At 70.8% G+C, this 57,671-nt stretch carries 47 protein-coding genes and 1 riboswitch (1 of these 48 only partly in view); of the genes, 18 read left to right on the forward strand and 29 right to left on the reverse strand.

Annotated elements, in window-relative coordinates:
* The first annotated feature begins 353 nt into the window (after positions 1-353).
* Complete coding sequence (locus tag ACIBSW_RS00820) at positions 354-707, forward strand: YrdB family protein (protein WP_354723687.1); 354 nt, start codon at positions 354-356, stop codon at positions 705-707.
* A gap of 366 nt (positions 708-1,073) precedes the next feature.
* Here the strand turns inward: ACIBSW_RS00820 and ACIBSW_RS00825 are convergent, their stop codons facing one another.
* Entirely contained in the window at positions 1,074-3,620 is a 2,547-nt protein-coding gene (locus ACIBSW_RS00825; RefSeq protein ID WP_354723685.1) for a GNAT family N-acetyltransferase, read from the reverse strand.
* Positions 3,621-3,632: 12 nt separating this feature from the next.
* Entirely contained in the window at positions 3,633-4,814 is a 1,182-nt protein-coding gene (locus ACIBSW_RS00830) for an acetoin utilization protein AcuC (protein WP_354723695.1), read from the reverse strand.
* A 166-nt stretch (positions 4,815-4,980) separates the two neighbouring features.
* Between ACIBSW_RS00830 and ACIBSW_RS00835 the strand changes: the two genes are divergently transcribed.
* Positions 4,981-5,682, forward strand: a complete 702-nt coding sequence (locus tag ACIBSW_RS00835; RefSeq protein ID WP_354723693.1) for a metal-dependent transcriptional regulator — start codon at positions 4,981-4,983, stop codon at positions 5,680-5,682.
* A gap of 163 nt (positions 5,683-5,845) precedes the next feature.
* On the opposite strand, the gene ACIBSW_RS00840 is transcribed toward ACIBSW_RS00835, so the two are convergent.
* Positions 5,846-6,400, reverse strand: coding sequence for a hypothetical protein (locus ACIBSW_RS00840; protein WP_354723683.1), 555 nt, complete (start codon positions 6,398-6,400; stop codon positions 5,846-5,848).
* A gap of 63 nt (positions 6,401-6,463) precedes the next feature.
* Complete coding sequence (locus ACIBSW_RS00845) at positions 6,464-6,697, reverse strand: DUF5522 domain-containing protein (protein ID WP_354723682.1); 234 nt, start codon at positions 6,695-6,697, stop codon at positions 6,464-6,466.
* A 17-nt stretch (positions 6,698-6,714) separates the two neighbouring features.
* Between ACIBSW_RS00845 and ACIBSW_RS00850 the strand changes: the two genes are divergently transcribed.
* Positions 6,715-7,206: a hypothetical protein gene (locus ACIBSW_RS00850; RefSeq protein WP_354723680.1), complete on the forward strand. Its 492-nt coding sequence runs from the start codon at positions 6,715-6,717 to the stop codon at positions 7,204-7,206.
* A 295-nt stretch (positions 7,207-7,501) separates the two neighbouring features.
* Positions 7,502-8,416 carry an alpha/beta hydrolase gene (locus ACIBSW_RS00855; RefSeq protein ID WP_354723678.1) on the forward strand — a complete coding sequence of 305 codons (915 nt, stop codon included), beginning with the start codon at positions 7,502-7,504 and terminating at the stop codon, positions 8,414-8,416.
* Positions 8,417-8,426: 10 nt separating this feature from the next.
* Here ACIBSW_RS00855 and ACIBSW_RS00860 read toward each other — a convergent pair whose 3' ends face one another.
* Both ACIBSW_RS00860 and ACIBSW_RS00865 read right to left on the reverse strand, forming a co-directional pair.
* Positions 8,427-9,641: an MFS transporter gene (locus ACIBSW_RS00860; RefSeq protein ID WP_354723676.1), complete on the reverse strand. Its 1,215-nt coding sequence runs from the start codon at positions 9,639-9,641 to the stop codon at positions 8,427-8,429.
* Positions 9,642-9,703: 62 nt separating this feature from the next.
* Entirely contained in the window at positions 9,704-10,459 is a 756-nt protein-coding gene (locus ACIBSW_RS00865) for a helix-turn-helix domain-containing protein (RefSeq protein ID WP_354723674.1), read from the reverse strand.
* 64 nt (positions 10,460-10,523) lie between these two features.
* Here ACIBSW_RS00865 and ACIBSW_RS00870 point away from each other — a divergent pair, with 64 nt between their 5' ends.
* Positions 10,524-11,087, forward strand: coding sequence for a TIGR03086 family metal-binding protein (locus ACIBSW_RS00870; protein WP_354723672.1), 564 nt, complete (start codon positions 10,524-10,526; stop codon positions 11,085-11,087).
* A gap of 510 nt (positions 11,088-11,597) precedes the next feature.
* On the opposite strand, the gene ACIBSW_RS00875 is transcribed toward ACIBSW_RS00870, so the two are convergent.
* Both ACIBSW_RS00875 and ACIBSW_RS00880 read right to left on the reverse strand, forming a co-directional pair.
* On the reverse strand, positions 11,598-12,539 hold the full coding sequence (locus ACIBSW_RS00875; protein ID WP_354723670.1) for a hypothetical protein: 942 nt from the start codon (positions 12,537-12,539) through the stop codon (positions 11,598-11,600).
* Between the two features lie 190 nt (positions 12,540-12,729).
* Positions 12,730-13,035 (reverse strand): hypothetical protein, encoded by a 306-nt coding sequence (locus tag ACIBSW_RS00880; protein WP_354723668.1) that lies wholly within the window; start codon positions 13,033-13,035, stop codon positions 12,730-12,732.
* Between the two features lie 190 nt (positions 13,036-13,225).
* Here ACIBSW_RS00880 and ACIBSW_RS00885 point away from each other — a divergent pair, with 190 nt between their 5' ends.
* Positions 13,226-13,819, forward strand: coding sequence for a DNA-binding response regulator (locus ACIBSW_RS00885; RefSeq protein WP_354723666.1), 594 nt, complete (start codon positions 13,226-13,228; stop codon positions 13,817-13,819).
* On the opposite strand, the gene ACIBSW_RS00890 is transcribed toward ACIBSW_RS00885, so the two are convergent.
* Positions 13,816-17,355: a hypothetical protein gene (locus ACIBSW_RS00890; RefSeq protein WP_354723664.1), complete on the reverse strand. Its 3,540-nt coding sequence runs from the start codon at positions 17,353-17,355 to the stop codon at positions 13,816-13,818. The two genes, ACIBSW_RS00885 and ACIBSW_RS00890, sit on opposite strands and share 4 nt — an antisense overlap.
* 96 nt (positions 17,356-17,451) lie before the next feature.
* On the opposite strand from ACIBSW_RS00890, the gene ACIBSW_RS00895 reads away from it, so the two are divergent.
* On the forward strand, positions 17,452-17,943 hold the full coding sequence (locus ACIBSW_RS00895) for a hypothetical protein (RefSeq protein ID WP_354723662.1): 492 nt from the start codon (positions 17,452-17,454) through the stop codon (positions 17,941-17,943).
* Positions 17,944-18,404: 461 nt separating this feature from the next.
* On the opposite strand, the gene ACIBSW_RS00900 is transcribed toward ACIBSW_RS00895, so the two are convergent.
* The 3 genes from ACIBSW_RS00900 to ACIBSW_RS00910 form a co-directional block, all read right to left on the reverse strand.
* Positions 18,405-21,290 carry a vitamin B12-dependent ribonucleotide reductase gene (locus ACIBSW_RS00900; RefSeq protein ID WP_354723660.1) on the reverse strand — a complete coding sequence of 962 codons (2,886 nt, stop codon included), beginning with the start codon at positions 21,288-21,290 and terminating at the stop codon, positions 18,405-18,407.
* A complete protein-coding gene (gene nrdR / locus ACIBSW_RS00905) occupies positions 21,280-21,849 on the reverse strand; it encodes a transcriptional regulator NrdR (protein ID WP_354723658.1) in 570 nt (189 codons plus the stop codon). The genes ACIBSW_RS00900 and nrdR overlap by 11 nt, the downstream gene beginning before the upstream one ends.
* A gap of 323 nt (positions 21,850-22,172) precedes the next feature.
* Positions 22,173-22,400: a hypothetical protein gene (locus tag ACIBSW_RS00910; protein ID WP_354723656.1), complete on the reverse strand. Its 228-nt coding sequence runs from the start codon at positions 22,398-22,400 to the stop codon at positions 22,173-22,175.
* A 269-nt stretch (positions 22,401-22,669) separates the two neighbouring features.
* On the opposite strand from ACIBSW_RS00910, the gene lexA reads away from it, so the two are divergent.
* On the forward strand, positions 22,670-23,467 hold the full coding sequence (lexA, locus tag ACIBSW_RS00915; RefSeq protein ID WP_404799184.1) for a transcriptional repressor LexA: 798 nt from the start codon (positions 22,670-22,672) through the stop codon (positions 23,465-23,467).
* Positions 23,468-23,485: 18 nt separating this feature from the next.
* On the opposite strand, the gene ACIBSW_RS00920 is transcribed toward lexA, so the two are convergent.
* Positions 23,486-25,105: a hypothetical protein gene (locus ACIBSW_RS00920; protein WP_354723654.1), complete on the reverse strand. Its 1,620-nt coding sequence runs from the start codon at positions 25,103-25,105 to the stop codon at positions 23,486-23,488.
* Between the two features lie 143 nt (positions 25,106-25,248).
* A complete protein-coding gene (gene hflX / locus ACIBSW_RS00925) occupies positions 25,249-26,643 on the reverse strand; it encodes a GTPase HflX (protein ID WP_354723652.1) in 1,395 nt (464 codons plus the stop codon).
* Positions 26,644-26,815: 172 nt separating this feature from the next.
* Here hflX and ACIBSW_RS00930 point away from each other — a divergent pair, with 172 nt between their 5' ends.
* The gene (locus ACIBSW_RS00930) at positions 26,816-28,276 is read left to right on the forward strand and encodes an NAD-dependent malic enzyme (RefSeq protein WP_354723650.1); all 1,461 of its coding nucleotides are present in this window, start codon (positions 26,816-26,818) and stop codon (positions 28,274-28,276) included.
* Here ACIBSW_RS00930 and ACIBSW_RS00935 read toward each other — a convergent pair.
* Genes ACIBSW_RS00935 through miaA form a run of 3 tightly spaced genes read right to left on the reverse strand, consistent with a single transcriptional unit; the run spans position 28,213 to position 30,793 of the window.
* A complete protein-coding gene (locus ACIBSW_RS00935; RefSeq protein WP_354723648.1) occupies positions 28,213-29,025 on the reverse strand; it encodes a glycerophosphodiester phosphodiesterase family protein in 813 nt (270 codons plus the stop codon). The two genes, ACIBSW_RS00930 and ACIBSW_RS00935, sit on opposite strands and share 64 nt — an antisense overlap.
* Positions 29,022-29,876, reverse strand: a complete 855-nt coding sequence (gene dapF / locus ACIBSW_RS00940) for a diaminopimelate epimerase (RefSeq protein WP_404799185.1) — start codon at positions 29,874-29,876, stop codon at positions 29,022-29,024. The genes ACIBSW_RS00935 and dapF overlap by 4 nt, the downstream gene beginning before the upstream one ends.
* Positions 29,876-30,793 carry a tRNA (adenosine(37)-N6)-dimethylallyltransferase MiaA gene (gene miaA / locus ACIBSW_RS00945; RefSeq protein WP_354723644.1) on the reverse strand — a complete coding sequence of 306 codons (918 nt, stop codon included), beginning with the start codon at positions 30,791-30,793 and terminating at the stop codon, positions 29,876-29,878. Before miaA ends, dapF begins: the two co-directional genes overlap by 1 nt.
* A 172-nt stretch (positions 30,794-30,965) precedes the next feature.
* On the opposite strand from miaA, the gene ACIBSW_RS00950 reads away from it, so the two are divergent.
* Positions 30,966-32,174: a DUF349 domain-containing protein gene (locus ACIBSW_RS00950; protein WP_354723642.1), complete on the forward strand. Its 1,209-nt coding sequence runs from the start codon at positions 30,966-30,968 to the stop codon at positions 32,172-32,174.
* A gap of 121 nt (positions 32,175-32,295) precedes the next feature.
* On the opposite strand, the gene ACIBSW_RS00955 is transcribed toward ACIBSW_RS00950, so the two are convergent.
* The 4 genes from ACIBSW_RS00955 to ACIBSW_RS00970 form a co-directional block, all read right to left on the reverse strand.
* A complete protein-coding gene (locus ACIBSW_RS00955; protein ID WP_354723640.1) occupies positions 32,296-33,243 on the reverse strand; it encodes a pyridoxal-phosphate dependent enzyme in 948 nt (315 codons plus the stop codon).
* A gap of 124 nt (positions 33,244-33,367) precedes the next feature.
* Entirely contained in the window at positions 33,368-34,786 is a 1,419-nt protein-coding gene (locus ACIBSW_RS00960) for a GGDEF domain-containing protein (protein ID WP_354723638.1), read from the reverse strand.
* Between the two features lie 59 nt (positions 34,787-34,845).
* Complete coding sequence (gene miaB / locus ACIBSW_RS00965) at positions 34,846-36,342, reverse strand: tRNA (N6-isopentenyl adenosine(37)-C2)-methylthiotransferase MiaB (RefSeq protein ID WP_354723636.1); 1,497 nt, start codon at positions 36,340-36,342, stop codon at positions 34,846-34,848.
* Positions 36,343-36,363: 21 nt separating this feature from the next.
* Positions 36,364-36,858 (reverse strand): hypothetical protein, encoded by a 495-nt coding sequence (locus ACIBSW_RS00970; protein ID WP_354723634.1) that lies wholly within the window; start codon positions 36,856-36,858, stop codon positions 36,364-36,366.
* Positions 36,859-36,987: 129 nt separating this feature from the next.
* Between ACIBSW_RS00970 and ACIBSW_RS00975 the strand changes: the two genes are divergently transcribed.
* The 4 genes from ACIBSW_RS00975 to ACIBSW_RS00990 all read left to right on the forward strand — a co-directional run bounded on the left by ACIBSW_RS00975 (position 36,988) and on the right by ACIBSW_RS00990 (position 40,306).
* A complete protein-coding gene (locus ACIBSW_RS00975) occupies positions 36,988-37,734 on the forward strand; it encodes an amino acid ABC transporter ATP-binding protein (RefSeq protein WP_354723632.1) in 747 nt (248 codons plus the stop codon).
* Positions 37,735-37,842: 108 nt separating this feature from the next.
* Positions 37,843-38,697, forward strand: coding sequence for a glutamate ABC transporter substrate-binding protein (locus ACIBSW_RS00980; RefSeq protein ID WP_354723630.1), 855 nt, complete (start codon positions 37,843-37,845; stop codon positions 38,695-38,697).
* A gap of 71 nt (positions 38,698-38,768) precedes the next feature.
* Positions 38,769-39,443, forward strand: a complete 675-nt coding sequence (locus ACIBSW_RS00985; protein ID WP_354723628.1) for an amino acid ABC transporter permease — start codon at positions 38,769-38,771, stop codon at positions 39,441-39,443.
* Positions 39,440-40,306, forward strand: coding sequence for an amino acid ABC transporter permease (locus ACIBSW_RS00990; protein WP_354723626.1), 867 nt, complete (start codon positions 39,440-39,442; stop codon positions 40,304-40,306). The genes ACIBSW_RS00985 and ACIBSW_RS00990 overlap by 4 nt, the downstream gene beginning before the upstream one ends.
* 43 nt (positions 40,307-40,349) lie before the next feature.
* Here ACIBSW_RS00990 and rny read toward each other — a convergent pair whose 3' ends face one another.
* From rny to ACIBSW_RS01020, 6 genes are all read right to left on the reverse strand, one after another.
* The gene (gene rny / locus ACIBSW_RS00995) at positions 40,350-42,077 is read right to left on the reverse strand and encodes a ribonuclease Y (protein ID WP_354723624.1); all 1,728 of its coding nucleotides are present in this window, start codon (positions 42,075-42,077) and stop codon (positions 40,350-40,352) included.
* A gap of 373 nt (positions 42,078-42,450) precedes the next feature.
* Entirely contained in the window at positions 42,451-43,140 is a 690-nt protein-coding gene (locus ACIBSW_RS01000) for a hypothetical protein (protein ID WP_354723623.1), read from the reverse strand.
* Positions 43,141-45,464: 2,324 nt separating this feature from the next.
* Positions 45,465-46,205, reverse strand: a complete 741-nt coding sequence (locus ACIBSW_RS01005; protein ID WP_354723621.1) for a regulatory protein RecX — start codon at positions 46,203-46,205, stop codon at positions 45,465-45,467.
* 366 nt (positions 46,206-46,571) lie between these two features.
* Positions 46,572-47,618 carry a recombinase RecA gene (recA, locus tag ACIBSW_RS01010; protein WP_354723619.1) on the reverse strand — a complete coding sequence of 349 codons (1,047 nt, stop codon included), beginning with the start codon at positions 47,616-47,618 and terminating at the stop codon, positions 46,572-46,574.
* 199 nt (positions 47,619-47,817) lie between these two features.
* Positions 47,818-48,018 (reverse strand): DUF3046 domain-containing protein, encoded by a 201-nt coding sequence (locus ACIBSW_RS01015; protein ID WP_354723618.1) that lies wholly within the window; start codon positions 48,016-48,018, stop codon positions 47,818-47,820.
* 718 nt (positions 48,019-48,736) lie between these two features.
* Positions 48,737-49,399, reverse strand: coding sequence for a UdgX family uracil-DNA binding protein (locus ACIBSW_RS01020; protein WP_354723616.1), 663 nt, complete (start codon positions 49,397-49,399; stop codon positions 48,737-48,739).
* 113 nt (positions 49,400-49,512) lie between these two features.
* A riboswitch (cobalamin riboswitch) is annotated at positions 49,513-49,723 on the forward strand.
* A 128-nt stretch (positions 49,724-49,851) separates the two neighbouring features.
* Between ACIBSW_RS01020 and ACIBSW_RS01025 the strand changes: the two genes are divergently transcribed.
* Together ACIBSW_RS01025 and ACIBSW_RS01030 are read left to right on the forward strand one after the other, a co-directional pair.
* Entirely contained in the window at positions 49,852-52,263 is a 2,412-nt protein-coding gene (locus ACIBSW_RS01025; RefSeq protein WP_354723614.1) for a ribonucleoside-diphosphate reductase subunit alpha, read from the forward strand.
* The gene (locus ACIBSW_RS01030) at positions 52,264-53,259 is read left to right on the forward strand and encodes a ribonucleotide-diphosphate reductase subunit beta (RefSeq protein WP_354723612.1); all 996 of its coding nucleotides are present in this window, start codon (positions 52,264-52,266) and stop codon (positions 53,257-53,259) included.
* Between the two features lie 68 nt (positions 53,260-53,327).
* Here ACIBSW_RS01030 and ACIBSW_RS01035 read toward each other — a convergent pair whose 3' ends face one another.
* Positions 53,328-54,674 (reverse strand): aminotransferase class I/II-fold pyridoxal phosphate-dependent enzyme, encoded by a 1,347-nt coding sequence (locus ACIBSW_RS01035; protein WP_354723610.1) that lies wholly within the window; start codon positions 54,672-54,674, stop codon positions 53,328-53,330.
* Positions 54,675-54,720: 46 nt separating this feature from the next.
* On the opposite strand from ACIBSW_RS01035, the gene ACIBSW_RS01040 reads away from it, so the two are divergent.
* Both ACIBSW_RS01040 and leuE read left to right on the forward strand, forming a co-directional pair.
* A complete protein-coding gene (locus tag ACIBSW_RS01040; protein WP_354723608.1) occupies positions 54,721-55,959 on the forward strand; it encodes a bifunctional pyridoxamine 5'-phosphate oxidase family protein/GNAT family N-acetyltransferase in 1,239 nt (412 codons plus the stop codon).
* 163 nt (positions 55,960-56,122) lie between these two features.
* The gene (gene leuE / locus ACIBSW_RS01045; RefSeq protein ID WP_354723606.1) at positions 56,123-56,908 is read left to right on the forward strand and encodes a leucine efflux protein LeuE; all 786 of its coding nucleotides are present in this window, start codon (positions 56,123-56,125) and stop codon (positions 56,906-56,908) included.
* A 138-nt stretch (positions 56,909-57,046) separates the two neighbouring features.
* Here the strand turns inward: leuE and ACIBSW_RS01050 are convergent, their stop codons facing one another.
* On the reverse strand, positions 57,047-57,671 hold the 3' portion of the coding sequence (locus ACIBSW_RS01050; protein ID WP_354723604.1) for a sporulation protein. 134 nt of this gene lie beyond the right edge of the window; the window shows 625 of its 759 coding nt (coding positions 135-759); the start codon falls outside the window, past its right edge; its stop codon occupies positions 57,047-57,049.

Here is a 57,671-nt window from a genome sequence, read left to right on the forward strand (position 1 = left end):
GCCCCGTCGCCGCCGTAGGGCCTCGCCACCGCCGCACGACCCCGCCGCCGCACCGCCGACCGCCACCCCAAGGCCCGACCGCCACCGCACGACCCCGCCGCCGCGGGGCGGCCCAGTCGCCATCGCATGGCTCGGGCGCCCGCAGCATGACCTGGTCGCCTCCGCACAGCCCGGCCGTTGTGGCATGGCTCGGTCGTCACATCACGGTCCGGCTTCACTTGCTGGTCCCATGTCGACTGCGCCAAGATTCGGATGATGCCGGGGTACCGCCCGGAGGGACCAAACGGCGCGCCACCGGCCCCGTCCGTGCCGGGCCGGTGCGTTCGCCGGCGTGATCGGCTCCGGGAGGTGAGATGAGAGCCGCCAACCTGCTGCTGCGGTTCGTGCTCGAGGTGTGCGCCCTCGCCGCCCTGGCCTATGGCGGCTGGCATGTGCCGGGTCCGGTCTGGGTGCGGCTGCTGCTGGCGATCGCGCTACCGCTCGCCGCCGCCCTCATCTGGGCACAGTGGGTGGCGCCCAAGGCGCGCAAGCCGATCCCGGACCCGATCCGGCTCGTGCCCGAGTGGGTCGTCTTCGGCGGGGCCACGGTCACCCTCGCGGTGACCGGACACCCGGTACTCGCGGCACTGCTGGCGGTCCTGGCCGCGCTTAATCGCCTAGCCCTGCATCTGCTGGGCACCACCACGGGCGGCCAGCCCGCAGTCTGACCAGACCCCCTGCCCGCAGCGACCCGGTCCATGGCTGAGCGCGGCCATTCGCGGGTTCTGGTGACCTTGAGTGGTCCGGGACCCCGGACCAGACCGAGCCGGGCCGGCGCCAGGGCCGAGCGGATCGGAGGCAGGCCGTGGCTTGGGCCTCACCGTGGTCCGGGACTCGGACCAGCCCCAGACCGAGCCGAGCCGAGCCGGTGCCAGGGTCGAGTGGGTCGGAGGCAGGCCGTGGCTTGGGCCTCACCGTGGTCCGGGACTCGGACCAGCCCCAGACCGAGCCGAGCCGAGCCGAGCCGGTGCCAGGGTCGAGTGGGTCGGAGGCAGGCCGTGGTTTGGGCCTCACCGTGGGCCGGGCCAGGCTGGTCAGGTGGATTGGAGGCGGCGGGGGCCGGTGTCTGGGCGGGTGCCTGCGCCGCCCATCTCGATCGAGGCGTGCAGGATTGTGAGGCCGTCGGGGCGGGACAGGACCGGGTTCAGGGAGAGGGCGCGGACGTGGGGGTGCTCGTCGGCGAGGCGGCCCACGCGGAGCAGGAGGTCGATCAGGGCCTCGCGGTCGACCGGTTCCGAGCCGCGGTAGCCGTGCAGTAGTGGGGCCGCGCGGGGCTCGTCGACCAGGGCCGCGGCGGCGCGGTCGGTGAGGGGGGCGGCGCGCCAGGCGAGGTCGCCGAGGAGTTCGCTGGCGACGCCGCTGAGGCCGAAGCCGATGACCGGGCCGAACGCCGGGTCCTCGACGACCTCGATCGTGCAGGCCACGCCGGGCGGGGCCATCGACTGGACCAGCAGGTTCGGGCCGAAGGCGGCGACGAGTTCCTGGTGTGCGGCGCGCACGTCGTCCTCGGCGGCGAGGGCCAGGCGGACCGCGCCGAGGTCGAGGCGGTGTCGTAGGGCGCCGCCGGCCGCCTTCAGGGCCACGGGGTAGCCGAGTTCGGCGGCGGCGGCCAGCGCCTCCTCGATGGTCGCGGCGGAGCTCGACGGCTGGACGTGGATGCCGTAGGCCGCGAGCAGTTCGGACGGCGGGCCCTCCAGCTCGTGCGCCGACGGGTCCACGCCGGACAGAGGTGGGAGCACGCCCGGTGGGTGGCGCAGCCAGTCCGCGTAGCCGACGACGCGGGCGAGCGCCCGGACGGCCTCCTCCACCGACGGGTACGCCGGGACGCCGGGCGGGAGCCGGCCCAGCAGGAACGTCGCCACGGTCGGCTTCTCCCCCGCGAGCGCCACGCTGCCCAGCGCCGCGGCGAAGTCGGCGTCCTCGTCCGGGAGCTGGCCGGGCAGGGGCGGGGCGAAGACCACGACCAGGGCGTCGACGCGGTCGTCGACGGCGGCGTCGGCCAGCGCGTCGCCGAAGTCGTGCGCGCCCGCCTGGGGGCTGATGTCGCGCGGGTAGCCCTCGGCGACGGTCAGGCCGGTGGCGTGGCAGGCGGCGACGGCCAGGCCGGACAGCGCCGACGAGTTTCCGACGACGGCCACCCGGCGGCCGGCCGGCAGCGGCTGGTGCGCCAGCAGCAGGCCCACGTCGAAGAGCTCGGCGACGGTGTCGACGCGGATGACGCCGGAGCGGGCGAACAGGGCCGTCACCGCCCTGGTGTCGGGGCCGGGCAGGTCGCCGGCGAGCCCGGCCGGGCGGCTCGCCGAGGCGACCGCGACGACGGGCTTGACCCGGCTCATCCGCCGGGCGAGCCGGGCGAACTTGCGCGGGTTGCCGAACGTCTCGAGGTAGAGCAGGACCGCGTCGGTGCCGGGGTCGTCCTGCCAGTACTGCAGGAGGTCGTTGCCCGAGACGTCCGCGCGGTTGCCCGCCGACACGAAGCTGGACAGGCCGAGGCCGCGGCGGTCCGCCTCGGCCAGCAGGGCGACGCCGAGCGCGCCGGACTGGCTGAAGAAGCCCACCCGGCCCGCCGCCGGCAGCCTCGGCGCGAGTGTGGCGTTCAGCCGCACGGCGGGGTCGGTGTTGGCGATGCCCAGGCAGTTCGGGCCGACCACGCGCAGGCCGGCCGCGTGGGCCGCGTCGATCAGCGCGCGCTGGGCGAGCGCGCCCTCGGCGCCCGCCTCGGCGTAGCCGGCGGAGACGACGACGAGACCGCCCGCGCCCGCCGCCGCGGCGTCGGCCACCGCGTCGGCGACGCCCTCCGGCGGGACGGCGATGATCGCCAGGTCGACGGGGGCGCCGGCCGTGGCCGCCGAGCGGTGTGCCGGCAGGCCGGCCACCCGGTCCGCGCTGCGGTGCACCGGGAAGATGGCGCCGGTGTAGCCGCCGTCGCGCAGGTGGCCCAGCATCGCCGCGCCGATGCCCTGGCCGCTGGCGCTCGCGCCGTAGACGGCGACGGCGCGCGGGTGCAGCAGGCGGGAGATGGACTTCGCCTCGGTCCGGTGCTCGCGGCTCTCCTGCACCTCCCGGGACTTCTCCGTCGGGGCGATCGGGAACTCGAGGTGCACGACGCCGTCGGCGTACTTGCGCTGGATCTGGTAGCCGAAGTCGCTGAAGACGCGGAGCATCCCGGCGTTCTGCGGCAGGACCTCGGCGACGAAGCGGGTGATGCCGTGCTCCTGCGCCGCGTCGGCGAGGTGCTCGAGCAGCACCGAACCGATGCCGCGCCCCTGGTGCGCGTCCTCGACGACGAAGGCGACCTCGGCCTCGGGTGAATCGGGGCCGAGGCGCTCATAGCGGCCGACGCCCATGATGCGAGAGCCGCTGACGATGACGAAGGCCTCGCGGTCGCGGTGGTCGACGTTGACGAAGCGGGCGAGATCGCGCTCCGGGATGCGCGGGTAGGGCGAGAAGTAGCGCAGGTAGCGGGTGCGGTCGCTCATCCGCGAGTGGAGCTCCACGATGGCCGGCGCGTCGTCGGGGTATATCGGGCGCAGCTGCACGGCGCTGCCGTCGGAGAGCAGCACGTCCGCCTCTCTGGTCACCGCGGTCCCCTCTCAGTCCCGGGCATCATGCGGGTCCAGCCCGTGCAGCGGGAAGACCGCCATCCGGGTCGCCATGATGGCCTTGTCGACCGGGTCCGCCGTGGTGCCCGGCTCCCAGCGCTCGACCGGCGGCTCGATGCCGTCGGTCAGGGTGGCCGGGATGTCGGTGCCGGGGCGGCGCTCGGCGGCGAGCTTGCGCCAGGCCGGCGGCGTCGGCGTGCGGGGATCCAGCGGCGCGCCGGTGGCCACCGCCAGCAGGTGGGTCCAGGCCCGGGGCACGACCTCGACCAGCGCATATCCGCCGCCGCCGGTCGCCACCCAGCGGCCGTCGCAGAGCTCGTCGGCGAGCCCGCGCAGCGCGATGTATGCGGCGCGCTGGCCGTCGACGGAGAGCCGGAGGTCGGCCAGGGGGTCGAGGCGATGGGCGTCGGCGCCGCACTGGCTGACGACGATCTGCGGCGAGAACGCGCGCAGCACCGACGGCACGACCGCCCGGAACGCGCGCAGCCAGCCGGCGTCGCCGGTGCCGGGCGGCAGCGCGACGTTGACCGAGCTGCCCTCGGCCCCGGCGCCGCCGCACTCCTCGGGGAAGCCCGTGCCGGGGAAGAGCGCGAGCGGCGACTCGTGCAGGCTGACGGTCAGCACCCGGGGGTCGTCGTAGAACGCGGCCTGCACGCCGTCGCCGTGGTGGACGTCGATGTCGACATAGGCCACCCGCTGCGCGCCGAGGTCGAGCAGGCGCGCGATCGCGACCGCCGGGTCGTTGTAGACGCAGAAGCCGGAGGCGCGGGCCGCCATCGCGTGATGCAGCCCACCCGACACGTTGACGGCGCGGGTGGCGGCGCCGCTCCAGACCGCCTCGGCGGCGGCCAGCGTGGCGCCGCAGATCCGCGCGCTCGCCTCGTGCATGCCGTCGAAGACGGGATTGTCCGGGGTGTTGAGGCCCCAGCCGCGGAAGAACGGGTCGTCCGGCGCGTGCCGGACCGCCTCCAGGTAGTCGGCCCGGTGCACCCGGGTGAGCGCCTCGTCGCCGGCCGGCTCCGGCACCACCACGCGCACGCCGGGCCGATCGAGAACGCCGAGCTCACGGGCCAGCGCCATGGTCAGCTCGACGCGCACGGGATTCATCGGGTGATCTCCCATGTCGTAGGAGAGCAGGGCCTTGTCCCACACCACCGCCGTCGACTCCGCCATGACGGTCATGCTGCCATGGCGGGCCGACATTTTCGGCCGGGTGCCGGTCTCGCCCCTCGCACCTACCGGACGGCGGTTACCCGGGTCCGGTAAGGTCACTTGACCCACCTCGTCGGCGCGAAGTCAACCCCCGGCTGCGAGGTAATATCGCTGCTGGGAGGGCCGCATTGTGAATGATCTCGTCGACACCACCGAGATGTACCTGCGCACGATCCTCGAGCTCGAGGAGGAGGGCGTTCCGCCCCTGCGCGCGAGGATCGCCGAGCGCCTGCACCAGAGTGGCCCCACCGTCAGCCAGACCGTCGCCCGGATGGAGCGCGACGGCCTGCTCACGGTCGAGAACGACCGGCACCTGCTGCTCACCGAGGAGGGCCGGGTGGCCGCCGTCGCGGTGATGCGCAAGCACCGGCTCGCCGAGCTGCTGCTGGTCAACGTCATCGGCATGCCCTACGAGGAGGCGCACGAGGAGGCCTGCCGGTGGGAGCACGTGATGAGCGACTCGGTCGAGCGCAAGGTCTACGAGCTGCTGAACCGGCCGACCCGGTCGCCGTACGGCAATCCGATTCCCGGGCTCGAGGTGCTCGGACTCCCGAGCGACGAGCCGGCGCACACCAGCTCCACTGTGATCAATGCGGGTGAGCGCAACCTCGCGTTCCCCGGCCTGAGCGGCAGCGTGGTCGTCCGGCGGATCTGCGAGAGCGTGCAGACCAACGCGGGCGTGCTGCGGCAGCTGCACGCGGCGGGCATCGACCCGGGCGCGACCGTCACCGTGGCGCAGGAGCGCGACGGCGTGACGATCGACCGCTCCGGCGACAAGATCCGCCTACCGCGCGAGGTCGCGTCCCGGGTGTTCGTCGACGCACGCTGACGCCGCCGCCGGCACGGGCACGCAGGTCAACCGTTGCCCGCCAACGCGGGCACACAGGTCAGCCGTGCCCACCGGCGCGGGCAGACAAATTAGCCGTTGCCCGCCAGCGCGGGCACACAGGTCAGCCGTTGCGTGCTGGCGCCCGCCGGCGCGGGCGTGCGGGTCAGCCCTTGGTGGTGTCCATGGCCTTGGCGAGGGCGAGCAGCTTCGGCGACATCTTGGCGACCTCGTCGTCGTCGGCGCCCTTGGCGAAGGTGTAGCGCAGCGTCTGAAGCTGGGCGGCCTCGCTGAGCCAGCCGATCTCCACCGTCGGGCCGTGGCCGCCGGACGCCTTGGAGACGAGTCGGTAGCCGGACTTGCCGAGGCCCTTGAGCTTCGTGGCCTTCGCCGGGGTGTTCTCCGCGGTGAACATGCCCGCGTCCGCCTTGATGCTCTCGACGACGGAGAGTGCGAGGTAGGGCCACTCCTCACGCTCCGTCTGCACCACGCAGGTCGAGGTGTCGTCGACCTGGTCGGCGGCGGCGACGCTGAACCGTACGCCGATCTTCTCCTCGATGAACGCGTAGTCCCAGAGGATGCAGGCTCCGCCGGCCGAAGCGGCCGGCTGCTCCACGATCTGGACGGGAGGCAGCCCGCCCGCCTCGCTCCGGTTGTCAGAGCAGCCCGCAACGGCGAGCAGCGCCACGGCGGCGCCGAGGGCGTAGAGACGCGAACCCACGAGTTCCTCCAGATAATTCGGGGCACACCGTACTTCGCGCGGGGGCCGCGGCGAAAGTCCGACTCAGACACCATCGACGTACGGACAGTGACGACAGCCACGACTACAGCAGGTGCCGCGGGCGGCCAGGAATCCGGCCGTGAGCACGAACAGCCCGGTCTCCGGATCGAGGTAGCCGGCCTGGCCCGCGGCGAGCGCGGCGGCATGGGCGGCAAGGATCTCGGCGCGGCGCGGGTGATCCGGGGAGAGACGACTCGGATGCGGCTCGGTGAGAGCGCGCGGCGCCGGCTGATCCACGACCGGAGCCTAGCGACTTGACAGTCAACGTCAAGCGGGGCGACGATGATCTGGTGCCGACGAAGAGCGAACTGGTCGAGCAGATCGTCCGGCTTCTCGACATCCGCCTGCTGGACCCGCTCGAGGTCCTGCTGGAGGGCGACGACGCGGTCGAGGCGCTGCGCCGGCTGGTCCGGATCCGCGCCGGCGGGTGGGCCGACCAGATGGTCGGCGGCGACGACACCGCGGCGGCCGGAGCGGCGATCCGGCTGATCGCCATGCTCTACCCCGACGACCGGGCCTTCGACCCGCCGGTGCAGTGGTGGCGGACCCCGCTCGGCGCGGTGGTCGCCCGCCGGGTCGGCCATCCGGCCGCCGAGTCGGTCTCGTACGCGACCGCCGGCGCGATGCTCGGCATCACCCGGCAGGGCGTGCACGACCTGGTCCGGCGCGGCCGGCTGCCCCGCCACCCGGACGGCGGCGTGCCGTCCTCGGCGATCCGCGACCGCCTCCGCGAACGACCCGAATGAACCGCCAGCCGACCCAGTCGGCCCTACCGCTCAGCGAGACGCGACCGACCCCGTCGGCGCCACCGCTTGAAGGGATGCAACCGATCCCGTCGGCGCCACCGCATGAAGACACGCGACCGACCCCGTCGGCGCAACCACTTGAAAACACGCGACCGACCCCGTCGGCGCAACCACTTGAAAACACGCGACCGACCCCGTCGGCGCAACCACTTGAAAACACGCGACCGACCCCGTCGGCGCAACCGCTCGAAAACACGCGACCGACCCCGTCGGCGCAATCGCTTGGAGAGATGCTGTGATCAACGATCGACTGGTCGATGCCGGCGAGCTGCCCATCGCCGTCCGGGACTTCGGGGGCGAGCAGCCTCCGCTGTTGCTGCTGCACGGCGCCGGCGGGAACCTCGCCACGATGACGACGCTGGCCCGGGCGCTGCGGCCACGGCACCGGGTCATCACCATGGACCTGCGCGGGCACGGGCGCTCCGGCGACGGCGCCTGGACCTGGGACGCCGCGCTCGGAGACATCGCCGCGGTGACCGTACAGATGGAATTGATCCGGCCTGCGGTGGTCGGGCATTCGCTCGGCGGGATGCTCGCCGCGCTCTGGGGGCAGCGGCACCCGGAGTCGCCCGGGGTGGTCAGCCTCGACGGCAGCCCGCCGCCCAGCGTGCCCGGGCAGCTGCCCGGGCTCGAGCCGGCGGTCGCGGCGGCCGAGCTGGCCCGGCTGCACACGGTCTTCGACACGCTGCACGCCGGGATGGGGCGCACGATTCCGGCCGAGGAGCTGCCCGACCTGGTCGAGCGGCAGCAGATGGCGGCCCGGGACATGGGCGCCAACGAGAAGGTGTGGATCGAGGGCTTCCGGCGCAACCTGGCGCACCGGGACGGCGAGACGACCATGCGGCCGTCCGCCGGGACCGCGGGCGAGCTGCGTACGCTGATGAACGATCTTGATCTTGGGCCGGTCTATGCCACGACGCCGACGAACACGCTCGCCGTGCTCGCGACCCGGAACCTGCCGGAGCAGGAGCCGTTCGCGGACCTGTACGCGGCGCACCGGCGCTTCCTGCTCGATCAGGCCGAGGCCGGCGCGAAGACGAATCCGCGGATGCGATACCTGCAGCTCGAGGACGCCTCGCACGCCATGGTGGTCGAGCAGCCGGAGCTCCTGGCGTCGCTGATCGGCGACTTCCTCACCGGAGGCCACTGACCGCGGCGGATCAGGGCGTGGCGACCGGCTCGTCCCGTGCGGCACGGCCGACCGGGAGCGGCCGGGCCGCGCCCGAGGCGGCCAGCCCGAGGCCGATCGCGACCAGCACCACCAGCAGCGCCCGCAGCACCCCGAAGTGCTCCGCCAGTAGGCCGATCAGCGGCGGGCCGGCCAGGAAGGCGGCGTAGCCGATCGAGCCCGCCACCGACACCCGGATCGCGGCGCGGAGCGGGTCGTCCGCCGCCGCGCTCATGCCGATCGGGAAGCCCAGCGAGGCGCCGGCGCCCCACAGCAGCGCGCCGACCAGCACCACCGGCACGCCGATGCCGGAGACCGCCAGCAGCAGGCCGAGCAGCGCCGACACGGCAGTGGCGCGCAGCACCGTCACGCGGCCCCAGCGCTCGATCGCAGAGCCGCCGAAGAGGCGGCCCAGGGTCATCGCCACCACGAAGAAGCCGAAGCCGATGGCGCCGACCGTCTCCGTAGCGTGGTAGCCGTCGACCAGACCGATCGCCAGCCAGTCGTTCGCCGCGCCCTCCGTGAAGCCGAAGCCCAGCATGATCACGCCGATCAGCAGGGTGCGTGGCTCGCGCCAGGCGTCACGGACGCGGCCGGCCGTGCGCTGCTCCGCCGTCGCCGGGGTGTGCGGCAGGAAGCGGCGGACCGTCAGGACCATCACGATCGCGGCCAGTGCCGCCATGAGGAAGAGCTGCGTCGACAACGCGACGCCGGTCGCCGCGGCGGCGGCGCTGACGCCCGCGCCGGCCACGGTGCCGATGCTGAAGCCGGCATGAAAACGGGGCATGAGGGTACGGCCGAGGCGACGCTCGACGTCCGCGCCCTCGACGTTCATCGCCACGTCCCAGGTGCTGTTGCCGACGCCGAGCAGCATCAGGCCCACGCCCGCCAGTGGCACCGAGCCGAGCAGGGTTCCGCCCGCCAGGCCGAGCAGGCCCAGCACCACGGCCATGCTGCCGAGCAGGACCGCGCGGGCCGGGCCGAGGCGCTGCACCAGCGGCCCGGCCAGCGGGATCGCCGCGATGGCCGCGCCGGAGAGGCAGAGCAGCAGCAGGCCGAGCCCGGCCGAGCTCAGTCCCAGGTCCTCGCGGACCGCGGGCACCCTCGCGAACCAGCCGGCGAACCCGAGGCCGTTGATGGCGAAAGTGATCCCGACGGCGACCTTGGCGGCCTCGAGGCGGGGGCGGTCCAGGTCGGCATCGGTCACATTCGAAACTTAACCGTTAAAGTGTCGAACCGTAACCCTGCCGAACAGTGACGCGCGGCTCCCTACCGCTCCGGGTAGCGCTGGGCGTACACGGTCGGCGGCTCGCCGAACATCGCGGTGAAGTCGCGGGTGAAGTGCGCCTGGTCGGCGTAGCCGAGCTCGCCGGCCAGCCGGGCCCAGTCGACGTCCGCGCCCGCGGCGAGCCGCTCGCCGACCTCGTGCAGGCGGTAGCGGCGGATCACCCACTTCGGACCGAGCCCGACGTAGTCGGCGAAGAGCCGCTGCAGCCGGCGCACGCCCAGGCCGGCCCGGTCGGCGAGCTCGTCGACGCGGGTGAGCCGCGGCTCGGCCTGCGCCAGGGCCACCACGGCGGCGGCCCGCTCGGCCAGCGGATCGGCCGCCGGCCGGACGGCACGCAGGAAGGCGTCCACCTCCTCGGCCGCGCCCCGCGGCAGGTCCGGCCCGAACACCTCGGCGGCGGGCAGCGAACGGCCGGTGATGGTCGAGACCGGCGCGCCGAGGAACGGCCGGAAGCAGCCGGGGCGGAAGGTCACGCCGAACACCCGGCCGCGGCCCTCGAGGACGCGGACGACGTGCCCGCGCTCCGGGCCGCGCACGATCGCGGCGCCGTCCAGGAACGTCAGGTACACGCACGGATAGGGCACGATCTTCTGCCGGTACGGCTCCTGGCCGCGCAAATCCCACTCGGCGAACCAGTACCGGGATACGAAGGCGGCGAGGTCGGGCGGCGGGTCGGCGTACCCGTGATGCTGGAAGGCGGCCCACGCGCCGCGCAGCTCGCGCGCGTCCCTGACCATCACCGAAGCCTAGCGTCGCGTTCCTTCAAGACGGCCCGGCGGCGGACGCCTACCCTCGGTGGGCATGCGGGAACACGAACTCATCGCCCTCACGGCGCCGCCGACAGCGGCCGTCGTCCGCGCCATCCGGCCCGAGCAGTTCGGCGCGCGGACGCCGTGCGACGAATTCGACGTCGGCGGCCTGATCGAGCACCTGCTGCACTGGGGGCCGGCGCTCGCCCAGGCCAGCCGCAACTCGGACGGCGAGATGTCGCCGGACGGCGATCCGCGGGTGCGGCTGGAACGCCAGATCGAGCAGCTCGTCGCGGCCTGGTCGGCGCCGTCGGCCTGGGAGGGCACGGCCACGATGGGCGGGCCACACGAGATACCCGCGCGGATGATCGGCGGGATGGTCCTCGTCGAGTACGTGGTGCACGGGTGGGACCTGGCCCGTGCCACCGGCCAGGACGTGAGCTGGGATCCCGGGCTGCTGGACTTCCTGCACGACGAGGTGGCGGCGACAGCCGGGCTCGGGCGCGAGATGAAGGCGTACGGCGAGGAGGTGCCGGTGCCGCCGACGGCCCCGACGCTGGACCGGATGCTCGGCCTGACCGGCCGCGATCCCGCCTGGACCGACCCGGCCGGCTGAACGGCCGTTGCCTCCGGTACCCAGAAGGTCGTGTCGTACCCCCGTGCGACGCTCCCCGGCATGCCCGGACCTCGCTTGCGCGTCCGCTCCGACTTCACCCTGCGCCTGCTGCTGGAGAAGATCGTCGAGTACGGCCTTTCCGACCACGTCCGCAACCTCGTCGAGGACGCGCAGCGGCACATGGGAAACCGCAGTCCCTATCGCGGCGGCCGCACGCTCACCGATCTGCTGCGTCAGGCTCACACCGCAGCCCGCGCCGAAGACGACCTGGACACCGCCGGTCGGTTGGAGGACGCCCTGTACTCCTCGGGCCGTATCCCGGTGCCTGAGGAGACCGAGAGTGGTCCTCAGCTAGACATGCTCGGATCGATGCACGCCGGGCAGGACAACTGGTGTCAGGGGACGGTCCGCCCCTCATGCAGATTCGTCGGTGCCGAGCACGAGGGCCGCGCCGATCGACTCTCGTGCAGGCACGGGGAACTGCGTCGGGACGACATCGACCGAATTGCCTTAAGGCTGTTTGGTGGCGCTAGAAGCGTCCGAGCGCACTGCGGCGAGGGCAGCAACGGAGCTGATCACGGCGACGGCCGCCTCCCGGCTCCAAACAAACTGGTTGGCCTTCGCGTCTCCGTGCGCCGGAGGACTCGCCAGCGAGAACAGGGCATGGCGAAGTAGAGCGAAACGCTGGTCCTGGGTCCGATCGTTCGGGGCGATGTCAGTGATCGCCTTCATGGCGGCATTGTTGGCCTGGAGGTCGCCAAAGACAGTGTCAGCCACCTCGATGGCGCGGCGCGCGTCGACGACGGCCTTCGCCGGTTGCCCGTCAGTGATCAGCTTGACCGCATCGCGCAGCAGCTTGGCGACCTCATGGGCACTCGGGTCCAGCAGTGGTACCGGCATCACGACGGCCAAAGAGGTGTGCGCGGTGAGACCGGCTAGCAGCTCGGCCCACTGCGAGGCGGTGTACGTGAGGGTGTGCGTGCCATGTGCGACTGGCCATCCACCAGCCGTTGAGGCGAGAGCGTTGTTTCGTCGACCCCGGCGAGGTGGGGACGGTTCGTCCGCGGGAAGCCCGCCGGTCAGCGTTGCGGCGAACTCGAGGTCCAGGCGGACACTGCCGTCCGCGGCCGCGCGTCGCTGTTCGATGAGCGCGAGCTGATCGTCGCGCATCTCGAGCACTAGATTCGAGGAGAACGGCTCGGCGTAGACGGCGAACGGCTTCTCCGTCGTCCAACGCCCGAGGTAGTCACGCGATGTGCTGGTCACCAGCCACGCGGTCCCACCGAGCGCGACAGACGTCCCGACCGGCAGCGTGTTGCGGCTGTCGATCCGCATGCCGACGGTGAAGCGGTGGACTCCGGCACCGCCGAGAAGCCACGCACGTTCATCAAAGGCGACCCAGAGACCGAGCTTGCGCCCGGTGTCGAACAGAAGTGGAATCACGATGCTCACAAGCAGTCAGCTTGCGTGTTATCCCAACCGAACGCCAGCGGGAAACGCCGTGGACAGCGCTCGTGACCTATCGGACCTCATGATTAAGGGTAAGCCGTCGACGACCTCGAGCAGCGCATCAGCGCCCCGATTGCCGACGACTATCGGGCCTACCGGCCCACCAGAGCGGCAGCCGGCCGAAGACCAACAGTCACTCGTACGGCAAGTCCGCCGCACGCTGCGGAGCATCCTCGTTCCCATACGTCGGGCTTCTCTCGCGTACCTTCAGCATGACCCAGGCGATCTGCGGGATGGTGATGTCGTGCCGATTGGTCTCGGCCCGAATCGTGGCGCTGATCCGCGACGGATCCCACTGCGGATACTGGGCGGTGATTCGCCGTACCAGATCTTCGGCTTCGACGGTGGGTGGTGCCGTCATACCGGCGGCAAGCTCCGACAGTGACGCCGGCGCGATCGGGTGGGGCTGAGGGAGAAACGGGTCGCCGAAGTAGGCCATGAGCACCTCCGCCTCGTGCCGTCCGATACTCACAACGCTAGGAAACGGCGCTGGCGCCGGTCCACGACCGATCCCCTGGCAGGCTCCTGCCGTCTTCTGGCGGCACCCCGCCGCACCCGTCGCGGCAGGGGCCGGTGCGGCATGATCCTGGTCCAGAGCGAGATCCGCCGGCAGAGAGGACTCCCCTGCGGTGGCCGTCCGCGTCGCGGTCGTCGACCCGTTGCCGATGTTTCGGCACGGCGTCACGGCGATCCTGTCTGCCGACGGCCATGCGGTCGACACGCCTGACGAGCCGGTGGCGTGGGCCTCGCGGCACAGTTCCGCCCTGGTACTGCTGACCCTGGCCCGAGAAGCAGACTGGCGTCTGCTCACTCGCCTGGGTGAGGTGCCTGGACCACCGGCTGTTATCGGCCTGATCGAAGGCGTCCCGGCGGTACTGGGTACCAGGGCGATCCGTAGCGGCGCCCGCTCGGTGCTGCCGCGTGACGCGGCCGCGCCGTTGCTGCGGCGAACCGTCGAGGCCACCATCGACGGGCAGTCGGTGATGCCAGCGGTGTTGATGACCGCTGTGCTGGGCTCGACCGCCGACACAACACCTGTGCCGACGGCCGGCGCGGTGTGGCTTCGCGAGCTCGCCGCAGGCAGAACGGTTGCCCAACTCGCCGCGCAGAGCGGCTATTCGGAGCGGGCGATGTTCCGCCTGCTACGGGCGCTGTACCGGCAGATGGGAGCCGGCAGCCGGGTGGAGGCGATCATGCGGGCCCGGGAATGGGGCTGGCTTTAGCCGTCGCCAAGCCGGGCGATGACTGGTGCCAGCTGCCCGGCCGGCGTGCCTGTCGCATCGAGGGTCCTCAGCAAGAACTGCAGTCGATCCGTCAGCCCACGGGCCCTGGCATGGACTCGCACCTGATCGCTGCCACTGATGGCTTCGATCGCCGCGTCGAGGGTGTCGCGGCGCCCGAGCAGACGGCCGCAGCGCGCGAAGGCCTCGAAGTCTCGTGTGGAGAAATTCTGGGGATCGTCCTTCAAGCGTTCGGTGGCCGTAGTGAGCAGCCGGTCGAACCACGCCGGGGCGGCATCGGGTTCGGTGAGCCGGGTGGCCAGCGCCAGTAAGGCCAGCACGGCCAGCGGTTGCTGTGGCCTGCGGTAGTGGTAGGCCCGCCTGATCTGCCGCGCCGCCTCCCGGAAGTCGCCCCGCTGCAGATGCGCAACGCACAACGTCGTGCGGGCCCGGCGCAGGACGGACGCGTTTTCCAACCGCAGTGCGAGGTCGACCGCCTCGTGGGCGAGACGCACCGCCTCGTCGACGGATCCGCGCTTGAGGTTGGCGCCCAGCAGCAAATCGGCTTCGCTCTCGAGGCAGGCGGCGATCAGCGCGTACTCGTTGCGCTCGGTGGCCATCTGCATGGCCGAGGCCAGCCATGTCCGGGCGGCGTCCAGGTCAGCAAGCTCGGCGAACCAGCGCACCAGCCGCAAGATGATCGTGAGCCGTCGGTCGTCGGCGATCCCGGGCAGGTCCAACGCCGCCCGGGCCTGGGCGACGGCACCCTCGTAGTCGCCGTGCCGGCGGCAGCAGTACGCCAGGCCCTCAAGCGCCCCGGCGTGCCCTGCCTGATCACCCGCCGCGAGCGCCTCCTGGCGGGCGTAGGCGAACTCTGTCCCGGCGCGTCCCGTCCGGTTCGCGGCGAGATTCAGCAGGCCGAGGTTGTTGTGGAGTGCGACTGCGTCGGAGGCCCTGCCGTCTTGGTGGGCTAGTTTCAGAGCGCAACCGTATACCTCGTCGGCTTTCTCGAGCTGGCCGCTGGCGTAGTAGATGCTCGCGATGGCGTTCTCGTTGGACAGCCGGTCCTCGGGATGCTCTAGCTCGTCGCGGACCGCCAGGCGCTGTTGCAGCAGTAGATAGCTGCAGTTCCAGACCCGCAGCACCTTGTCGATCTCATTAATTACGCTGTGTGCCGCGGCGGGCTCGCTCCCACCAATCAGCGCCTCGACTTCCGCGAACGGGATCCTGAGGTCCTCCACGGTCCGCGGTGCGGACACACGAAGGCCGTAAAGCGTGTTCGCCGCCCGAACCCGCAGTCTTCGCCCTTCGGAGACCGGTAGGCGCGAGAGGATGATCCCGGCATCAGCGGGTGGCAGGAAGACGTCGCCACCGCTGGCCCTGCGCAGAACCTGCCCTTTCTGCAGAGACTTCACCGCCCGCGTCACCTGATCAAGTGACCACGTGCCGGCCAGCAGGTCCGCGATCGCGGAGGACGGCACGGCGGTGTCGAACGCCGCGACCGCATGCAGGACGTCGCGCCGCCATTCGTCGACCGTTTCGATCAGAAGTCCGGTGATGTGCGACGCCACCGCATCCTCGACGTCGCGCGGCAATCCATCGACGACGGACTGCAGGTCGACCGCGCTGCCGCAGACGATCGCGCAGACCAGCTCACCCAGGCGTGGGTTGCCCTGCAAACGCTGCCACAGCTTCCGCTTCTGGTCATCCGGTAGCGCGTCGAGTTCGAGCATCCCGTTGTAGTCCCGGGTGCGTAGGAAGGCGAGGAACTGCAGCAGCCCGACTCGGCCCACCACGATCGGTTCGTCGACTTCCGGCCACCCGGAGCCGGACGGCGAGACCGGATCCTGCTGCGTCGCGAGCACGATCGAGACCCGGCGATCCGGCTCATCGCTGAGCATCGCGAACGCCTCGTCGAGGTCCCGGTCGACCAACACCCGGCTGCGCGGATCCAGCAGACTCTCCGCGGAGTCGACCGCCACGACCACTGGTGGGCCGCCGAGGTCATCCAGCACGGCCTCGAGCCGCACCAGCGACGACCTGCCCACAGCCGGCCTGCCCGGTAACGGCTCGCCGCCGATCAGGTCGATCAGGGTGCGCACGTCGAGCCGTCGGTGCCGCGACGCCAGATACTTTCGGATGTGCACGCTGCGCTCGTCAACGTCGCCGTTCTGCAGCGCCCGAAGCGTCACGTCGAGCAACTTCGTCTTGCCCATCCCGGGGCGGCCCCGGACCACGACCATGCCGAACGGGCCGACGGCCAGACGAGTCCGCAGCCTCCGGTGCTGTTCCTCACGCCCGAGCAGATCGGCAGTGGTGACGCCCGGGTCACCGGACTGGCCCGGGCTCTGATCACCGGGAGCCTCTGCCTGCTGCGAGGAAGGGCCCGCATCGGCGGGACGGGCCGGGCTTAGCGCGTTACCGTACTCGGAAAGAAGGCGCGCGGCTGCGGCGGCCGCCAGCTCGAAGCACCATTGTTTCGCCTCCTGCTCGAGTTCCTGCGCCCTGACCAGGGAGCTGGCTTCGAGATGGAGCTTGCGTCCCAGATGGACGAGGGCCGCTCCGATGAGGCCGACCAGGCACTGTGGTTCCCACGAATCGCCCAGGCCGCTGCCTACTGAGAGGCCGGAGCCGACAGCGTCGTAGATCGCAAGGCTGATGTCATGAAATTCGCTGATCCGTCGGGAGTGCGGACCGTAGGGGTTCACCATGGCATCGATGCATTCGCGCCTGCGGTTGCGCACCTCCGCAAAATTGTCCAGCGCCAACGCCACGAGCAGGTGCATCGGATCGTTGGCCAGCGGCACGTCTCCGGCGAAGTGGTCGTAGTCGATCAGCCAGAAATCGGTGGCAGGCTCCGGATTAGCCTGCAGCAGAATGTTACGAGCGCTTAGATCCCCGTGGGCCTTACCGATTTGCACGTCCAAGACCAGTTCGGCGTGTTCCCCACGCAGAAACGACCTCGGGTCGTCGCTCAGAGGTCTCGATGGCGTCCACGCACGCACGTCTTGCGCGCGCCGGTCGACGATGGCCTCGACGACCTGTCTGACGGTCCTGCTTTCCAACTTGATGCCTGCTTGGTTCCAGTCGGCGATCACCGAACGGACGACGGCACCGCACCGCTGATGAAAGTCCCGGTCCTCTCGCAACTTCGCCAACGCCTGGTACCGGGAGAGCTTGTCGCCGGCGACATGCATGAACACGATCAGCCTGCCGCCCGCGAGCGGTAGCGGCGGCTCCTCTGTCGCCGCCAGATGTTCCCGGCAGAACGAGTCTCGGTCGTCCCACCCCTCGGCCAGCCGGTCAGCGCGATCCGCCGACGCGCAGAACTTCAGAACAACTTGATCGTCATGGCCGCGCCTCTTCCGACGCTGAACGCGGGCGACCGGACTTCCGCTGCGCCCAGAGCCGAACCACTCCTTGAAGACCAGGTTGTAGGACTGGCCTCGGAGAGCCCGCGCGAGTTCATCGACACATGCCTGACCGTCCTCGTCGAGGCCTTCTTTCCACCGCTCCGGTTCGACGAGTTCGCCCCACATGCTCACCCCCGGCCTCGCTGACGCACTGTCGTCAACTTATGTGCTGAGCGCGATCAACTGAATAGGCTGAAGGCCCAATCCCATCGAAGGAGCACAATGTCTGATCAGCTGTCCGACACTGCCAAGGCCAGAAGGGACCTCCTCTGGGGGATGTACGCGGATCTGCGCCTGCACTCCCGGCATGCCGAGACGCTGCGCTCCAACGTCGTCAACTTCATGATCGTCGTCGCGTCCTTGCTGATCGCGGCGATCGCGGCCGACGGGCACGTGCGGCCGCCGGACCTCGTGCTGTGCCTCGGGGTGGTGTGTGTCGGCCTGCTCGGTCTCGGGTTTGCCGCGTCCTACACCGAGCTGCACGAGCGCAACCGGCGCCGTGCCATGCGTCTGCGAGACGCCCTCGACGCCGAGTTCCTCACCGGCTCGGAACCCGACATTGAGGATCTGCTCGAGGAGTCGGACCGCTCACACGAGGCCAGTCGGCTCTACCGGTGGAGCCGTGCCCTCACCGGCAGCACCCAGCGGTTCTGGTTCGCCCTTCCGGTCCTGGTGCTCATCACGGGCATTGTATTGACGGCGGTGGCGGCATGAACCTGGACGCATTTGCGGCCAACTACCTTCATTTGCCGAACTTTAGATAGGGACAACCCGCTGGCGGTGCACTCATCGCGCAGCTGGCAACATCGTTCGTGTTCGTCACCGACCCGCCTGGCTTCGGGCTTCGGTGGTCGCGCCGCTCGCCTGTGCGCCTATCTGTCTGAATGGAAGGAACCGGCATCGCTGCGAAGATCTGCCGCCGGCTCGTCGAGGTGCCGCACGTTGGCCGGGAGCAACACTCGCGCAGCACCAGGTTCGTTCGCAGCCGCAGTTGCCTCCAACCAATACGTTGCATTAGACGCATCATTATGCAACTGGGCTGATGGACGTCCATCACCCCCTAATACGACACGCAAAGGGCGGTCCCGGATGACTCCGGGACCGCCCTTTGCCTGCTGTTTCACTGCTCACATGAGTCGCGAGCTATGTTACGTCTCACGCAATGGCGGAAGGTTTCAGCTGCAGCCTGAGGTGGAGCCGCAGCCCTCGCAGACGTAGCAGCTTCCGGCCGGGCGCATCTTCGTGCCGCAGGTGAAGCAGAGCGGCGCGTCGGCCGAGGTGCCCAGGACGGCCTCCAGCAACTCGGTCGAGGAGCCGATCGACGGCGGGGTGCCCTTCTCGATTTCGGCCGTGGGGGTCGAGGCCGCCGGGGCGGAGGCCGCGCCGACCGGGGCGGACACCGGGGCGGAGGCCGCCATGCCGGCCAGGTCGATGCCGGCGGCCTCGGCCGCCGCCTCGGCCTGGATCTGCGCCGCGCGCTCCTTGGCGGTGAAGATGCCCAGCTCGGCGCGGGTGTCGTACGGCAGGAAGTCCAGCGCGAGGCGGCGGAAGATGTAGTCCATCACCGACGCCGCCATGCGGATGTCCGGGTCGTCGGTCATGCCGGCCGGCTCGAAGCGCATGTTGGTGAACTTGCTGACGTAGGTCTCCAGCGGCACGCCGTACTGGAGGCCGATCGAGATCGCCACCGAGAACGCGTCCATGACGCCGGCCAGGGTCGAGCCCTGCTTCGACATCTTCAGGAAGACCTCGCCGAGGCCGTCGTCCGGGTAGGACGACGCGGTCAGGTAGCCCTCGGCGCCGCCGACCGAGAAGGAGACCGTCTCCGACGGGCGCTTCTTCGGCAGGCGCTTGCGGACCGGGCGGTACTCGATGACCTTCTCGACGACCGGCTCGACCGCGGCGACGGGTGCCGCGGCGGCGGCCACCTTCGGCTTGGCCGCCGAGAGCGGCTGGCCGACCTTGCAGTTGTCGCGGTAGATGGCGAGGGCCTTGAGGCCGAGCTTCCAGCCCTGGTAGTGCACGTTCTCGATGTCCTCGACGGTCGCCGACTCCGGCATGTTGATCGTCTTGGAGATCGCGCCCGAGATGAACGGCTGCACGGCCGCCATCATCCGCACGTGGCCCATCGGGGCGATGGACCGCTCGCCCATGGCGCAGTCGAAGACCGGGTAGTGCTCCGGCTTGAGGCCGGGCGCGTCGACGACGATGCCGTGGTCGGCGATGTGCTCGACGATCGCCTCGACCTGCTCCTCGGGGTAGCCGAGGCTGCGCAGGGCGCGCGGGACCGTCTGGTTGACGATCTGCATCGAGCCGCCGCCGACGAGCTTCTTGAACTTGACCAGGGCCAGGTCGGGCTCGACGCCGGTGGTGTCGCAGTCCATCATCAGGCCGATGGTGCCGGTCGGCGCGAGCACGGAGGCCTGCGCGTTGCGCCAGCCGTTCTTCTCGCCGATCTTGTTGCCCTGCTGCCACTGCTTGGTGGCCTCGCGCACCACCGCGGTGGCGACGGCGCCGGACGGGCGGATCTCGTCGTTCGCCGAGGCGTGCTTGCGCATGACCCGCTTGTGCGCGTCGGCGTTGCGGGCGTAGCCGTCGTACGCGCCGACGACGCCGGCCACCTCGGCGGAGCGGCGGTAGGCCACACCGGTCATCAGCGAGGTGATGGCGGCGGCCAGGCCGCGGCCGCCGTCGGAGTCGTACGGCAGGCCGGAGGCCATCAGCAGCGCGCCGAGGTTCGCGTACCCGATGCCGAGCTGGCGGTAGGCGCGCGTGGTCTCGCCGATCCGCTTGGTCGGGAAGTCGGCGAAGCAGATCGAGATGTCCATCGCGGTGATGACGAACTCGACGCTCTTGACGAACTTCTCGACCTCGAAGCCGCCGTCGGCCTTCAGGAACTTCATCAGGTTGAGCGAGGCGAGGTTGCAGGACGAGTCGTCCAGCGACATGTACTCCGAGCACGGGTTGGACGCGGTGATGCGGCCGGTCTCCGGGTTGGTGTGCCAGTCGTTGATCGTGTCGTCGTACTGCAGGCCGGGGTCGGCGCACTCCCACGCGGCCTTGGCGATCTCGGTGAACAGGCGCTTGGCGTCGATGGTCTCGATCGTCTCGCCGTTCATCCGGCCGCGGAGGTCGAACGTGCCGCCCTCCTCGACCGCGCGCATGAACTCGTCGCTGACCCGCACCGAGTTGTTGGCGTTCTGGTACTGCACCGAGACGATGTCGCTGCCGCCGAGGTCCATGTCGAACCCGGCGTCGCGCAGGGCCCGGATCTTGTCCTCCTCTCGGGCCTTGGTGGTGACGAACTCCTCGATGTCGGGGTGGTCGACGTCGAGGATCACCATCTTGGCCGCGCGGCGGGTCGCCCCGCCGGACTTGATCGTGCCGGCGCTGGCGTCCGCGCCGCGCATGAAGCTGACCGGGCCGCTGGCCGTGCCGCCGGAGGAGAGCAGCTCCTTGGAGGAGCGGATCCGGGAGAGGTTGACCCCGGAGCCGGAGCCGCCCTTGAAGATCAGCCCCTCCTCCTTGTACCAGTCCAGGATGGAGTCCATCGAGTCGTCGACGGACAGGATGAAGCACGCGCTGACCTGCTGCGGCGACGCGGTGCCGACGTTGAACCAGACCGGCGAGTTGAAGCTGAACACCTGGTGCAGCAGCATCCAGGTCAGCTCGTGGTCGAAGAGCTCGGCGTCGCCCGGGTTGGCGAAGTAACCGTGGTCCTCGCCCGCCTTGCGGTAGGTCTGCACGACCCGGTCGATGAGCTGCTTGAGCGACCACTCGCGCTCCGGCGTGCCGACCGCACCCCGGAAGTACTTCGTGGTGACGATGTTGGCGGCGTTGACGCTCCACGCGGCGGGGTACTCGACGCCGCGCTGCTCGAAGTTGATCGAGCCGTCCCGCCAGTTCGTCATGACGACGTCGCGGCGCTCCCACTCGACCTCGTCGTACGGGTGGACGCCCTCGGTCGTCCAGACCCGCTCGATCCGCAGCCCCCCGGCCGTGGCGCCCCCGTTGCTCGCGCGATTGCGCTGCCTGCCTGCTGTCATGCCGTCACCGGCCATTTGGTGCTCCCCCTCGATTGCTTCCTGCATCAAGCTTTTCCTGAGCGCTGGTCTTCGGCGGCCGGTTGCCGGGCCGTGCGGCGACCAGGTGCCGCTCGGCCGCCTCGCCGGCGATGGCCGCCTCACGCAGCTCGGTGATCTCACGTTCGAACTCGTCCAGCGAGTCGAAGGACTTGTAGACGCTCGCGAAGCGGAGGTAGGCCACCTGGTCCAGCTCGCGCAGCGGCGTGAGGATCGCGAGGCCCACGTCGTGGCTCGGCACCTCCGCCGCGCCCTTGGCCCGGATGGTCTCCTCGACCCGCTGCGCGAGCAGCGCGATCGAGTCCTCGTCGACCGGTCGGCCCTGACAGGCCTTGCGAACGCCACTCATGATCTTGGTCCGACTGAAGGGCTCGGTGACGCCGTTGCGCTTCACGATCGCCAGCACGGCCTCCTCGACCGTGGTGAACCGCTTACCGCATTCGGGGCACGACCGCCGGCGACGGATCAACTGGCCGTCGTCAGCCTCACGCGAGTCGACCACCCGCGAGTCGGCGTGCCGGCAGTACGGACACCGCACCGAAACTCCCCCTGTCACCGGGTCCGGCCACCCGGGCAGGGAACGGGACGGCAGGGCGCCTCACGGGCACGCCGAACGACAGCCCCGCGGCGGTGGATCCCGCCTCGTGGCTGTGCACGAACCCGTGGTTTGCGGGGCTGCCTGACCCCAACCTGTGGATGACTTACACCCTTGTAACTACTAGATGTTGGGGTTGACGTTATGCCGCCGCAGACGTCGATGCAAGTTCACCGGCGCGTCGGCGCGCCGTATTTTCTACCTCAACACGACCGGTACCGCGCCGGTCACGGGCAGCACCGAAACGTCTTGATCAACAATGTGTTTCAGCGCCCACGCGGAAGGATCAGAGTCTCATCGGCGTGGATGTCGTGCGGCTGGACGACGACGCTAGGCGCCGGGCCGGCGGGCGGATCGTCGGCCCGGGAGGCAGTGGTCCACAACACGGCGCTCGCGAGAGATCCGAGCAGGATGAAGAAGGTCAGCACGACGACGCGTCCCCGCCGGGTCAGCCGCAACGGGGCCGGCTGCCGGCGCACACCAGTGGTCACCACGGCATATTCCTCTCCTCGCATACGTCTCTCGGACATGCGTTCTATCGAACGCCCGTACGACGGTGTATCAGAACAGGCGTACGGAAGTCGAGCACTTTCGGGCGACACGCCGAGAGAAAGTCGTACAGATGTTTGAATATGTCGTACCGCGCAGTTACCGTTCTCGGTCAAGAGGGGTCAGCCGGGCACAAGTCCATCCCCACGGCGACTGCCCGGCTCCGCGAGCGCACCACGTGCCGACGAGGCACTGGCCGACAGGGAGGGCGGACGTGTCGACCGACGACCGGACGAGCCGGCAACACCAGAAGGATCTGCAGCCCGAGCCCGCCAACACCAAGGCGGCCATCCGCCGCCGCACGCCGTCCCGGGCCCGCGGCGGCGAGGCGCCCCAGCTGCGCGCCGTGACGCCGGTGGTCAGCCAGTTCCCCGACCTGGTCACCGCCGACCTGACCGCCCGCCAGCGCCGGATCCTCGAGTTCATCCGGGACTGGGTGGAGCGCTACGGCTACCCGCCGAGCGTGCGCGAGATCGGCGAGGCGGTCGGCCTCGTGTCGCCGTCGAGCGTGGCCTACCAGCTCAAGGAGCTGGAGAAGAAGGGCTTCCTGCGGCGTGACCCGAACCGGCCGCGCGCGGTCGACGTGCGGGCGCCCAGCGAGCTGGTCGACGACGAGGCGCTGCGCTCGGCCCGGCCGACCCCGGCCTACGTGCCACTGCTCGGCCGGATCGCCGCCGGCGGGCCGATCCTGGCCGAGCAGGCGGTGGAGGAGTTCTTCCCGCTGCCGCGCGAGCTGGTCGGCGAGGGCGACGTCTTCATGCTCGAGGTCAAGGGCGACTCGATGATCGACGCGGCGATCTGCAACGGCGACTGGGTGGTGGTCCGCCAGCAGCCGACGGCCAACGTCGGCGAGATAGTGGCGGCGATGATCGACGGCGAGGCGACCGTCAAGAGCTACCGGCAGCGGGACGGGCACGTGTGGCTGATGCCGGCCAACCCGGCCTTCGACCCGATCCCGGGCGACGACGCCACGATCATGGGCCGCGTGGTTGCCGTACTGCGCCGGGTCTGACGACCCGGCGCAGGCGGATCAGACTCCGTAAGGGGGACGGCCGTCGGGGCGCCCCGGCTGCCGGTTGCCGCCCTGCGGGCCGGTGAATCCGGACGGGCGCTGCGACCCACCGGCGGGCGGGCGGCCCATCGGCGGCGGCGGGGCGGGCGGAGCGCCGTAGACGCCACCGCCGGGACGGCCACCGCCGCCCTGACCCGGGCGACCCTGCTGGCCGCCACGGCCGGGCTGGGCACCGCCGGGGCGACCGGGCTGGGCACCTCCTGGACGACCGGGCTGCACCGGCGGCGGGCCGGCGGGGCGACCGCCGCCCTGGCCCGGGCGGCCGGCCGGCTGCGGGCCGGGTCGGGCCGGGGGCTGGCCCTGCGGCGGGCGGCCGCCGCCGTAGACGCCGCCCGACTGCGGCACCGACGGCTTGGCTCCGTACACCGGGCCGGACGGCGCACCGGCCGGTGCGCGGTTGCCGCCGTAGACGCCGGGGCGCTCGGCCGGTCCGCCGACCGACAGCAGCTCGGTCCGGGCGTCGATCGGCTTGGGTGCGTTCGGGTCGACGCTCTTGCCGGCGGCCGGCTCCGGCGGTGCCTTCTTGCGGGCCCGCATGATGCCGAAGATGCCCGCGCCGACCAGGATCGCGCCGAGCACGCCGACGCCGCCCACCAGGTAGGTGATGTCGGACAGGCTCAGATCCGCGTACCAGGAGCCGCCGCTCGCCGCGCCGTCCTCGTCGCCGCCCGCCTTCGCCTCGAGGACCTTCGTCGCCGGGGTGTAGCTCAGGATGTAGTTGGCGGCCTCGGCGTCCGCCGACGAGCCGACGTCGGAGACCGTGTAGAACTGCTTGCCGTCGGTGCTGTAGGTGATCGCCTCGCCGAACGGCTCGTTGGGCAGGCCGGTCTGGCGGGGCTTGTTCTTCAGGGCCGCCAGCACGTCGCCGTTCGACACGTCCCACTCGAAGGCGTCGAGGTAGGTGCGGAGCACCACCTTCGTCCCGCCCGGCGCGACGGCGCCGCCGGTGACGATGCCCTGCGCGAGGCGGGCGAGCGGGTTGCCCGGCGTCTCCGAGCGCGGCAGCGAGACCTCGCCGACCTTCCTGAGCGGCACGCCCTCCTCGTTGTTCGCCTTCAGCGCCGCCGTCGGCACGTAGATGCCGGCCGGCTTGCCGACCGTCTCCTTGGTCACGATGATCGGCGTGCCGTCGCCGTTGAGGAGCAGCGCCTCGGCGTCGTGGCTGTCGCCCTGCGGGTACGCCAGGCGGTGCAGCTTGGGCTTCTTGGAGCCGTCGGCCGGCATGCTCCAGAGGCCGACGGTCGAGCGCGGGTCGTCGGGGTTGTCCCGGACGTTGTTGTCGCCGATGTCGGCGATCCAGATCGTCTTGCCGTCCGGCGACAGCGCCATGTCCTCGGTGTCGAGGGGCCCGTTGCCGCTGTAGTCGACGCGCTTCTTGATCTCGCACTCGTCGTCGAGGAAGAAGACCTTCTTCTGGCTCTCCTGGTCCGCGCTGTCGTTGACGACCGCGTAGCCGTTCTTGACGGCGACCATCCCGGAGAGCTCGGGCAGGACCGAGTCGGTGACCTTACAAAGCTTCTTGCCGGCCGCTGCCTTCGCCGTGTCCGCCGCGGGGGCGGGTTCGGCTGAGGCGGGCACGGCCCCCAACATCACAAGCCCGGAGGCAAGGATGACCGGGAACACGAGACGCCGCATCCGATCAGTGTCGCATGCGGCGTCTCGTAACCGTGTTTCGCGTGGATCACCATGCTGGGGCCGTACAGAATCCGACAACCGGGCCGCTACATGCGAAAAGCCTCAAGATCCGCGGCCAGCTGCTCGCCGACCCGGACCCGCAACTCGGTGCCCTCCTCGGTGTGGCGGGTGTCCAGCACCTGCCCGGCGCGGTGGATCCGGGCCACCAGGTCGCCCCGGTCGTAAGGCAGCAGCACCCGCAGGTCGACCGCCGGGCGCGGCAGCCGCTCCGCGATGGCCGCGTGCAGCTCGGCGATGCCCAGGCCCGAGCGCGCCGACACGAACACCGCGTCCGGCCAGGCGCGCTTGAGCCGCAGGATGGTCTCCTCGTCGGCCGCGTCCATCTTGTTGACGACCAGCAGCTCGGGGATCCGGTCGGCACCGACGTCGCCGAGCACCTCCCGGACGGCCGTCACCTGACCCTCGGGGTCCGGGTGCGCGCCGTCGACCACGTGCACGACCAGGTCGGAGTAGGCCACCTCCTCCAGCGTCGAGCGGAACGCCTCGACGATGTGATGCGGCAGGTGCCGGACGAAGCCGACCGTGTCGGAGAGCGTGTACACCCGGCCGTCCTCGGCCGCCGTGCGGCGGGTGGTCGGATCCAGCGTGGCGAACAGCGCGTCCTCGACCAGCACGCCCGCCGAGGTGAGGCTGTTCAGCAGGCTGGACTTACCGGCGTTGGTGTAGCCGGCGATGGCGACCGCGGGCACGCCGCTGTTGGTGCGCTTGGAGCGCTTCGTCTGGCGTACCGTCCGCAGGGCCTTGATCTCGCGCTTGAGGCGCGAGATGCGGGTGTTGATCCGCCGCCGGTCGGTCTCGATCTTGGTTTCACCGGGACCGCGGGTGCCGACGCCGCCGCCGGAGCCGCCACCCGCGCCGCCGCCCTGACGGGACAGCGACTCACCCCAGCCGCGCAGGCGGGGCAGCAGGTACTGCAGCTGAGCCAGCTCGACCTGCGCCTTGCCTTCCTTGCTCTTCGCGTGCTGGGCGAAGATGTCCAGGATCAGCGCGGTGCGGTCGACGACCTTGACCTTGACCTGCTCCTCGAGCTTGCGCAGCTGCGAGGGCGACAGCTCGCCGTCGCAGATGACCGTGTCGGCGCCGGTGGCGACGACCACGTCACGCAGCTCGTCGACCTTGCCCCGGCCGATGAAGGTCGCCGAGTCGGGCCGGCTACGACGCTGGATGAGGCCCTCGAGGACCTCGGACCCGGCCGTCTCGGCCAGCGCGGCGAGCTCGGTGAGGGAGTTCTCCGCGTCGGCGATGGTGCCCTCGGTCCAGACGCCGACCAGCACGACGCGTTCGAGCCGCAGCTGCCGGTACTCGACCTCGGTGACATCCGTTAGCTCGGTGGAGAGACCGGCGACCCGACGCAGCGAGTGGCGCTCCTCGAGCTCCAGCTCACCGGTGGTGACGTCCGGTTCGAATACCTCAGTACGCAAAAGTGACCTCCTCCGCCCGATCGTGGCACGCCCGAGGTGCCGAGCGCATCCACATAACGGTGCGGGGCGTTGTCGCAGAGTGTCTGACCTACCTGCAACCACCGGATTGGTGTCCGGTATTCCCGAAGAGCAAGATTGCGGGTACGCACCCGCCAACGACGGAGGGAACACCGTGGTGACCACCCGCCTGCCCAGTGCAGGATTCTCGATCACGATCCGCATCGCCGTGACCGCCGACGCCTCCTCCATCGGCCGGCTCACCACCTGTGTCGGCGAGGCCGGTGCGATCGTGACGGCGCTCGACGTGGTGGACTCCGACCCCACCCACGTGCTCGTCGACCTCACCTGCGACACCGCCGACTCCGGCCACGCCGACCAGGTCGTCAAGCAGCTGGAGGCGCAGGACGGCGTCGACGTCCGCAAGGTGTCGGACCGCACGTTCCTCCTGCACCTCGGCGGCAAGATCGAGGTCAGCTCCAAGGTCGCCCTGCGCAACCGCGACGAGCTGTCCCGGGCGTACACGCCGGGGGTGGCGCGGGTCTGCATGGCCATCGCGGAGAATCCCGCCGACGCGCGCCGGCTCACCATCAAGCGCAACACGGTCGCCGTGGTCAGCGACGGCTCGGCGGTGCTCGGCCTGGGCAACATCGGCCCGGCTGCGGCGATGCCGGTGATGGAGGGCAAGGCCGCGCTCTTCAAGCGCTTCGGCGGGGTGGACGCCTGGCCGGTGGTGCTGGACACACAGGACACCGACGAGATCGTGGCGATCGTCAAGGCGATCGCGCCGGCGTACGGCGGCATCAACCTGGAGGACATCGCGGCGCCGCGGTGCTTCGAGATCGAGATGCGGCTGCGCGAGCTGCTCGACATCCCGGTCTTCCACGACGATCAGCACGGCACCGCGATCTGCGTGCTGGCCGCGCTGACCAACGCGCTGCGGGTGGTGGGCAAGAACCTGGCCGACGTCCGGGTCGTGGTCTCCGGCGCCGGCGCGGCGGGCACCGCGATCATGAAGCTGCTGCTGCGCCAGGGCGTCGGCGACATCATCGCGTACGACCGCAGGGGCGCCCTGCACCGCGGCATGGACGACCTCACCCCGACCTGGCAGTGGCTCGCGGAGCACACCAACCGCGGCAACTACTCCGGCGACCTGGCCGGCGCGATCGTCGGCGCGGACGTGTTCATCGGCGTGAGCGCGCCGAACCTGCTGACCGGCGACGACATCGCCAGGATGGCGGAGAAGTCGATCGTCTTCGCGCTGGCGAACCCGGACCCCGAGGTGGACCCGCGTGCGGCGCGGCAGCACGCGGCCGTGGTCGCCACCGGCCGCTCGGACCAGCCCAACCAGATCAACAACGTGCTGGCCTTCCCCGGCGTCTTCCGCGGCATGCTCGACGTCAGCGCCCAGGAGTTCACCGAGGAGATGGCCCTGGCCGCGGCGATGGCGATCGCGAACGTCGTCGGCGAGGACAAGCTCAACCCGACGGTCATCGTGCCCAGCGTCTTCGACCCGCGGGTGACCCCGGCGGTGGCCGCGGCGATCCGTCAGGTGGTCAAGGGCGCACCGGCTCAGCCGAGCCCGGCGGCCATGCCCGACGCGGAACTGGACGGGGCGCCCGACGGAACGTTCTGACGGGCTGCCGCCCAGCCGGTCAGCTCGCCGGTCCGGTCCGAGATGACGCCGGCCACGCCGACGTCGACCAGGGCCGGCCAGAGCGCGATGTCGTTGGCCGTCCACGGCATCACCGCGACCCCGGCGCCGGCCAGGTCGGCGACGGTGCCGGGTTCGGTCAGCACCGCGTCCGTCGACGGGTTGCAGTAGCTGAGGCCGAGCTCCCGGGCGACCGTCACCTGACCGGCGTCGAAGCCGTCGCGCAGCAGGCCGCGCCGGACCTCCGGGGCGGCCTCCGCCACCAGCGCGACGATGGCCGGATCGAAGCTCTGCACGACGGTGCGGCCCAGCAGGCCGGCGTCGGCCACCTGGCCGATGATGTTCTTCACCTGCTCAAGGGTGGCCGGCGGCTTGATCTCCAGCAGCAGCTCGACGCCGGGCCCGCCGGCGGGCAGGGCGTGCGGGCGCAGCACGCCGAGGACCTCGGTCAGGCGGGGTATCCGCGTGCCCGCGTAGGCCGGGGAGAACCAGGAGCCCGCGTCCAGCGCGGAGACCTCGTCGAGGGTCAGCTCCCAGACCTTTCCGGTCCCGTCGGTGGTGCGGTCGACCGTCCGGTCGTGGATCACCACTGGCACGCCGTCGGCGGTGGTCCGCACGTCGAACTCGACGAACGTGGCGCCGGCGAGAACCGCGGCGGCGAGCGCGGGCAGGGTGTTCTCGGGCGCGACGGCGGAGTAACCGCGGTGTGCCACCCGGTGCAGGGTGGTCATCGGACCAACGCCGCCGGGTCGACCTCACCGGTCGCCACCAGCACCGCCGGCCCCGCCAGCCACCACGACGAGCCGTCGTAGGTGACCGTCAGCCGGCCGCCGGGCAGGTCGACGGCGACCACCCCGGCGCGCAGCCCGGCGTCGCGCAGGGCGACCGCGCCGACCGCGAGCGCGCCCGAGCCGCAGGACAGCGTCTCGGCCGAGCCGCGCTCGTAGACCCGCATCCGCATGTGCATGTCGGCGCCCTCGACCGGGTCACCCACAGTGGTGAATTCGACGTTCACTCCCCCGGGGAAGAGTGCCGGGTCGTAGCCGGGCATCGCGTGCAGGTCCAGGGAGTCGAGCGGCAGGCCGTCGTGCACGCCGCAGACCAGGTGCGGGTTGCCGCAGTCCACCGCGACGCCCGGGAAGGTGAGCTGGCCGACGGTGGCGGTGCTCGCCGCGTACACCTCGGGGGCGCGCATCCGCACCGAGATGATCGGGTCGCCGACCCGCGCGCGCACGACGCCGGCCCGGGTCGCGACCGGCAGGTCCTCGCCGCCGGGGTCGGCCAGGCCGTTGGCAACCAGGTAGCGGGCGAAGACCCGGACGCCGTTGCCGCACATCTCGGCGAACGAGCCGTCCGCGTTCCAGTAGTCCATGAACCACTCGGCGTCGCCCGCGTGGCCGGCGCCGTCGGGATGCTTGGCGCTGCGGACCACGCGCAGCACGCCGTCCGCGCCGATGCCGCGGTGCCGGTCGCAGAGCGCCGCGACCAGCGCGGGGGTCAGCTCCAGCGCCCCGTCGGGGTCGCCGAGGATGACGAAGTCGTTGCCGGTGCCGTGGCCCTTGGTGAACAACACGCGTTCCATCATCGCGCAGCCGCCGCGCAGGCCGCCAACGCCTCCTCCGTAAGGGCGGCCGACGCGCCGTCGAGCCAGGTGATCCGCGGGTCGCGGCGGAACCAGGAGCGCTGCCGGCGCAAGAAGCGGCGGGTCGCCCGCACGGTCTCGTCCTTGGCCTGCTCCTCGGTCAGCTCGCCGTCGAGCTGGGCCAGCGCCTGCTGGTAGCCCAGCGCCCGGCTCGCCGTGCGGCCCTCCCGCAGGCCGTCCAGCCCGCGCACCTCGTCGAGCAGGCCCGCGGCCCACATCAGGTCCACCCGGTCGGCGATCCGAGCGTCCAGCGCGGCGGTCTCGCGGTCGACGCCGAGATGCACCGACTCGTAGTACGGGGTCGGCGCGGGCAGGGCGGCGGTGAAGGGCTCGCCGGTCAGCTCGATCACCTCGAGCGCCCGGACGATCCGTCGCCCGTTCGACGGAAGGATCTTCGCGGCGGCGCTCGCGTCGAGCGCCGCCAGCCGGGCGTGCAGCGGCGCCGGGCCCGCCGCGGCGAGCTCCAGCTCCAGCCGCTCCCGAATGGCGGGATCCGTGCCGGGAAATTCGAACTCCTCGAGAACCGCCCGGACGTAGAGCCCGGAACCGCCCACGAGCAGCGGAACCCGGCCCCGGGACACGATGTCGTCGACCGCGGCCCGGGCCAGCTCCTGGTACTCCTTCGCGCTCGCCGGTCGCGTCACGTCCCAGACGTCCAGGACGTGGTGCGGCACGCCTTCCCGCTCGTCCGGGGTGAGCTTGGCCGTTCCGATGTCCATACCCCGGTAGAGCTGCATGGAGTCGGCGTTGACGACCTCGCCGCCGAGGGCCCGCGCGAGCGCGATGCTGAGGGCGGATTTCCCGGCGGCGGTGGGCCCGACGACCGCGATGACTCCGGGAGATGGGAGCAAAGGCACGGAGCCACCGTAACGGGCTGGTCACGGTCATCGGCGGGCGCTTCCCCGGAACCGGGTTGGACCTGTGACAATGCGCGAGAAAGAATGCCGATGGAAGAATGGCATTCGACTGCGCTATGGCGGTGGTCGCGGGCAGCGAGGCCTGTGCCGCCGGGAGAACGAGGGTGGGCTCATGAACGACTGGACGGCCTTCGGGCGCGTGGATGCCGACGGCACCGTGTATGTGAAGACGGCCGAGGGCGACCGCGTGGTCGGCTCGTGGCAGGCGGGCACGCCCGAGGAGGGCCTGGCCCACTTCGCCCGGCGCTTCGCGGACCTGGTGACCGAGGTCGACCTCATCGAGGCCCGCCTCAAGTCCGGCGCCGCCGACGCCGCGCACTCGCTGACCAGCGTCAAGCGGATCCGCGCGAGCCTCGACGAGGCACACGTGGTCGGCGACATCGACGGGCTCGCCGCCCGCCTCGACCGGCTGACCACGGTCGCCGACGAGAAGGCCGGCGAGGCGAGGGCTGCCCGCGAGGCGGCCCGCGGCGAGGCGCTGGCCCGCAAGACGGCGCTGGTCGAGGAGGCGGAGACGATCGCCGCCGAGTCGACGGGCTGGAAGAGCGCGGGCGACCGGCTCAAGGAGATCCTCGACGAGTGGAAGACGATCCGCGGCGTCGACAAGAAGACCGACGGCGAGCTGTGGAAGCGGTTCGCGGCCGCCCGGGACGGCTTCACCCGCCGCCGCGGCGCACACTTCGCCACCCTTGACGGGCAGCGCAAGCAGGCGCAGACGGCCAAGGAGGAGCTGGTCAAGGAGGCCGAGGGCCTGGCGGACTCGACCGAGTGGTCGTCGACGGCCAACCGGCTCAAGGACCTGATGAACGAGTGGAAGGCCGCACCGCGGGCGGCCAAGGAGGCCGAGCAGCGCCTCTGGGAACGCTTCCGGGCGGCCCAGGACGCGTTCTTCACCCGCCGCAGCGAGGTCTTCTCGGCCCGCGACGCGGAGTACAAGGGCAACCTCGACCGCAAGCAGGCGATCCTCACCGAGATCGAGGCGCTCGACGTCGACGCCGACCCGCGCGGCGCGCAGAACAAGCTGCGCGACGCGCAGGCCGCCTGGCACGACGCGGGCCGGGTGCCGCGCGAGGCGACGGCGAGCCTGGACCGCCGCTGGCGGGCCGCCGAGGAGCGGATCCGGGTGGCGATGGACTCGGCGTGGCGCAAGACCACGCCGCAGGACAACCCGCTGCTGCGCCAGATGCGCGAGCAGGTCGCCGAGGCCGAGCAGCGGCTGGCCCGGGCCCAGGCGGCGGGCGACGCCCGCCGCATCAAGGAAGCGGAGCTGGCACTCTCCAGCAAGCGTCAGTTCCTTGCTTTGGCCGAACAGGCGAATTGATCGATTAGATCGGCAGCGGCGGTGGGCTCCGGCCCGCCGCCGCTCCGGCTTTTAAGATCAAAATCTGTTTCCCTTACGCGCACAGCGGCGCCGCCGCCGGCAGGGCGCCGTGGCGACGGGGTCACCCCAGCGCGGCCAGCTCTCCGGCGTTCGCGTTGCCGCCCGTGCAGACCACCGCGACCCGCTTGCCGGCGAACTCCTCCGGCCGGCTCAACACGCCCGCCAGCGCCGCGGCGCCGGCACCCTCGGCGAGGGTGTGCGCCCGGCTCGCCATCAGCCGCTGCGCCTCGGTGATCACGTCGTCGGTCACCAGCAGGAAGTCGCTGAGGCCGTCGCGCATCAGGCGCTGCGGCAGGTCGAAGCCGCGGCCCGTGGCCAGGCCGTCGACGCGGGTGCGGTTCGGGCGCTTGACCAGCTCGCCCGCCTGCCAGGAGTCGTAGGCGGCCCGGGACGCGTCCGACTGGACGCCGATGACGCGGCAGGTCGGGGCGAGCTTTCGGGCCACGACGGCCGCCGCGGCCGCGCCGGTGCCGCTGCCGATCGGTACCAGGATGGCGTCCAGGTCCGGCTCGGCCTCGAGGATCTCGACGTACAGCGTGCCGACCCCGGCCAGCAGTTCCGGGGTGTCGCCCGGGCTGATCAGCCGCGCGCCGGTGTCCCGCGCCAGGTCCTCGGCGTGCCGCTGCGCCGTCTCGAGATCGGGGCCGTGCAGGATCACCTCGGCGCCCAGCGCCGACGCCGCGTCTGCCTTCGCCGGGCTGGCCGACTCCGGCATCACCACCCGGCAGGGTGCGCCGTGGATCGCGCTCGCGTAGGCGATCGACTGTGCGTGGTTGCCGGTCGAGTAGCTGACCGTGCCCCGGGCCCGCTCCGCCGGCGACATCGCCGCGAGGAGGGTGAGCCCGCCGCGCACCTTGAACGCGCCGACCGGCTGGACGTTCTCGTGCTTGACGAACACCGTCGCGCCGGCGGCCGCGTCCAGCAGCGGGTACGACCACATCGGGGTCGGCGGCAGGTACCGGTGGACGATGTCCCGGGCGGCGGCCACGTCGGCGAAGCTGAGGTCCATGCCGCCATCATCCCCGGCGCGGCCCGGGGCGTCCGTTGCCAATCCCGAGGCACTGGACCCCGTCGCCAGGGTGCCCTGCTGGGGGCGGTGCGGCTGTGCGCGTACGGGAAAAGAATTTTGATCTTCAGAGGCCGCTGAGGCTGAGGGCGCCGACGTTCTTGGACTGCTTCGCCTGGTACATGGCCAGGTCGGCGCGGTTGAGCAGGTCGTCGACGGAGGCGTCCCGGTCCGCGAAGGCCACGCCGACGCTCATGCCGATGCGGACGCTCTCCCCGCCGGCGGTGAGCGGCCGCGAGACCATCTCGCTGATCCGGGCGCACGCGGCCGCGACCGCCACGCGCGGGTGGGCGTCGCGCAACACCACGACGAACTCGTCGCCGCCGAAGCGGCTCACCAGGTCCTGCTCGCGGACGCAGCCGCGCAACCGCGCGGCGACCGCGATCAGCAACTCGTCGCCGGCCGCGTGGCCGAGCCGGTCGTTGACCGGCTTGAAGCCGTCGAGGTCGCAGAAGAGCACGGCGACGCCCGGCCGTTCCAGCTCGGCCGCGAGCCGTTCGAGACACCCGGCCCGGTTCGGCAGCCCGGTGAGCGGGTCGCGGTTGACCATCCGCAGCAGCGCCCGTTCCGCCCGGCGGCGCTGGTTGGCGAGCCGGGCCACCCGGACCATGACCAGCGGGATCACCACGGCCGAGCCGAGCGCGACGAGGAGCCCGTCGGTCGGCAGCTTGAAGACGGCCCGGCCGCCGCCGACGATCGGGATCAGCGCGGTCATGATGCCGAGGAACGTCAGCCGGCCCGCCGTCAGGTCGTCCTTGGGCTCCGGTCCGGTGCGGGTGGCGTCCGCCGCCGAGGGATGCAGCGCCGCGCAGCCGAGGAACGTGTACCCGGCCATGAAGATCATGGTGGTCCAGTCGGGGCGGGTGCCCGTCGCCGGGTCGATGGCGAAGGCCGCCGCGAGGTTGCCGGCGAGCCCCGTTCCCATGCTGATCGTCATCAGCCACAGGGCGGGAACCTGCCGCCCGGAGACCGTCGACACCCGCAGCAGGGCACCCAGCGAGCCCGCCATGACCAGGACGTTGACGAAGAGGGCGGCCTGGCGCGACATCGGGGTGTCGGCGGCGGTGAGCTGAGGAAGCACGAACGAGTCCCACAGGAGCCCGCCGAGGGCGAACGCGGTGATCCCGGAGTCGATGAGGCCGCCGATGTCGCGGCGGCCCCGGCGCAGCACCACCGACATCGCCCCGGCGAGCATGAGCAGGTTCGCCAGGTTGTACAGCAGGTCGGCGAGCGTGCCGTCGCCGGTCGCCCGCCCCTGTACGTAGAAGTACCAGAGCCAGGCGAGGTTGCCGAGGTTGAAGACCACCAGCCCGGCCAGCACCGGCCACCATGGAGCGCGCGCGGCGGCCGGGCTGCGCCGCATGCCGCCGATCACGGCGGGAATGGCGGCGAACGTGACGATCAGGAACGGGATCGTCCGCAGCTCAGCAGGGAACGCCAGGTACCCCGCCACCAGGGCGAAGGAGAACGCGGCATACCAACGCATGCTCCCCCGGATCGGCACGGTCCGCCGATACGTGAGACCTTTACCAGTAGGTGGGACGCCTACAGGGCGCAGCCGCCGGCCGCGGCCGGCAGGGGTGCCGGCACGCCGACGCTCGGCAGGCCCAGCGAGACGCCGGCCGTGCGCGGTGCCCGGCCCGCCTCGTGCGCGTCGCCGGCCCGGGTGCGGCGGTGCGCCAGCGGCGCGCCGTCGGCGTTCAGGTGGTGCGGTGCCGCGTACGTGATCTCGGTGTGCACGATGTCGCCCGGCCGGACGCCGGTCAGCTCCCCGGTCGCGAAGTGCACCAGCCGCCCGTCCCGAGCCCGGCCGCTCATCCGGCCCGTACGCTCGTCCTTGCGGCCCTCGCCGGTCGCGACCAGGACCTCGACACCCCGGCCGACCTGCTTCTTGTTCTCCGCCCAGGTGATGTCCTCGAGCGTGGCGATCAGCCGCTCGTAGCGTTCCTGCACGACCTGCTTGGGCAGCTGCTCGTCCATCGTCGCGGCCGGGGTGCCCGGGCGCTTGGAGTACTGGAACGTGAAGGCGCTGGAGAAGCGGGCCTGCCGGACCACGTCCAGGGTGCGCTCGAAGTCGTCCTCGGTCTCGCCCGGGAAGCCCACGATGATGTCCGTGGTGATCGCCGCGTCCGGCATGGCGGCGCGGACCTTGTCGATGATTCCCAGGTATTTCTCCGAGCGGTAGCTGCGGCGCATCGCCCGCAGCACCCGGTCGGAGCCGGACTGCAGCGGCATGTGCAGCGAGTGGCACACGTTCGGCGTCTCGGCCATCGCGGCGATCACGTCGTCGGTGAAGTCCTTCGGGTGCGGGCTGGTGAAGCGGACCCGCTCCAGGCCGGCGACGTCGCCGCAGGCGCGCAGCAGCTTGCCGAACGCGAGCCGGTCGCCGAACTCGGCGCCGTAGGAGTTGACGTTCTGGCCCAGCAGGGTGACCTCGAGCACGCCCTCGGCGACCAGCGCCTCGACCTCGGCGAGCACGTCGCCCGGCCGGCGGTCCTTCTCCTTGCCGCGCAGCGACGGCACGATGCAGAACGTGCACGTGTTGTTGCAGCCCACCGAGATCGACACCCAGCCGGCGTAGGTCGACTCGCGGCGGGTCGGCAGGGTCGACGGGAAGACCTCGAGCGACTCGAGGATCTCGACCTCGGCCTCCTGGTTGTGCCGGGCGCGCTCCAGCAGCGCCGGCAGCGAGCCGATGTTGTGTGTGCCGAAGACCACGTCGACCCAGGGCGCGCGCTTGACGATGTCGCCGCGGTCCTTCTGCGCCAGGCAGCCGCCGACCGCGATCTGCATGCCGGGGTTCCGGAGCTTGGTGGGGCGCAGGTGGCCGAGGTTGCCGTACAGGCGGTTGTCGGCGTTCTCCCGGACCGCGCAGGTGTTGAACACGACAACGTCCGCGTCGGCCGCGTCGGCCGCGCGGACGTATCCGGCGCCCTCCATCAGGCCGGAGATGCGCTCGCTGTCGTGCACGTTCATCTGGCAGCCGTAGGTGCGCACGTCGTACGTGCGCGCGGCGCCTGCCTCAGGATTCTCGGTAGTCATGGCAGTTGACCAGGATAGTCCCTAGGCGGCCGCGGGTCGCTCCGGCGTAGGCGCCGGCTTCCACCGCGAACGGCCACAGCCCGGCCCGCGGGCGCAGTCCGGGTCGTCGCCCGTGCAGGGCCGCAGGTTGCTGCGCTCCGTACCGTCGTCGGTCTCGACCTCCTCGACGTGCACGGCCCGCAGCGACCCGTCCGGCTCCGCGAGCACGTACCGGGTCGGGTTGAGGGTGTCGTCGGGCAGCAGCAGGTCGGCGCCGAGCCGGACCGAGACGGCGCTGGCGATCGTCGCCTCGGCGATGTCGCCCGGCGCCAGAAAGCATTCGATCAGGGTCGGGAAGTCGCCGCCGACGTGCCATACGTCACAGAGCACCGCACCGTCCGCGGGGGCGTCCAGCGTCGCCACCGGGCGCCGCAGGGCACCGGAGACGGCGGTGCGCACGTGCACCGCCTCCAGGCGTTCGGAAGCGGACCAGCTCCAGAGTCCGGCTGTCGGATCGGCGTCGGCCATACCGCTCATCGTGGACATCCCTTCGGCCTCACACCTGCACAGTTACCGCTCCGTGACCTATCTCGGTGCGAACCGAGATGACCACGCCCATAGAGTGACCCCATCCGAGCAACCCAACGACGGGACGGTGGTCCGACGGTGCCCACAAGCGAGCCTCTCATCGTTCTCGAGGGCGTCAACAAACACTTCGGCCCGCTCCATGTCCTGCAGGATGTCAGCCTTTCGGTCGACCGCGGCGAGGTGGTCGTCGTGATCGGACCGTCGGGCTCGGGCAAGTCGACGCTGTGCCGGGCGATCAACCGCCTCGAACCGATCGACTCGGGCACGATCACTTTCGACGGCCAGACGCTGCCCGCCGAGGGCAAGGCCCTGGCGCGGCTGCGCAGCGAGGTCGGCATGGTGTTCCAGTCGTTCAACCTCTTCGCGCACAAGACGATCCTGCAGAACGTGATGCTCGGTCCGGTCAAGGTGCGTGGCGAGAAGGCCTCCGTGGCCCGCGAGCGCGCGATGGGCCTGCTCGACCGGGTCGGCATCGCCAGCCAGGCGGAGAAGTACCCCGCCCAGCTCTCCGGCGGCCAGCAACAGCGCGTCGCCATCGCCCGCGCCCTGGCCATGCAGCCCAAGGCGATGCTCTTCGACGAGCCGACCAGCGCGCTCGACCCCGAGATGGTCGGCGAGGTCCTCGAGGTCATGACCTCGCTCGCCCGCGAGGGCATGACCATGGTCGTGGTCACCCACGAGATGGGTTTCGCCCGGCACGCCGCGAACCGGGTCGTCTTCATGGCCGACGGCCAGCTGGTCGAGTCGGCGCCGCCCGCCGAGTTCTTCGAGAACCCGAAGAGCGAGCGCGCCCGGGACTTCCTCTCCAAGATCCTTACTCATTGAATGTCCACACCGGATACCCCTTTTCCGGTTTCCGACAGGTCACTTGAAGCATCAGCACGATACGAGCACGTTCACGTTGTTGGAGTTTCCACCAGGAGGAGCAGGACGATGCGCATCAACCGTATGACGGCAGTGGCCGGGGCGTTCGCTCTGGTGATGGCCGCCGCAGCATGTGGCGGGGACGACAGCGGGTCGGACACCGCGGCCAGCGGCATCGTCGGCAAGGCCGGCAGCGACAAGAAGCTGGTCTTCGGCGTAAAGGCCGACCAGCCGGGCCTCGGCCTGCAGACCGGCAGCACCTACACCGGCTTCGACATCGAGATCGCGAAGATCATCGCGAAGGGCCTCGGCGTGCCGGAGTCCGGCATCGAGTACAAGACGACCGTGTCGTCCAACCGTGAGCCCTTCATCCAGCAGGGCCAGGTCGACGTGGTCGTGGCGACCTACACGATCAACGACGAGCGCAAGAAGGTCGTCAACTTCGGCGGCCCGTACTACGTCGCCGGACAGGACCTGCTCGTACCGGTCGCCTCGACGATCACCGGCCCCGAGTCGCTGGCCGGCAAGAAGGTCTGCTCCGTCTCCGGCTCCACGCCGGCCAAGCGGATCCAGACCGACTACAAGGACGCCAAACTCCAGCAGTTCGACTCGTACTCCAAGTGCGTGACGGCGCTGGCCGGCGGCCAGGTGGACGCGGTCACCACCGACGACATCATCCTGGCGGGCTACGCCGCGCAGGACCAGTACGCGGGCAAGTTCAAGGTGGTCGGCAAGCCCTTCAGCTCCGAGCCGTACGGCATCGGCGTCAAGAAGGAGGACTCCGAGGGCTGCAACAAGATCAACGAGATCCTGAAGGCGGCCGCGGCCGACGGTTCGTACAAGGCCGCGTGGGACAACACGCTCGGCAAGAGCGGCAAGCCGGCGCCGGAGCTCGACGTCACCAAGCTCACCAACTGCAGCTGATCTTCAACTGAGCGGGCGGGGCCGGCAGCGCCGGCCCCGCCCGCCTCTCGCGGCGCGAGGAAGCGAGGACGATGGACGTCTTCTCCGACCCCACCAACATCGACGTGTACGTGACGGGATTCCTCTGGATCCTGAAGCTGACCGTGGCCGGCACCGTGGGGGCCCTCATTCTCGGCGTCCTGCTCGCCGCGATGCGGGTGTCGCCGGTGCCCGTGCTGCGCGGCTTCGGCACCACCTGGGTCAACACGTTCCGGAACACGCCGCTGACCCTGATCATCTTCTTCTGCTACTTCGGCCTGTTCTCCACGCTCGGCGTCACGCTGTCGGACGACATCGACCGCAACAACTACTGGCTCGGCGTGATCGGCCTGTCGGTGTACACCGCGGCGTTCGTCTGTGAGGCGATCCGCTCGGGCATCAACACCGTCCCGGCCGGTCAGGCCGAGGCGGCCCGCGCGATCGGCATGTCCTTCTTCCAGACCCTGACGATCATCGTCCTCCCGCAGGCCGGCCGGGCCGTGATCGCACCGCTGGGCAGCATCTTCATCGCCCTGGCGAAGAACTCGACGATCGTCGGCACGATCGGCCTGGCGGAGTCCTCGAACGCGATGAAGGAACTCATCAACTCCAACGGCGACCAGGTCATCGCGATCTTCCTCGTCTTCGCGGGAACGTTCGCGGCCGTCCTCATCCCCACCGGCTACGCCTTCGGCTGGCTGGCCAACCGGATGGCGGTCAAGCGATGAGCACCGACGCTGTCCTGTATGACCACCCCGGACCGAGGGCCAAGGTCCGCAACGGGATCCTGACCGTGGTGTTCGGCATCGCCCTGCTGGCGCTGCTGTACTGGGTCTACCTGAAGTTCGACGAGAAGGGCCAGTGGGCGGCGGCGCTGTGGGAGCCGTTCACCGAGTCGTCGACCTGGACGGACTACCTGCTGCCGGGCCTCTGGAAGACGGTGAGCGCCGCCGCCGTCGCGATGGTGCTCTCGCTGATCTTCGGCCTGATCTTCTCGGTCGGGCGGCTCTCCGACCACCGGTGGCTCAGCGTGCCGGCCGGCATGGTCGTGGAGTTCTTCCGCGCCGTGCCCCTGCTGCTGCTGATGTTCTTCATCTTCTACGGCATCCCGTTCATCACCGAGTCGCCGATGCCGCCGTTCTGGGCCGTGGTCGCCGGCCTCACGCTCTACAACGGCTCGGTGCTGGCGGAGGCGTTCCGCGCCGGCATCAGGGCCGTGCCGAGCGGGCAGAGCGAGGCCGGCTACGCCATCGGCCTGCGCAAGAGCCAGGTGATGCAGGAGATCCTGATGCCGCAGGCGGCCCGGGCGATGCTCCCGGTGATCGTCAGCCAGCTGGTGGTCCTGGTGAAGGACACCGCGCTCGGCTACATCATCGGCTACCCGGAGCTGCTGCAGAGCGTGAACAACCTGGCGGCGAACTTCGGCAACATCGTCGCGGCCGCCATCGTCGCGGCGATCATGTACATCGCCGTGAACGCGTCGCTGACGTCCTTCGCCGCCTGGCTGGAGCGCCGGACCCGCCGCACCGGCAAGGCACCGAAGGCGTCCGGCCCGGTCCCGGTCGCCGCCGTCGAGCCCATCGGCGACTAGCCGATTCGTTGCTGGCGCCGGGCGCGTTCGTTCGCGTCCGGCGTCAGCGCGCCAGCTCCGTCACCCGCGACTCCCGGACGACCGTCACCCGGATCTGCCCCGGATAGGTCAGCTCCTCCTCGATCTGCTTCGCGACGTCGCGGGCCAGGACCGCCGCGCCGATGTCGTCGACGTCCTCCGGCCGGACCATCACCCGGATCTCGCGGCCCGCCTGCATCGCGAAGACCTTGTCGACGCCGACCTTGCCGGCGGCGATCTCCTCGATCCGCTCGAGGCGCTTGACGTACGCCTCCAGGCTCTCCCGGCGCGCGCCCGGCCGGCCGCCGGAGCACGCGTCCGAGGCCTGCGTCAGCACCGCCTCGATCGTCTGCGGCGGCACCTCGTTGTGGTGCGCCTCGATCGCGTGCACGACGTCCTCGGACTCGCCGTACTTGCGGGCCAGGTCCGCCCCGATCAGCGCGTGACTGCCCTCGACCTCGTGGGTCAGCGCCTTGCCGATGTCGTGCAGGAACGCCGACCGCTTGATCGTCGGCACGTCCAGGCGCAGCTCGGCGGCCATGATGCCGGCGATGTGCGCCGTCTCGACCAGGTGCTTGAGCACGTTCTGGCCGTAGCTCGTGCGGTAGCGCAGCCGCCCGAGCAGCGTCGCCAGCTCGGGGTGGATGTCGGTGATGCCGACGTCGACCAGCGCCTCCTCGGCCGCCCGCTCGCAGAGCCGCTCGACCTCGTTCTTGGCGCTGTCGAAGACCTCCTCGATACGGTGCGGGTGGATGCGGCCGTCGAGCACCAGCTTCTCCAGCGTCAGCCGGCCGACCTCACGGCGTACCGGATCGAAGCAGGAGAGCAGCACCGCCTCGGGGGTGTCATCGATGATCAGATTGACCCCGGTCGTAGATTCGAACGCCCGGATGTTGCGGCCCTCACGGCCGATGATCCGGCCCTTCATCTCGTCGCTCGGCAGGTGCAGGACGCTGACCACGCTCTCCGCGGTCTGCTCGCTGGCGATACGCTGAATCGCGTCGACGACGATGTGCCGGGCCCGGGTGTCGGCGGTGTGCTTCGCCTCGCTCTCGATGTCGCGCACCAGGATCGCCGCCTCGCGCTTCGCCTGGTTCTCGATGTTCTCGATCAGCTCGACGCGGGCCGCGTCCGCGGTCAGCCCGGCGACCCGCTCGAGCTCGCGGCGGCGGGCCTCCTCGGCGCCCGCGAGCTCCGACTCCCGAACGGTCAGCGCGGCCTCACGCGCGGACAGGTCGGTGTCCATCGCGACGAGCCGCCGCTCCCGCTCGACGAGCCGCTCGACCTCGTCGGCGTGCAACCGCTCCCGCTCGTCTATCCGGGCGGCGCGCCGCTCGACCTCGGCGGCCTGCTCCTTGGCCGTGGCATTCAGCAGGGCGACCTCGCGCTCACCGCTGCGCCGGGCGGCGGTGCGCACCTGCTCCGCATCCGACTCGGCCTGGCGGTGGGCGTGCTCGAGGATCGTGTCCGCCTCGCCGTGCGCGTCCTCGAGGACCCGCCGGGCCTCGGCCCGCGCCGCGGTCGCCTCGGCCTTGGCGGCGGCGGCCTCCGCACGTACGGATGCGGCCTTGGCGTTCGCGTCGTCGACCTTGGCCATGGCGTCGTCGACGGTCTGCTCACGACGGTCCCGGTCGGCGGTCTTGCTCTCCTGCAGTTGACGCAGCGCGCGGGCGCCGAGCACCAGTCCGACCACCACGAAGGTGGCGAGGACGACGACCGCCATCACGAGCACCCAGATCACGCCCGTGGTCATCTCGCCGCGTCTCCCCTCGCTGCGGCGCATGGCTGCGCCGGCTGTGTAGGGATGCCCGACCAAAGGCGGCTGAGCGCGGGCGTGTTCAGCCTACGGCGCCGGTTACAGCGTCGAGGACCGACCGCCGGGCATGTCTGGCCACCGCCCGCGCGGTCTGCGGGCGGAGGAGGCATCGATGGCGCCCCACGCCGCAAGTGATGCCGTAATGTGATGCGATCTATATTGTGCGCTTAGCCTGCGATGGTCGAGCAAACCTTGTGTAACGCGAGGCTAGGTCGCGAGTGCCGGTTCGGTCAAGGACTCATGATTCGGCAGAGGACGGGACGCTTGGCACAGACCCGCTCACGCCCTGCTCAAGTACGTTGGGGGCAATTCAGGCGTAGCGGGCCCAGATGTCACGCATGGGTTCCCATTTCGACCCGCTGCCTTCCTTCCAGAACGCGAGGAGGTAGGCGGCTATGGGGGTGGAGCTGTCGTCCCACCAGATGCCGCTGACAGTCTTGCCCGTGGCCTGGTACGCGAACTCCACGTAGTTGCCGCTGGTCCGGCCCGAAGGTGTCGCACGCTCCACCGCGGGGCCTACGCCTGGGGTGAGCTCGCGGGCATCGACGTTCTGCCCGAGTGTCTTGACCCGCGCCTTGTCGCGGTCGGCGGTGGTGGCGTACTCCACGAAGATGACGCTCATGGCGTCCATCTCGCAGCGGACCCGGGCCTTCTCCGCGTTGTTGGCGGTTGGGCCGTCCGGGTCGCCGCTGCGGACACAGCCGGAGAGGTGAGGAAGCCAGCCCTCGGCGACGGGGGCCAGGGCACCGCCGAGCTTCGGCCGATTGATGGCGATCTGATTCTGCTCGTAGGGGCCCAGGGCCGGCGCGGAGCTGACCGTTGGCGCCGGCGTACCGGTCCGGGCCTGGGTGCCGGCGGTCGAACGGCCGAGGAACCAGCCGGCGGTGCCGAAGACGAGCAGGCCTATTGCCAGGCCGGCTAGGGCCGGGATCGCGAAGCGGCCTCGGGGTTGTTTGGGAGTGGGTTCGATGCGCGGGCCGCTGCCGAATGCCGGGGCCACCGAGAAGCCGTAGGGGTCGGCGGGGCCGTTGCCTGAGACGGGGTCTGTGGCGGACCAGCTTGGAGGGCTTGAGGCGCTGTAGTCCTCTCCGTACGCCGGGGCGGCGCCCGAGGTCGAGGGCGCACCGTATGGGTGGCCGCCACCCGAAGTCGGGGTCGCGCCATAGGCCGGTCCCCCACCCGAAGTCGGACTCGGACCATGCGCCGCATCGCCACCCGAGGCCAGGGGCACACCATGCGCCAGACCCCCGCCCGAAGTCGGACTCGCACCGTAAGCCGGATCCCCGGCGGAAGTCGGACTCGGACCATGCGCCGGACGGCCACCCAAGGCCGGGGGCGCACCATATGCCGGGCCCTCTCCCGGAGTCGGGTGGGGTTCGTTCGGCTGCTGTGGGCCTCGGTGGAACGGGCCGTAGCTGTATTGCTGATTACTTTCGGCGTTGTGGCCGGTCGGGTTCGGAGGGGGCCGGTTCTCGGCGGCGGACCGCGGGCCGTAGTGCGGGGTGGCGGACGCGGGGTCGGTCATCCGGGCCGCGCCGCCGGCTGGGCTGCCCGTCGGGGTGGATCCGGCTACCGGGTCGGTTGCAGGAGCAGTCACGGCTGCCGCGCCATCGGCCGGCACTGTTCTGTATGCCGGCGCATGCCCGGACGTGGACACGGCCGGAGACGTCGGCACTGGCCCGGTGGTCCGGCCGCGTGGAGGCACGTTTCCGCCGGAGGGTGCAGGAACCGGCCAGTGGGCAACTGGCGGGTGAGTCACCGGCAGATGACCGGCCAGCGGTTGCCCGCCCGGCGGGTGGGGCACTGGCGGCTGACCGACCGGCGAGTGAGCCACCGGCGTCTGCCCATCCGACACCTGACCGACCAGCGGCTGACCGGACGGCGGGTGTGTGACCGGCGCGGTCGGGTCTTCCTCGCCAGGCCCCTGTCCGTCCATCGGCACTCTCAGATTGGCTGTGACGTCTGCCGGATCGCCGGGCATCGATGCTGAGGTTCCGGACTGATGTGCTCTAGGCGGATACGCGAAGGGCGCCGCGGGCACATCGCCCTGCCCTGGACCGGGCAGGGCCTGGCTGTCCGCTGGCACAGAATGCTGACCAGGGATTTCGGCATCAGAGTGCGATGGCGGAACGGTGCCCTCGGGCGAACCGGCCGACGCGATGTGTGGGACGACCTGAGCCGTCGCGTCGGGGCTCTCGTGAGGGGAGCCGCCACCGCGCTGAGCTGGGTGGAAGTCGTCTGTCACCAAGCACAGATTACCAGTCCGAGGCCGTCGGCGACGCCTCGCGAGATCCATCAGCGACGATGGACCGACAGCCCGGAGAGGCTACGGTCCACTCTCGTAGAGGTGCCACCCCCAGCTCGGCCGCAGCGACGGCACGACGATGACGCCAAGCCCGGGCCGTAGCACGCATGCCGCAATGGCGTGCGAGTCGCTTGGTTTCCTCCCCATTTGCCGACACCAAAGGGCCATTACGTCCTCAGTGGACAAATCCGTAGTCCGCGCCACAACTTGCCGGATAGAAATCCACTCCTATCCACGGGCAACAATCTAGCCAAATTCAGACAACACGCATCTAACCTTGTCAGCACCCTGCGCCGACGATGCGAAGGGTGGAACCTTGCTCCGGAGTGGGGTGAGCAGGGCACCTGATGCCATCACAGCCCAAACAGGGACAGCCAAATCCGACATCTCAGCGATCACTTATCGCAGCACCGATATAACGGCCAAAGCTCGATGGCCGGATACAGCACGGGGCGACCTCACCGCTCGTGTTGGAACACACAAATGGCGATAGATTGCTGTGCGGACTCGAACAGAGTCGCAGCGGACCGGGCACCTGTCCGGCACATGGCAGCCGGGTCGGTCGATCAGTCACCTGGCAGCCGGGCCGGTCGATCAGTCACATGGCAGCCGGGCCGGTCGATCAGTCACCTGGCAGCCGGGCCGGTCGATCAGTCACATGGCAGCCGGGTCGGTCGATCGGTCACATGGCAGCCGGGTTGGTTGATCGGCAACTTCCCCAGATCCCGCTCGCCATACGAACCTCGCGTCCGGCAACCCGCACGCCCAAAGGCAGCCTCGGGTACCGCGGCCGCCTCGGCCACCGCCAGCCCGCACCGCACGAGGACATGCTCGACCGACACCCAACCTGGACCACCACCCGGCCCAAGCACACACACCCCGGCCCAAGCACACACCCCGGCCCACGCCCAAACCCGAACCACCACCCAGTCCGACCACGCACCCGATCCACATCTGGACTCGGGCCAGCGCCCCGGTTCGTGCGCGGCTCGCCGGGGCCGGTCGGGCTTTGCGTGCGGTCAGGACAGTGGGTCGTTGGCTTCGTCTGCCAGGGCATCGGCGTCGATCTGGTCGGCGAACTCGGCCGCTTCGGCGTCGCGGGCCGCCAAGGCGTCCTTTACCGCTCGGATCGCCACGCCGGCCGGGTAGCCCTTGCGGGCCAGCATTCCGACCAGGCGGCGGAACACCTGGTCGGGGGTGCCTCGCGCGGACCGCAGCTTGCGATCGACCAGAGCGCGTGCGGTGGTGGCCTCGGCGTCGTCGTCCAAGGTCTCCAGGGCTTCCGTGGCCACCTCGGCCTCCACCCCGTGCCGGCGGAGCTCGTTGGCCAGCGCCCGGCGGGCCAGGCCCCGGCCCTGGTGCCGGGTAGACACCCACATCCGGGCGAACGCGGCGTCGTCGATGATGCCGACCTCGTCGTAGCGGTCGAGGACCTCGGCGATCACCTCGTCGGAGATCTCCTTGCGGGCCAGGGTCTTGGCCAGTTCGGCCCGGGTGCGCGGGCGCACCGCCAACTGGCGCAGGCAGATTTCGCGTGCGATCTCGGACTCGCTGCGCGGCGGCTCGGGCGGCCGCTCAGCCGCGTTGTCGCGGGTGTTGTAGGGCGGTCCGCCCGGCGAGCTCCGGCGGCGCCGGCCCGTCACGTTGCCGCGTTCCGGGTCGTCGGGCCGGAGCTCGCCACCAGGGGAGTCATCTTCTGTGGGCCGGGGTGGGATCGCATCCCAGCCCCGCCCCGACCGCGCGCCGCGTCGTCCAGGCACCCGGGCTCAGCCGTTCGCCGGGACGAGCGGGCCGGCGGCCCGGGCGGGCTGTGGAGCGGAGGCCACAGCCCGCAAGGCGGAAGCCCGCAAGGCGGAAGCCCGCAAGGCGGAAGCCCGCGAGACCCAAGCCCGCAAGGCGGAAGCCCGCGAGACCCAAGCCCGCAAGGCGGAAGCCCGCGAGACCCAAGCCCGCGAGGCGGAAGTCCGCGAGGCGGAAGTCCGCGAGGCGGAAGTCCGCGACGGTGCCGGTTTGTGGATTCGTGCAGGGCCTCGAACGGCGCCGGACCGGTGTAGCGGCGGGGAGGGGTCACCCGGCCCGGGTGGGCCGGGTGCAGCGGATCGCCTCGTCGTCGGAGGTTGCATCGATCAGAAGTCGACCGGGGGCAGGTCTGGACCGCCGGCGGCGTCACCGGTGGTCTGGCCCACGCCGAGCTTCTCCAGGATCTTCTTCTCGATCTCGGCGGCGACGTCCGGGTTCTCCTTCAGGAACTCGCGCGCCTTCTCCTTGCCCTGGCCCAGCTGGTCACCGTCGTACGTGTACCAGGCGCCGGACTTGCGGACGATGCTCTGCTCGACGCCGACGTCGATCAGCGAGCCCTCGCGGGAGATGCCCTTGCCGTACATGATGTCGAACTCGGCCTGCTTGAACGGCGCCGCGACCTTGTTCTTCACGACCTTGACGCGGGTGCGGTTGCCCACGACGTCGGTGCCGTCCTTGAGGCTTTCGATGCGGCGTACGTCGAGGCGCACCGACGAGTAGAACTTCAGCGCGCGGCCGCCCGTCGTCGTCTCGGGCGAGCCGAACATGACGCCGATCTTCTCGCGGAGCTGGTTGATGAAGATCGCGGTCGTGCCGGAGTTGTTCAGGATGCCGGTGATCTTTCGCAGGGCCTGGCTCATCAGGCGAGCCTGCAGACCCACGTGGCTGTCGCCCATCTCGCCCTCGATCTCGGCGCGCGGCACGAGGGCCGCCACCGAGTCGATGACGATGATGTCGAGCGCGCCGGAGCGGATCAGCATGTCCGCGATCTCGAGCGCCTGCTCGCCGGTGTCCGGCTGGGACACCAGCAGGGCGTCGGTGTCGACGCCGAGGGCTTGGGCGTAGTCGGGGTCGAGCGCGTGCTCCGCGTCGATGAAGGCCGCGATGCCGCCGTTGCGCTGGGCGTTGGCCACCGCGTGCAGGGCGACCGTCGTCTTACCGCTGGACTCCGGGCCGTAGATCTCGATGACCCGGCCGCGCGGCAGGCCGCCGACGCCGAGCGCGATGTCGAGGGCGATGGAGCCGGTGGGGATGATGGCCATCTGTGTGACCGGCCGCTCCCCGAGGCGCATCACCGAGCCCTTGCCGAACTGCTTGTCGATCTGCGCGAGAGCAAGGTCTAGCGCCTTGTCCCGATCAGGTCCTGCCACCATGTCCGCCACCCCTGTACTCGACTTCCCAGGCGTCTTCGCCGAAGCGTTTCTGTTCACCACGCGGGTCACGCTAGACGTTGGGTCTGACAGAAAACGACCGCCCGGTCGTGAGCTGCGGATGACCACGCCGCTGAGGACGATAGCCGAACAGGTGTACGACTATCGAGTGACACGCCAGAACAAACGTACGAAAGATGGGTCAGTGCAGGCGCGAAGGCACCCGATCGGGGTACTCGGCCACCACCGCGCGCCAGATGGTAGCGGTATCGACACCCTGAGCAATGGATTGCTCGATCGTGCGGCCCTGTAGCGCCGAGAAACTCTGATCGGTGGCAAGGCTCCTCGCATATGCGGGGCCGAACGCCTGCTCGAGGCGCCCCCAGAAATCCGTCAACCGCACGGGCAAAAGCGTACCTGCGGGCCGCGGACGACCCCGCCGCGCACAATGCTGAGACGCACATCACTATGCGAGGACCGTCGGCGATAGAGCGCCGACCCTGCAGGACGCCCCCCGGGACCACCGAACAGGGCGGCCACCTGGAGGGCCGGCGGAACCGGTCACACGGGCAACGGGCCGACGGACCGGTGACACCGGACACCGGGCCGGCGGGCCGCTCAGACCAAGCGACGGGCCGGCGGGCCGGTCACACCAAGCGACGAGCCGGCTGGGCCGGCCACACCAGGCAACGGGCCAGCCGGGCCGGCCACACCAAGCGACGAGCCAGCCGGGCCGGCCACACCAAGCGACAGGCCAGCCGGGCCGGCCACACCAAGCGACAGGCCAGCCGGGCCGGCCACACCAAGCGACAGGCCAGCCGGGCCGGCCACACCAGGCAACGGGCCAGCCCCACACCAAGCGACAGGACCGCGAGCCACTCACACCAGGCAACAGACCCGCCGACCGGCCACATCAAGCGACAGGACGCATCCATCCGCCTGGCACGCCTGGAGACCGGCACGCCACGACGGGCGACGTGCCGGGATAGGACGTCGGCGGTGGGCACGTCATCACTGTCCGGCACCGATCGCCCGCGACGCGCTGCGAGGGCGGCGAGCGACAGACATGCACGCACGCGGGGGCGAAGTCCAAGCCGGAGACAGAGTGCCAGGGGTGCGGATCAGGACAGGGCCGTTGCCGCAACCTTGAGGTCGTCGACCAGGCCTCGGTATGCCGCGTCCCGGTCGTCGGCCCGTAGCACTGCCGAGGGATGGATCGTTGCGAGTGCCCGGGACTCGGCCTTCGGGAAGTCCTGTGGGCGCTGCGCCGCGGCCGGCCACGGTAGCAGTTCGCCGCGTGATCTCGTGACGCGGAACGAGGGTCCGAAGAGGGCCTTGGCCGCGGTCGCGCCGAGCGCCACGATCAGGTCCGGCTTGAGCAGTGAGAACTCGGCGACCAGCCAGGGACGGCAGGCGACGATGTGCGCCGGGCCGGGCGTCTGGTGGATGCGGCGCCGGCCGCGCAGTTCGAAGCGGAAGTGCTTCACGGTGTTGGTCAGGTAGATCACCGACGGGTCGATGCCGGCGTCGCCGACCGCGTCGCGCAGCAGCCGGCCGGCCGGGCCGACGAAGGGCAGGCCCTTCTGGTCCTCGATGTCGCCGGGCTGCTCGCCGACCAGCACCAGCCGGGCGTGTGCGGCGCCGCGCCCGAAGACCACCTGGGTGGCGTTCTCGTGCAGCTCGCAGCCGCGGCAGCCGGGCGCGGCGGCCTTGAGCTCGTCGAGGTCGTGCGCATCGGCGGGAATGAACCCCTGAGCCCCCGGCGGGGCTTGCGTCATTGCCATGCAGAGGTTCTACCCCTTGCCGTCCCCGCCACGCGCGGGGCCTCACCCGAACGAGCATGATCCGACACGCCGACACGACATGTGGGGTTGCGCGTTTCGAGTCGCACCTAGATATGGTGTTGCCCGCAGCTGGTTCGGCCGTCTCTCCAGGACGGCCGAGGCAAGAGGGAATCCGGTGGAAGACCGGAACTGCCCCGCAGCGGTGAGTGGGAACGACCGCCGTCATCAGCACTGGGCCCCGGCCTGGGAAGCGACGGCCAGTAGGAGACCGAAGACAGGTCAGGCCCGCGAGTCCGAAGACCTGCCAGCGCGCCGCACGCTCCGCGTGCGGCGGTCCGAGGCCGCGTGGGACGGCCGACGCCACTCAGGTGTACGCGTACAGCCGCGTCCACCGGCGTCCTCCTGCGCGCCCGGAGACCACTTCGGAACGGGCTCGCGAGGAGAGAGAGTTCATGACGGTCACGCAGGAGCAGACTGCGACCGATCCAGCCGTGCCGGAGCAGCGCAGGCATGCGATGCAGGTGCGCAAGCGCAACGGTGACGCGGAGTCGGTCGACGTCAACAAGATCGTGAAGGCGGTCGAGCGGTGGGTCGCCGACCTGGACGAGGTCGACCCGTTGCGGGTGGCGACCAAGACCATCAGTGGTCTCTACGACGACGCGACCACCGCCGAGCTCGACCGGCTGTCGATCCAGACGGCGGCGGAGCTGATCGGCGAGGAACCGCAGTATTCGCGGCTGGCGGCCCGGCTGCTCGCCGCGTTCGTCGACAAGGAGGTCCGCGGCCAGGGCATCGCGAGCTTCAGCCAGTCCATCGCCCGCGGCCACGCCGAGGGGCTGATCGGGGACGAGACGGCCGCGTTCGTCGCGAGGAACGCCCGCAAGCTCGACGACGCCGTCGACCCGGCCGGCGACCTGCGGTTCGAGTACTTCGGCCTGCGTACAGTCGCCGACCGTTACCTGCTGCGGCATCCGCGGACGCGCCTGGTCGTGGAGACGCCGCAGTACTGGCTGTTGCGGGTCGCCTGCGGCCTGTCGACCAGCGCGGGTGAGGCGATCGCGTTCTATCGGCTCATGTCGTCGCTCGCCTACCTGCCGAGCTCGCCGACGTTGTTCAATTCGGGCACCCGGCACACCCAGATGTCGTCGTGCTTCCTCGTGGACTCGCCGAAGGACGAGCTTGACTCGATCTACGAGCGCTATCAGCAGGTGGCGCGGCTGTCGAAGTTCGCCGGTGGCATCGGCATCTCCTGGTCGCGGGTGCGCGGCCGGGGCGCGCTGATCCGCGGCACGAACGGCCGGTCCAACGGCATCGTGCCGTTCCTGCGCACGCTCGACGCCAGCGTCGCGGCGGTCAACCAGGGCGGCCGGCGCAAGGGCGCGGCCTGCGTCTACCTCGAGCCGTGGCACCCGGACATCGAGGAATTCCTCGAGCTGCGGGACAACACGGGCGAGGACGCCCGGCGCACACACAACCTGAACCTGGCCAACTGGATCCCGGACGAGTTCATGCGCCGGGTCGAGGCCGACGAGGACTGGTCGCTGATCGACCCGTCCGACGCCCCCGGGCTGCCGGACCTCTACGGCGGGGAGTTCGAGGCCGCGTACCGGATCGCGGAGGGCAAGGCGGTCAAGACCGTCCGGGCGCGCGACCTGTACGGCCGGATGATGCGCACGCTGGCACAGACCGGCAACGGTTGGATGACCTTCAAGGACCCCTCGAACCGGCTGAGCAACCAGACCGGCCGCCCCGGCAACACCATCCACCTGTCGAACCTGTGCACCGAGATCCTCGAGGTCAGCGCCGACGACGAGACCGCGGTCTGCAACCTCGGCTCGATCAACCTCGGTGCACACCTGACCGGCGACGACGTCGACTGGGCGAAGCTGCGCGAGACCGTGCGGACCGCCGTCGTGTTCCTGGACCGGGTCATCGACATCAACTACTACCCGAGCGAGCAGGCGGCGGCGAGCAACCCGCGGTGGCGCCCGGTCGGGCTCGGGCTGATGGGTTTGCAGGACGCGTTCTTCGCGCTGGGGCTGCCGTTCGACTCCGCCGCCGCCCGGGAGCTCTCGACCCGGGTCTCGGAGGAGATCTATCTGACCGCGCTGGAGACCTCGGCGTCGCTCGCCGAGCGCTCCGGCCCGCATCCCGCGTACCCGGAGACCAGGGCCGCCCGGGGTGACCTGCAGCCGGATCTGTGGGGGGTGGCCCCGACGCAGTCCGCTCGCTGGGCGGCGGTGCGCGCGCGGATCGCGGACACCGGCCTGCGCAATTCGCTGCTGATCGCGATCGCGCCGACGGCGACGATCGCCTCCATCGCCGGCTGTTACGAGTGCATCGAGCCGCAGGTCAGCAACCTTTTCAAGCGCGAGACCCTGAGCGGCGAGTTCCTTCAGATCAACACCTATCTGGTACGCGAGCTGAAGGCACGCGGCCTCTGGACGTCGGCGGTGCGCGAGCAGATCAAGCGCGCCGAGGGTTCGGTGCAGGGCATCGAGGCGTTGCCGGCGGAGGTCCGGGAGCTCTTCCGGACCGCGTGGGAGCTGCCGCAGAAGGCCCTCATCGACCTTGCCGCGGCCCGGTCTCCCTATATCGACCAGTCGCAGTCGCTGAACCTGTTCATGAGCGCCCCCACCATCGGCAAGGTCTCGTCGATGTACCTCTACGCCTGGAAGGCCGGGCTGAAGACCACGTACTACCTGCGCTCGCGGCCCGCGACGCGCATCCAGCAGGCCACGGTCTCCGCCGCGCCGGCCAGCCCGCCGGCGCTCCCGGCGGTGGTGCTCGCCGCGCCGGTCGCGGACGAGGACGCCCTGGCCTGTTCCCTCGAGAACCCCGAGTCGTGTGAGGCGTGTCAGTAGATGCTGCTTGATCCCGGAATGGACCTGACCCTGCGGCCGATGAAGTATCCGCACTTCTTCGACCGATTCAAGGACGCGATCAAGAACACCTGGACCGTCGAGGAGGTCGACCTGCACTCCGACCTCGCCGACCTGGCCGAGCTCTCGGCCGCCGAGCAGCACCTGGTCAGCAGGCTGGTCGCCTTCTTCGCCACGGGCGACACCATCGTCGCCAACAACCTTGTGCTCAACCTCTATCAGCACATCAATTCGCCCGAGGGGCGGCTGTATCTCTCCCGGCAGCTCTTCGAGGAGGCGGTGCACGTCCAGTTCTATCTGAATCTGCTGGACACCTATGTGCCGGACGAGGCCGAGCGGGCGGCCGCCTTCGACGCGGTGGAGAACATCCCGTCGATCGCCCGCAAGGCGGACTTCTGCTTCCGCTGGATCGACTCGGTCTTCGACCTGCGCGAGCTGCGGACCAAGGACGACCGGCGCGCGTTCCTGCTCAACGTGATCTGCTTCGCCGCCTGCATCGAGGGGCTGTTCTTCTACGGCGCCTTCGCCTACGTCTACTACCTGCGCTCGCGAGGTTTGCTGCACGGGCTCGCGTCCGGAACCAACTGGGTGTTCCGCGACGAGTCGATGCACATGGCGTTCGCCTTCGACGTGGTGGAACAGGTGCGTGCCGAGGAGCCGGACCTGTTCGACGACAAGATGGAACGGCAGGTCCGCGACATGCTGGCCGAGGCCGTCGAGTGCGAGGTGCAGTTCGCGGCGGACCTGCTGGAGCAGGGCGTCTCGGGCATGTCGCTGACCGACATGCGCGCATATCTGCAGCACGTGGCGGACCGCCGGCTCATCCAGCTCGGCATCGCGCCGCTTTACGGCTCGGCGAACCCGTTCGCCTTCATGGAGCTGCAGGACGTGCAGGAGCTGTCGAACTTCTTCGAGCGCCGGGTGTCGGCCTATCAGGTCGGCGTCACCGGCACAGTGAGCTTCGACGACGACTTCTGACGGCCGGGGCCGGCACCGCCGCACGCCATACGGCGGGTGGTGGTGCCGGTCCGCACCGGTCGTGGAGGTCATCGCGACGGGGCGGGCACGGTCGCCGGGTAGGCCGCGGCCGCCACGTCGTCGGCGAGGCCCTCGATGGAATCGTCGTCGATCTGGCTCACCGTCATCCGGATGCCGGGCGGCGCCTCGACGCGGAACAGGGAGCCGGGTGCCACCGCATATCCCGCGTCGCGCAGGGCCGTGACCATGCGGGTCTCGTCCTCGACGCTCACCCAGAGGTTGATGCCCGTGGTGCCGTGTGCGCGCACGCCCCGCGCCGCGAGGGCGTCACGCAGCGCGAGACGGCGGCGGTCGTAGCTCTCGCCCGCCGCGGCTATCCCGGCCGCGACGTCCTCGTCGCGCCACAGCCGGAGCAGCAGACGCTGCAGCACCGTGGACACCCAGCCGGTGCCGATCCGCATGCGGCCGACCACGCGGGCGATCGTCGCCTCGTCGCCCGCCAGCACCGCGATGCGTAGATCGGGGCCGAACGGCTTGGACGCCGAACGGACGAACGCCCACGACGTGGTCGCCCCGCCGAGGCTGTGCAGCGGCACGCCCGACAGCTCCGCGGCGTGGTCGTCCTCGATGAGCAGGACGTCGGGGGCCCCGGCGAGGACCGCCCGCAGCTCGGCGGCGCGCTGGGCGCTGATCGCGGCGCCGGTGGGATTCTGCGCGCGGGCGGTGACCATGACCGCGCGCACGCCCTTGGCGAGGGCGGCGGAGAGCCGGTCGGGCAGCGGGCCCTCGTCGTCGACCGCGACCGGCACCGCGGTGATGTCGAGGGCACCCAGAAGATCGAGCAGGTTCGCCCAGCCCGGATCCTCGACCGCCACCGAGTCGCCCGCCCGCAGATGCGCCGAGAGCAGGCGCTCGATCGCGTCGAGCGTGCCGTTGGTCACCGTGATGGCGGCGCCCTCGACGGGCACGCCGTCGGCCGCGAGGCGGGGCCGGGCCGCGTCGATGAGCTCCGGCATGGCTCCGGCGGCCGCGTACCCCATGGGCGGGCCGACCTCCTCGGAGACCGCGCGGAGGTGCGGAGCGAGACCCGGCAGCAGGCGGATGTCGGGGTCTCCGGCCGACAGGTCGAGCGCGCCCGCCGGCACCGGCAGACGCAGCGCGGAACGCGGGCTGGCGACCGCCGGCCGGGTGCGGATGCGGGTGCCGCTGCGCCCGACGGACTCGACGATCCCGCGCTGGCGGAGCTCCTGATAGGCCTTCGACACCGTGGCCGGGCTGACGTGCAGCTCGAAGGCCAGCACGCGGATCGGCGGCAACCACTGGCCCCAGACCCAGTCGCCCGCGCGGACGCCCGCCTCGATGCTCGCGGAAATCGAGGCGGCGGAGGAACCGGTGACCTGATACTGTCCTGACACAAGAGTGATTCTGTACTAGTACATGATCCTTGGCAAGGAGGATCCCGTGACCGACCTCTACCAGCCCACCGCCCGCACCACCGCGACCCGAAGCCGTGACCGCATGCGCTACGACCGCGAGGCCGCGCACGCCATCCTCGACGAGGCGTATGACTGTTCGGTGGCGTTCGTGGTGGACGGGGAGCCGCGTGTGCTGCCGACACTGCACGTCCGGGTCGGGGACACCCTCTACGTGCACGCCTCGACCGGCGGACGGCTGGGCCTCGAGGCGCGCGCCGACGGGATCCCGGTCGCGGTTTCGGTGACGCTGCTCGACGGCATCGTCTACGCCAGGTCGCAGTTCCACCACAGCGCCAACTACCGGTCCCTGGTCGCGCACGGCCGGGCCCGCCCGGTGACCGGCGACGCGGAGAAGCGCGCGGCGATGGTCGCCCTGGTGGAGAAGGTGGGCCGTGGCAGGCAGGCCGAGACCCGGCCGCCGACGAATCGCGAGCTGGCGACGACCAGCGTGCTGGCGCTGCCCCTGGTGGAGGTCTCCGTGCGGTCGCGCACGGGCGGCGTCGCGGAGGACCCTGAGGACCTGACGCTGCCGTGCTGGGCGGGTGTGCTGCCCATCCGCCGGGTGGCCGGGCCGCCCGAGCCGGACGCGGGAGTCACCGCGCCGCCGCCCGCCTACCTGCCGGGGCCGGCGTCGCCGTGGCACACCGCCACGCCGATGCGTGGCCGGCATGTCTCGCTGGAGCCGCTGGCGCCCGGTCACGCGGACGGCCTGCTGGCGGCGACCGCCGACGACGAGGTGTGGCGGTTCCTGCCCAGCCTGCGCCCGCGGAACTCCGCGGAGATGGCCGAGCACATCGCCGTCGCGGCCCGGGGGCAGTGGGCGGGCGAGCGGGTGGCGTGGGCGCAGTGCGACCCGGAGACCGGCGAGGTGATGGGCATGACGAGCTACCACGACATCGACCTGGCGAACCGGGCCGTCGGCATCGGCCACACCATCCTGGGGCGGCGGTGGTGGCGCACCGGCGTGAACACGGAGGCGAAGCTGCTGCTGCTCGAGCGGGCGTTCGACGTGCTGAAGGCCGAGCGGGTGTTCTGGTACACGGACATCCGCAACGAGCGGTCACAGCGGGCGATCTCCCGGCTGGGTGCCAGCCGGGACGGGATGATCCGGCGGCATCGGCTGCGACCGGACGGCACCTGGCGGGACACGGTGATCTTTGCGATGACTGTCGACGAATGGCCGGCCGCCGCCGAGCGGCTCCGCGCCCGGCTCACGGCGGGCTGAACACCTCCGGAGCCGCCGCCGGTCACGGCGGGCAGGCTGAGCGGTCGGTTGCTTCAGCCGCGGGACCAGGTCGGACCGGCTGAGATGCACGGTGGGCAAGGCCACAGGTTTCTGTCCGCACGACCAATCCCGGGTCGGCGGCCGCTACGCACAGGATGGAATCGTGCTGGGAATCACCGACTTCTGGACGTATGTGCTGGGCACGGTGGCGATCGTGCTGCTGCCCGGGCCCAACTCGATCTTCGTGCTGACCGTCGGGGCGCAGCGCGGGGTGCGGATGGGCTATCGGGCCGCCGCCGGCGTGTTCGTCGGCGACACCGTTCTCATGGTGCTCGCGGCGGCCGGCGTCGCGTCGCTCCTCCGGACCTATCCCCCGGTGTTCATGGTCATCAAGTACGCCGGCGCGGCCTACCTCGCCTGGGTCGGCTTCGGCGTCATCCGGAGCGGCTGGCGCAAGCTACGCAACCGCGGCGCGGACCTGGCCGCCAGGACGGCGAATGACCTCACCGGCGATTCCACCGGCGCAGCCAGCGCAGCCAGCGCAGCCAGCGCAGCCGGCGCGGCCAGCGCGGCCAGCGCGGCGACGAACGGTCCGGCCGACATAGCGGGCGGCCCGGCGAGCGGAACGGGCGTCCCGGCCGGGATGCGGCGGCCGTTCCGGCGGGCGCTGGTCGTGAGCCTGCTCAACCCGAAGGCCATCCTGTTCGTGGTCTCGTTCTTCATCCAGTTCGTGGAGCCCGGATATGCGCATCCCGCGCTGTCGTTCCTGATCCTCGGCGCGGTGCTACAGGTGTTCAGCGTGCTCTATCTGACCGCGTTGATCTTCGGCGGGCAGTTCCTGGCGGGGCAGTTCCGGCGGCGGCGCCGCCTCGCCGCGGGAGCCTCCACCGGCATCGGCGCGGTGTTCGTCGGCTTCGGCATCAAGCTCGCCACCGCCAGCGTCAACTGACCGCCCGCGACCACCTACCGGACGCATCAGAAGCCGGCCGGACGATCAGAAGCTAGCGAGGTACGACACGGACGCGCCAGGAACTGACGGAGCGCGACGCGGGCGAATCAAGAGCTGACGGAACGCGACTCGGGCGGATCAAGAGCTGGCGGTGTGTGACGTGACTGCCTGGTTGACCCATCCCTGCACCTGCGACGGCCAGTCCGTGGTCTTCGCCTCGGTGTGTTCCACGCGGTACCGGGCGTAGGTGTCGCGGCCCTCCGCCAACAGACCTCCACGCTTGTCGAACTCGAGGATCACCTCCGTGCCCGCCGAGTCGGCTACGAAGGTCACCTCCACCTCGTCCATCGACTTCGCGTACTCGGCCGGTGCGGCGTATTCGATCTCCTGATAGAACGGCAGCTCCTGGCGTACGCCATAAATGCCGCCGCGTTCGAGATCGGCGTGCCGCAGCCGGAAGCCGAGGCGGTCGAAGGCCGCGAGGATCTGTTCCTGAACCGGCAGCGGATGGATCGCGACCTCGTCCAGATCGCCCTGGTCGACCGCCTTGGCGACCGACAGTTCGGTACGCACGCCCATGGTCATCCCCGCGAGCCGCCGGCCGTGCAGGTGGGTCACCGGCGTCTCCCACGGCACCGAGAGCCGGAACGGGATGTCCTCCCGCGCGCCGGCGGCCAGCGTGAAGTTGCCGGCGACGGACGCCCGGTGGAACTCGAGCAGGGCGTCGCCGTCCCCGGCCTCGACCCTGGTGACCAGGCTCAGC

Source organism: Actinoplanes sp. NPDC049668, assembly GCF_044465445.1.
Taxonomy (GTDB): Bacteria; Actinomycetota; Actinomycetes; order Mycobacteriales; family Micromonosporaceae; genus Actinoplanes.

Excerpts from the sequence above, each read along its gene's own strand:
- ACIBSW_RS00970 (WP_354723634.1), bottom strand. The coding sequence starts at position 36,858 with ATGAGCGGTATGGCCGACGCCGATCCGACAGCCGGACTCTGGAGCTGG.
- ACIBSW_RS01020 (WP_354723616.1), bottom strand. The coding sequence starts at position 49,399 with ATGGCAATGACGCAAGCCCCGCCGGGGGCTCAGGGGTTCATTCCCGCC.
- dapF (WP_404799185.1), bottom strand. The coding sequence starts at position 29,876 with ATGGAACGCGTGTTGTTCACCAAGGGCCACGGCACCGGCAACGACTTC.
- ACIBSW_RS00870 (WP_354723672.1), top strand. The coding sequence starts at position 10,524 with ATGCGGGAACACGAACTCATCGCCCTCACGGCGCCGCCGACAGCGGCC.
- ACIBSW_RS01030 (WP_354723612.1), top strand. The coding sequence starts at position 52,264 with ATGCTGCTTGATCCCGGAATGGACCTGACCCTGCGGCCGATGAAGTAT.
- recA (WP_354723619.1), bottom strand. The coding sequence starts at position 47,618 with ATGGTGGCAGGACCTGATCGGGACAAGGCGCTAGACCTTGCTCTCGCG.
- ACIBSW_RS00890 (WP_354723664.1), bottom strand. The coding sequence starts at position 17,355 with ATGTGGGGCGAACTCGTCGAACCGGAGCGGTGGAAAGAAGGCCTCGAC.
- ACIBSW_RS00935 (WP_354723648.1), bottom strand. The coding sequence starts at position 29,025 with ATGACCACCCTGCACCGGGTGGCACACCGCGGTTACTCCGCCGTCGCG.
- ACIBSW_RS00960 (WP_354723638.1), bottom strand. The coding sequence starts at position 34,786 with ATGCGTTGGTATGCCGCGTTCTCCTTCGCCCTGGTGGCGGGGTACCTG.
- ACIBSW_RS00880 (WP_354723668.1), bottom strand. The coding sequence starts at position 13,035 with ATGGCCTACTTCGGCGACCCGTTTCTCCCTCAGCCCCACCCGATCGCG.
- ACIBSW_RS00820 (WP_354723687.1), top strand. The coding sequence starts at position 354 with ATGAGAGCCGCCAACCTGCTGCTGCGGTTCGTGCTCGAGGTGTGCGCC.
- ACIBSW_RS00990 (WP_354723626.1), top strand. The coding sequence starts at position 39,440 with ATGAGCACCGACGCTGTCCTGTATGACCACCCCGGACCGAGGGCCAAG.
- rny (WP_354723624.1), bottom strand. The coding sequence starts at position 42,077 with ATGACCACGGGCGTGATCTGGGTGCTCGTGATGGCGGTCGTCGTCCTC.
- ACIBSW_RS00980 (WP_354723630.1), top strand. The coding sequence starts at position 37,843 with ATGCGCATCAACCGTATGACGGCAGTGGCCGGGGCGTTCGCTCTGGTG.
- ACIBSW_RS00865 (WP_354723674.1), bottom strand. The coding sequence starts at position 10,459 with ATGGTCAGGGACGCGCGCGAGCTGCGCGGCGCGTGGGCCGCCTTCCAG.
- miaB (WP_354723636.1), bottom strand. The coding sequence starts at position 36,342 with ATGACTACCGAGAATCCTGAGGCAGGCGCCGCGCGCACGTACGACGTG.
- ACIBSW_RS00830 (WP_354723695.1), bottom strand. The coding sequence starts at position 4,814 with ATGGCGGAGTCGACGGCGGTGGTGTGGGACAAGGCCCTGCTCTCCTAC.
- ACIBSW_RS00900 (WP_354723660.1), bottom strand. The coding sequence starts at position 21,290 with ATGGCCGGTGACGGCATGACAGCAGGCAGGCAGCGCAATCGCGCGAGC.
- ACIBSW_RS00985 (WP_354723628.1), top strand. The coding sequence starts at position 38,769 with ATGGACGTCTTCTCCGACCCCACCAACATCGACGTGTACGTGACGGGA.
- ACIBSW_RS01025 (WP_354723614.1), top strand. The coding sequence starts at position 49,852 with ATGACGGTCACGCAGGAGCAGACTGCGACCGATCCAGCCGTGCCGGAG.
- ACIBSW_RS00950 (WP_354723642.1), top strand. The coding sequence starts at position 30,966 with ATGAACGACTGGACGGCCTTCGGGCGCGTGGATGCCGACGGCACCGTG.
- ACIBSW_RS00955 (WP_354723640.1), bottom strand. The coding sequence starts at position 33,243 with ATGGACCTCAGCTTCGCCGACGTGGCCGCCGCCCGGGACATCGTCCAC.
- ACIBSW_RS00895 (WP_354723662.1), top strand. The coding sequence starts at position 17,452 with ATGTCTGATCAGCTGTCCGACACTGCCAAGGCCAGAAGGGACCTCCTC.